49 protein-coding genes, 1 tRNA gene and 1 pseudogene (2 of these 51 only partly in view) are annotated in these 57,248 nt (G+C 69.2%); 32 read left to right on the plus strand and 19 right to left on the minus strand.

Going from position 1 to position 57,248, the window contains the following annotated elements; translation table 11 throughout:
- Positions 1-335 carry the 5' portion of a DUF6157 family protein gene (locus OMP43_RS09640; RefSeq protein ID WP_280279502.1) on the minus strand. It extends 46 nt beyond the left edge of the window, so only the first 335 of its 381 coding nucleotides appear in the window; its start codon is at positions 333-335; its stop codon lies off the left edge, out of view.
- Complete coding sequence (locus tag OMP43_RS09645; protein ID WP_280279503.1) at positions 332-1,429, minus strand: DUF2332 family protein; 1,098 nt, start codon at positions 1,427-1,429, stop codon at positions 332-334. The genes OMP43_RS09640 and OMP43_RS09645 overlap by 4 nt, the downstream gene beginning before the upstream one ends.
- A 64-nt stretch (positions 1,430-1,493) precedes the next feature.
- Between OMP43_RS09645 and hisG the strand changes: the two genes are divergently transcribed.
- The 3 genes from hisG to OMP43_RS09660 are packed head-to-tail and all read left to right on the plus strand — an operon-like array spanning position 1,494 to position 3,825.
- The gene (gene hisG, locus OMP43_RS09650; protein WP_280279504.1) at positions 1,494-2,147 is read left to right on the plus strand and encodes an ATP phosphoribosyltransferase; all 654 of its coding nucleotides are present in this window, start codon (positions 1,494-1,496) and stop codon (positions 2,145-2,147) included.
- A complete protein-coding gene (gene hisD, locus OMP43_RS09655; RefSeq protein WP_280279505.1) occupies positions 2,144-3,436 on the plus strand; it encodes a histidinol dehydrogenase in 1,293 nt (430 codons plus the stop codon). Before hisG ends, hisD begins: the two co-directional genes overlap by 4 nt.
- Entirely contained in the window at positions 3,436-3,825 is a 390-nt protein-coding gene (locus OMP43_RS09660) for a hypothetical protein (RefSeq protein WP_280279506.1), read from the plus strand. The genes hisD and OMP43_RS09660 overlap by 1 nt, the downstream gene beginning before the upstream one ends.
- Here OMP43_RS09660 and OMP43_RS09665 read toward each other — a convergent pair.
- The gene (locus tag OMP43_RS09665) at positions 3,803-4,249 is read right to left on the minus strand and encodes a hypothetical protein (protein WP_280279507.1); all 447 of its coding nucleotides are present in this window, start codon (positions 4,247-4,249) and stop codon (positions 3,803-3,805) included. The genes OMP43_RS09660 and OMP43_RS09665 overlap by 23 nt on opposite strands.
- A 29-nt stretch (positions 4,250-4,278) precedes the next feature.
- On the opposite strand from OMP43_RS09665, the gene nusB reads away from it, so the two are divergent.
- The 3 genes from nusB (at position 4,279) to OMP43_RS09680 (ending at position 8,008) form a co-directional block, all read left to right on the plus strand.
- A complete protein-coding gene (gene nusB, locus OMP43_RS09670; RefSeq protein WP_280279508.1) occupies positions 4,279-4,740 on the plus strand; it encodes a transcription antitermination factor NusB in 462 nt (153 codons plus the stop codon).
- Between the two features lie 139 nt (positions 4,741-4,879).
- Complete coding sequence (thiL, locus tag OMP43_RS09675) at positions 4,880-5,719, plus strand: thiamine-phosphate kinase (protein WP_280279509.1); 840 nt, start codon at positions 4,880-4,882, stop codon at positions 5,717-5,719.
- 108 nt (positions 5,720-5,827) lie between these two features.
- Complete coding sequence (locus OMP43_RS09680; RefSeq protein ID WP_280279510.1) at positions 5,828-8,008, plus strand: sodium-translocating pyrophosphatase; 2,181 nt, start codon at positions 5,828-5,830, stop codon at positions 8,006-8,008.
- 78 nt (positions 8,009-8,086) lie between these two features.
- Here OMP43_RS09680 and OMP43_RS09685 read toward each other — a convergent pair whose 3' ends face one another.
- Positions 8,087-9,367 (minus strand): hypothetical protein, encoded by a 1,281-nt coding sequence (locus OMP43_RS09685; RefSeq protein WP_280279511.1) that lies wholly within the window; start codon positions 9,365-9,367, stop codon positions 8,087-8,089.
- Between the two features lie 235 nt (positions 9,368-9,602).
- On the opposite strand from OMP43_RS09685, the gene infA reads away from it, so the two are divergent.
- The 5 genes from infA (at position 9,603) to OMP43_RS09710 (ending at position 11,652) form a co-directional block, all read left to right on the plus strand.
- Complete coding sequence (gene infA / locus OMP43_RS09690; RefSeq protein WP_003049127.1) at positions 9,603-9,821, plus strand: translation initiation factor IF-1; 219 nt, start codon at positions 9,603-9,605, stop codon at positions 9,819-9,821.
- Positions 9,822-9,834: 13 nt separating this feature from the next.
- On the plus strand, positions 9,835-10,404 hold the full coding sequence (locus tag OMP43_RS09695) for a nucleoside triphosphate pyrophosphatase (RefSeq protein ID WP_280279512.1): 570 nt from the start codon (positions 9,835-9,837) through the stop codon (positions 10,402-10,404).
- On the plus strand, positions 10,397-11,341 hold the full coding sequence (locus OMP43_RS09700) for a ribonuclease (protein ID WP_280279513.1): 945 nt from the start codon (positions 10,397-10,399) through the stop codon (positions 11,339-11,341). The genes OMP43_RS09695 and OMP43_RS09700 overlap by 8 nt, the downstream gene beginning before the upstream one ends.
- 19 nt (positions 11,342-11,360) lie before the next feature.
- Positions 11,361-11,546, plus strand: a complete 186-nt coding sequence (gene yacG, locus OMP43_RS09705; protein WP_280279514.1) for a DNA gyrase inhibitor YacG — start codon at positions 11,361-11,363, stop codon at positions 11,544-11,546.
- A 30-nt stretch (positions 11,547-11,576) separates the two neighbouring features.
- Positions 11,577-11,652: transfer RNA gene (locus tag OMP43_RS09710), tRNA-Phe, on the plus strand.
- Positions 11,653-11,823: 171 nt separating this feature from the next.
- Here OMP43_RS09710 and OMP43_RS09715 read toward each other — a convergent pair.
- A complete protein-coding gene (locus OMP43_RS09715) occupies positions 11,824-12,624 on the minus strand; it encodes a hypothetical protein (RefSeq protein WP_280279515.1) in 801 nt (266 codons plus the stop codon).
- Between the two features lie 133 nt (positions 12,625-12,757).
- Positions 12,758-16,150: an acyl-[ACP]--phospholipid O-acyltransferase gene (locus tag OMP43_RS09720; RefSeq protein WP_280279516.1), complete on the minus strand. Its 3,393-nt coding sequence runs from the start codon at positions 16,148-16,150 to the stop codon at positions 12,758-12,760.
- 256 nt (positions 16,151-16,406) lie between these two features.
- Between OMP43_RS09720 and OMP43_RS09725 the strand changes: the two genes are divergently transcribed.
- Entirely contained in the window at positions 16,407-16,970 is a 564-nt protein-coding gene (locus OMP43_RS09725) for a TetR/AcrR family transcriptional regulator (protein WP_280279517.1), read from the plus strand.
- A gap of 120 nt (positions 16,971-17,090) precedes the next feature.
- Here OMP43_RS09725 and OMP43_RS09730 read toward each other — a convergent pair whose 3' ends face one another.
- Positions 17,091-18,224: an ROK family transcriptional regulator gene (locus OMP43_RS09730; protein ID WP_280279518.1), complete on the minus strand. Its 1,134-nt coding sequence runs from the start codon at positions 18,222-18,224 to the stop codon at positions 17,091-17,093.
- Between the two features lie 123 nt (positions 18,225-18,347).
- Here OMP43_RS09730 and OMP43_RS09735 point away from each other — a divergent pair, with 123 nt between their 5' ends.
- From OMP43_RS09735 to OMP43_RS22820, 3 genes are read left to right on the plus strand one after another with little or no spacing between them, the layout of a single operon-like run.
- Positions 18,348-20,849: a TonB-dependent receptor gene (locus tag OMP43_RS09735; protein WP_280279519.1), complete on the plus strand. Its 2,502-nt coding sequence runs from the start codon at positions 18,348-18,350 to the stop codon at positions 20,847-20,849.
- On the plus strand, positions 20,849-22,006 hold the full coding sequence (locus OMP43_RS09740) for a YdcF family protein (protein ID WP_280279520.1): 1,158 nt from the start codon (positions 20,849-20,851) through the stop codon (positions 22,004-22,006). Before OMP43_RS09735 ends, OMP43_RS09740 begins: the two co-directional genes overlap by 1 nt.
- Before the next feature lie 11 nt (positions 22,007-22,017).
- On the plus strand, positions 22,018-22,995 hold the full coding sequence (locus OMP43_RS22820; protein ID WP_348538600.1) for a nuclease: 978 nt from the start codon (positions 22,018-22,020) through the stop codon (positions 22,993-22,995).
- Positions 22,996-23,048: 53 nt separating this feature from the next.
- Here OMP43_RS22820 and OMP43_RS09745 read toward each other — a convergent pair.
- Positions 23,049-24,287 (minus strand): annotated as a pseudogene (locus tag OMP43_RS09745) (MFS transporter); the annotation flags it as partial.
- Positions 24,288-24,659: 372 nt separating this feature from the next.
- Between OMP43_RS09745 and OMP43_RS09750 the strand changes: the two are divergent.
- From OMP43_RS09750 to OMP43_RS22825, 9 genes are read left to right on the plus strand one after another with little or no spacing between them, the layout of a single operon-like run.
- Positions 24,660-24,953, plus strand: coding sequence for a TrbC/VirB2 family protein (locus OMP43_RS09750; RefSeq protein WP_280279588.1), 294 nt, complete (start codon positions 24,660-24,662; stop codon positions 24,951-24,953).
- A gap of 1 nt (position 24,954) precedes the next feature.
- On the plus strand, positions 24,955-25,239 hold the full coding sequence (locus OMP43_RS09755; protein WP_280279522.1) for a type IV secretion system protein VirB3: 285 nt from the start codon (positions 24,955-24,957) through the stop codon (positions 25,237-25,239).
- Positions 25,218-27,572, plus strand: a complete 2,355-nt coding sequence (locus OMP43_RS09760; RefSeq protein ID WP_280279523.1) for a VirB4 family type IV secretion/conjugal transfer ATPase — start codon at positions 25,218-25,220, stop codon at positions 27,570-27,572. The genes OMP43_RS09755 and OMP43_RS09760 overlap by 22 nt, the downstream gene beginning before the upstream one ends.
- Positions 27,569-28,801, plus strand: a complete 1,233-nt coding sequence (locus tag OMP43_RS09765; protein WP_280279524.1) for a type IV secretion system protein — start codon at positions 27,569-27,571, stop codon at positions 28,799-28,801. The genes OMP43_RS09760 and OMP43_RS09765 overlap by 4 nt, the downstream gene beginning before the upstream one ends.
- A complete protein-coding gene (locus OMP43_RS09770; RefSeq protein WP_280279525.1) occupies positions 28,798-29,592 on the plus strand; it encodes a VirB8/TrbF family protein in 795 nt (264 codons plus the stop codon). Before OMP43_RS09765 ends, OMP43_RS09770 begins: the two co-directional genes overlap by 4 nt.
- Complete coding sequence (locus OMP43_RS09775) at positions 29,589-30,284, plus strand: TrbG/VirB9 family P-type conjugative transfer protein (protein ID WP_280279526.1); 696 nt, start codon at positions 29,589-29,591, stop codon at positions 30,282-30,284. Before OMP43_RS09770 ends, OMP43_RS09775 begins: the two co-directional genes overlap by 4 nt.
- Positions 30,281-31,387 (plus strand): TrbI/VirB10 family protein, encoded by a 1,107-nt coding sequence (locus OMP43_RS09780; RefSeq protein WP_280279527.1) that lies wholly within the window; start codon positions 30,281-30,283, stop codon positions 31,385-31,387. Before OMP43_RS09775 ends, OMP43_RS09780 begins: the two co-directional genes overlap by 4 nt.
- Entirely contained in the window at positions 31,384-32,379 is a 996-nt protein-coding gene (gene virB11 / locus OMP43_RS09785) for a P-type DNA transfer ATPase VirB11 (protein WP_280279528.1), read from the plus strand. The genes OMP43_RS09780 and virB11 overlap by 4 nt, the downstream gene beginning before the upstream one ends.
- Positions 32,376-32,777, plus strand: coding sequence for a TrbC/VirB2 family protein (locus OMP43_RS22825; protein ID WP_348538601.1), 402 nt, complete (start codon positions 32,376-32,378; stop codon positions 32,775-32,777). Before virB11 ends, OMP43_RS22825 begins: the two co-directional genes overlap by 4 nt.
- A gap of 54 nt (positions 32,778-32,831) precedes the next feature.
- Here the strand turns inward: OMP43_RS22825 and OMP43_RS09795 are convergent, their stop codons facing one another.
- The 6 genes from OMP43_RS09795 to OMP43_RS09820 all read right to left on the minus strand — a co-directional run bounded on the left by OMP43_RS09795 (position 32,832) and on the right by OMP43_RS09820 (position 41,897).
- On the minus strand, positions 32,832-36,014 hold the full coding sequence (locus OMP43_RS09795) for a CusA/CzcA family heavy metal efflux RND transporter (RefSeq protein ID WP_280279529.1): 3,183 nt from the start codon (positions 36,012-36,014) through the stop codon (positions 32,832-32,834).
- Positions 36,015-36,017: 3 nt separating this feature from the next.
- Positions 36,018-37,145 carry an efflux RND transporter periplasmic adaptor subunit gene (locus OMP43_RS09800; protein WP_280279530.1) on the minus strand — a complete coding sequence of 376 codons (1,128 nt, stop codon included), beginning with the start codon at positions 37,143-37,145 and terminating at the stop codon, positions 36,018-36,020.
- Between the two features lie 54 nt (positions 37,146-37,199).
- Positions 37,200-37,532 carry a hypothetical protein gene (locus OMP43_RS09805; RefSeq protein ID WP_280279531.1) on the minus strand — a complete coding sequence of 111 codons (333 nt, stop codon included), beginning with the start codon at positions 37,530-37,532 and terminating at the stop codon, positions 37,200-37,202.
- A 216-nt stretch (positions 37,533-37,748) separates the two neighbouring features.
- Positions 37,749-39,278 carry a DHA2 family efflux MFS transporter permease subunit gene (locus OMP43_RS09810; RefSeq protein ID WP_280279532.1) on the minus strand — a complete coding sequence of 510 codons (1,530 nt, stop codon included), beginning with the start codon at positions 39,276-39,278 and terminating at the stop codon, positions 37,749-37,751.
- 11 nt (positions 39,279-39,289) lie between these two features.
- A complete protein-coding gene (locus OMP43_RS09815; RefSeq protein WP_280279533.1) occupies positions 39,290-40,435 on the minus strand; it encodes an HlyD family efflux transporter periplasmic adaptor subunit in 1,146 nt (381 codons plus the stop codon).
- Positions 40,428-41,897, minus strand: coding sequence for an efflux transporter outer membrane subunit (locus OMP43_RS09820; protein ID WP_280279534.1), 1,470 nt, complete (start codon positions 41,895-41,897; stop codon positions 40,428-40,430). The genes OMP43_RS09815 and OMP43_RS09820 overlap by 8 nt, the downstream gene beginning before the upstream one ends.
- A 101-nt stretch (positions 41,898-41,998) precedes the next feature.
- Between OMP43_RS09820 and OMP43_RS09825 the strand changes: the two genes are divergently transcribed.
- Complete coding sequence (locus OMP43_RS09825; RefSeq protein ID WP_280279535.1) at positions 41,999-42,616, plus strand: TetR/AcrR family transcriptional regulator; 618 nt, start codon at positions 41,999-42,001, stop codon at positions 42,614-42,616.
- Here OMP43_RS09825 and OMP43_RS09830 read toward each other — a convergent pair.
- Positions 42,613-42,846 (minus strand): hypothetical protein, encoded by a 234-nt coding sequence (locus tag OMP43_RS09830; RefSeq protein ID WP_280279536.1) that lies wholly within the window; start codon positions 42,844-42,846, stop codon positions 42,613-42,615. The two genes, OMP43_RS09825 and OMP43_RS09830, sit on opposite strands and share 4 nt — an antisense overlap.
- 8 nt (positions 42,847-42,854) lie before the next feature.
- Positions 42,855-43,922, minus strand: a complete 1,068-nt coding sequence (locus OMP43_RS09835) for a Glu/Leu/Phe/Val dehydrogenase dimerization domain-containing protein (protein WP_280279537.1) — start codon at positions 43,920-43,922, stop codon at positions 42,855-42,857.
- 124 nt (positions 43,923-44,046) lie between these two features.
- On the opposite strand from OMP43_RS09835, the gene OMP43_RS09840 reads away from it, so the two are divergent.
- From OMP43_RS09840 to OMP43_RS09860, 5 genes are all read left to right on the plus strand, one after another.
- Positions 44,047-44,514, plus strand: coding sequence for an Lrp/AsnC family transcriptional regulator (locus OMP43_RS09840; protein WP_280279538.1), 468 nt, complete (start codon positions 44,047-44,049; stop codon positions 44,512-44,514).
- Positions 44,515-44,908: 394 nt separating this feature from the next.
- Positions 44,909-46,012 carry a LacI family DNA-binding transcriptional regulator gene (locus OMP43_RS09845; protein WP_280279539.1) on the plus strand — a complete coding sequence of 368 codons (1,104 nt, stop codon included), beginning with the start codon at positions 44,909-44,911 and terminating at the stop codon, positions 46,010-46,012.
- A gap of 161 nt (positions 46,013-46,173) precedes the next feature.
- Entirely contained in the window at positions 46,174-49,053 is a 2,880-nt protein-coding gene (locus tag OMP43_RS09850; protein WP_280279540.1) for a TonB-dependent receptor, read from the plus strand.
- Between the two features lie 116 nt (positions 49,054-49,169).
- On the plus strand, positions 49,170-51,113 hold the full coding sequence (locus OMP43_RS09855) for a glycoside hydrolase family 3 protein (RefSeq protein ID WP_280279541.1): 1,944 nt from the start codon (positions 49,170-49,172) through the stop codon (positions 51,111-51,113).
- A 152-nt stretch (positions 51,114-51,265) separates the two neighbouring features.
- Positions 51,266-52,762, plus strand: a complete 1,497-nt coding sequence (locus OMP43_RS09860; protein WP_280279542.1) for a tryptophan 7-halogenase — start codon at positions 51,266-51,268, stop codon at positions 52,760-52,762.
- 272 nt (positions 52,763-53,034) lie between these two features.
- On the opposite strand, the gene OMP43_RS09865 is transcribed toward OMP43_RS09860, so the two are convergent.
- Positions 53,035-54,021, minus strand: coding sequence for a cupin-like domain-containing protein (locus OMP43_RS09865; RefSeq protein ID WP_280279543.1), 987 nt, complete (start codon positions 54,019-54,021; stop codon positions 53,035-53,037).
- 44 nt (positions 54,022-54,065) lie between these two features.
- Here OMP43_RS09865 and OMP43_RS09870 point away from each other — a divergent pair, with 44 nt between their 5' ends.
- Positions 54,066-55,469, plus strand: a complete 1,404-nt coding sequence (locus OMP43_RS09870) for a glycoside hydrolase family 30 beta sandwich domain-containing protein (RefSeq protein ID WP_280279544.1) — start codon at positions 54,066-54,068, stop codon at positions 55,467-55,469.
- Positions 55,466-56,713: a glucose/galactose MFS transporter gene (locus OMP43_RS09875; protein WP_280279545.1), complete on the plus strand. Its 1,248-nt coding sequence runs from the start codon at positions 55,466-55,468 to the stop codon at positions 56,711-56,713. The genes OMP43_RS09870 and OMP43_RS09875 overlap by 4 nt, the downstream gene beginning before the upstream one ends.
- Here OMP43_RS09875 and OMP43_RS09880 read toward each other — a convergent pair.
- Together OMP43_RS09880 and OMP43_RS09885 are read right to left on the minus strand one after the other, a co-directional pair.
- Complete coding sequence (locus OMP43_RS09880; RefSeq protein WP_280279546.1) at positions 56,697-56,897, minus strand: hypothetical protein; 201 nt, start codon at positions 56,895-56,897, stop codon at positions 56,697-56,699. The two genes, OMP43_RS09875 and OMP43_RS09880, sit on opposite strands and share 17 nt — an antisense overlap.
- 49 nt (positions 56,898-56,946) lie before the next feature.
- Positions 56,947-57,248, minus strand: partial view of an alginate lyase family protein gene (locus OMP43_RS09885; RefSeq protein WP_280279547.1) — the final stretch only. Its footprint extends 754 nt past the window's final position; only the last 302 of its 1,056 coding nucleotides appear in the window; the start codon falls outside the window, past its right edge — the gene reads right to left on this strand; its stop codon occupies positions 56,947-56,949.

Raw genomic sequence — 57,248 nt, forward strand, 5'->3', positions numbered from 1 at the left:
TCCAGCAGCCGGCGATATTCGGCGCTCTCCATGCCGAGCAGCGCGATCCGGCCCTCGCCGTCGTGATGCACGCCCCAGCCGAACTGCTTCACCAGTGGCGAGGCGCGCAGGCATGCCTGGGGCCTGGCGAAGAAATCCTCGCGGCTCTTGTCCCCGCCCCGCGCGCGATGGGCGGCATGGAGCAGGTCGTCGCTGGTCATCGCATAGGGCCTGGCGAGCAGCGCATGCTGCACCGCCGCCACCGTGCCGGGCTTTTCCGGCACCGTCCCCGCCGAGACCGGGCTGTCCGGCGACGCGGTGATCAACGTGTCGCGATAATTGGTCGACTTCGTCACAGGCGCACCGCGGCCGCGGCATCGAGGAGAATGCCCTGCTCGCTGCTGCGCTCCGCGCCGGGGCGGACCCATGCCGCATGGGCATGCGCGGTGGCGACCACCACGCGCGGCCCGCCATCGGGCCAGGTCCGCACGCTCACCACCTGTTCGCCGAGCGCGCGATCGGGCTCCATCGCCACCCAGGCGAGCGGCCGTTCAGGCGTGGCCGCCGCACCCGCCGTCTCCATCGCGGCGCGGATGCGCGCGGTGCTCGCATCCGGGACATATTGCCAGACCACCGAGTGCATCAGCACCCGCGTGACGCCCGCTGCCTGCGGCTCGGCCAGGCGCGCCTCCACCCAGTCGGCCGCATCGGCGCGCGTCAGGTCCACGCCGCCCGCGCGCACCATCGCGATCGCCTTGCGCAGCCGCTCCAGCCGCATCGGCGTCTCGGCCCAGACATAGGCGGAGAGCCGCGCCGCCACCGCCGGATCGGTGACGTCGAGCGGCGCCACGTCGCAGCCCCGCGTCGAGACGATCTCGAGCGGCGGCAGCGCGGGCGGATCGCCGAGCCAGGCGGGTGCGATCGTGACGGGCGCATCGGCCGGCCCGAGCAGCGCGCCGCCCAGATCGAAACGATAGCGGTCGATCAGCAGGTTGAGCCCGCCGCTCGATCCGATCTCCAATATCTCCAGCTTCGGGCCATGGCGCCGCGCGACTTCGATCAGCCCGACGATCAGCGCGCCGGAGCGGCCCGGCTCGTTGGTCTGGGGCGGTCCGTCGAGCCAGGGGAGCAGGGCGGCGTCGTGGCGCGCCAGCACCCGGTTGAGCGCCGCCTGCAGCGCTTCGCCCGCCAGCCTGCCCGCGAACGCCTCCGCCAGTTCCGCGTCGCTGCCCGCCAGTACCAGCGCGTGCAGCCCGCCGACCAGCCGCAGCGGCAGCGCGTCGCGAGTCGGCTCGCCCGGCCAGTCGAGCACGCGGCGGCCGGTCTCGCTGCCGCGGGTCAGCCCGTCGGCGATCGCGACGCAGATGCCCGCATAGATGGGCGCGTCCATCTTGCGGCAATAGAATTCCTGGATCCGAAACGCGCCGCGGTTATTCTCTTCACTGGCCATAAGAATTACCTCCGCGGCGCGTCTGTTGCGCCCATGGGGTGCCCCTAGTAAAGCCCCGCCTTCGATGACCGAACCGCTGATCCTCGCCGTCCCCAAGGGCCGCATCCTCGACGAGGCGCTGCCGCTGCTCGCCCGTGTCGGCATCGTGCCCGAGCCGGACTTCGCCGACGAGGGCTCGCGCGCGCTCCGCTTCCGGACCAACACGCCCGCGATCGACCTGATCCGCGTGCGGGCGTTCGACGTCGCCACCTTCGTCGCGCATGGTGCCGCGCAGCTCGGCATCGTCGGCTCGGACGTGCTCGCCGAGTTCGACTATTCGGAACTCTATGCCCCGGTGGACCTGGGGATCGGCCATTGCCGCATCTCGGTCGCCGAGCCGGCCGACCTGGCGGAGCGCGACGATCCGCGCGGCTGGAGCCATGTCCGCGTCGCCACCAAATATCCGCACATCACCCGCGCCCATTTCGAGGCGCGCGGCGTGCAGGCGGAGTGCGTCAAGCTCAACGGCGCGATGGAGCTGGCGCCCGTGCTGGGGCTGGCGCCGCGCATCGTCGACCTCGTCTCCTCGGGCCGCACGCTCAAGGAGAACGGGCTGGTCGAAGTGGAAGTGATCGCCGAGGTGAGCAGCCGGCTGATCGTCAACCGCGCCGCCTTCAAGACGCGCGCGACCGAAGTGGTGCCGCTGGTCGACGGGTTCCGCCGGGCGGTGGCCCAATGATCCGGCTGGACGCCGGCGATGCGGGCTTCGCCCGGGCGTTCACCGATCTGGTCGATGCACGGCGCGAGGCCGATGAAGACGTCGCGCGCGACGTCGCCGCGATCGTCGCCCGGGTCCGGGCCGAGGGCGATGCGGCGCTCAGGGACCTCACCCGGCGCTTCGACCGGTTCGACCTCGACGCCCAGGGCTGGAAGCTCGACCGCGCCGACTGCCTCGCCGCCTGGGAGGGGCTCTCCCCCGAGCTGCGCGATGCGCTGGAGCTCGCCGCCGAGCGCATCGCCGCCTATCATGCGAAGCAGAAGCCCGAGGATCGCGACGAGATCGACGCGCAGGGCATCAGGCTGGGCGCGCGCTGGCGGGCGGTGGACGCGGCGGGCGTCTATGTGCCCGGCGGCCGGGCCGCCTATCCCAGCTCGGTGCTGATGAACGCGCTGCCGGCCAAGGCGGCGGGCGTCGGCCGGCTGGTGATGGTGACGCCGACGCCGGACGGCGACGTGAATCCGCTCGTCCTCGCCGCCGCGCACCTGGCCGGTGTCGACGAGATCTGGCGCGTCGGCGGCGCCCAGGCGATCGCCGCGCTCGCTTATGGCACCGACAGGATCGCGCCGGTCGACGTGATCACCGGACCGGGCAATGCCTGGGTGGCCGAGGCCAAGCGCCAGCTCTACGGCGTGGTCGGCATCGACATGGTCGCCGGGCCGAGCGAGATCGTAGTGGTCGCCGACGGCGGGAACAATGCCGACTGGATCGCCGCCGACCTGCTCAGCCAGGCCGAGCACGACCCGACCAGCCAGTCGATCCTGTTCACCGACGATGCGGCGTTCGCCGACAAGGTGGCCGAAGCGGTGGCGCGCGCGCTGGCCGCGCTCGCCACCGAGAAGACCGCGCGGGCGAGCTGGGAAGCGAACGGCGCGATCATCCTGGTGCCCGATCTGGTCAGCGCGATGCCGCTGGTCGATCGCCTGGCGCCCGAGCATCTCGAGCTTGCCTGCGACGATGCCGAGCGGCTGTTCGACATGGTCCGCCATGCCGGCTCCGTCTTCATCGGCCGCTACACGCCCGAGGCGGTGGGCGATTATGTCGCGGGCCCGAATCATGTCCTCCCCACCGGCCGCCGGGCGCGCTTCGCCTCGGGCTTGTCGGTGCTCGACTTCATGAAGCGCACCAGCTTCCTGTCGCTCGACCGCGACGGGCTGGCCGCGATCGGCCCGGCGGCGGTGGCGCTCGCCCATGCCGAGGGGCTGCCGGCGCATGCCGAGTCCGTCGCCATTCGCCTGAGGAGCAGTTGATGCGCGCACCCGATCTGGACGAGGATGGCTGGTGCCTCGAAAGCGGGCTTGAGCGCCACCTGCTCCATCCCGAGAGTTTCGAAATCCCCGACGAGGCGACGCGCGCCGGCCTGCTGCCTGGCGACTTCGCCAAGCTGATCTTCGTGATCGCGGTCGAGGAGGATGACGAACCGATCGTCGAGCGGATGTGGGTGGTGGTGCGCGAGGCCGCGGACGGCACCTATTTCGGGCTGCTCGATAACGAGCCCGAGATCGACGAGAATGACGAGTTCTGGCTGGGTACCGAAGTGCCGTTCGGGCCGGAGCATGTGATCGAGGTGCAGGCGGGCAATGCCGAGAGCCGCGACTATGCCGCGCGGGCGCCGCTCAGGGCCTGGCCGCGCGGCTGAAGGGAATTGGCCAGGCGGCCTTGCGGCGGTCCGATTTCAGCAGGCGATCGAGATGCCGGGCGTTCTCGTCATCGACCGAGGTCCTGTAGTGACTCGGATCGCCGAACAGGAAGAGCCGCACGCGTTCGCCGACCCGGTTGAAGCTGAGGTCACAGGCACCGCTGTCGCCATGGACATAGACGAAGCTTTCGGCGCTTCCCTTGAGCACTTCCTGCACGCGAATCCTGGCAGGCACGCCGCCATCCTCGCCCGCCGCCACCACTTCCCCATCGAGGATGAGGCTGGCATCGGCGATGATCTGCTTCGCTTTGGCACGGCGTTCGGCATAGGTCGGTTCGTGGTCGATGACGATCGAGCAGGCATGCGCCGCGGGAGCCCCCGAAATGGCGGCGAGGAAACCGAGCAGTGCAACACGCTTTGCCATATCGGCCGAACATACCTATGGGGCGCAGCATGCCAAGCCATCAAGCAAAGTCCCGTTCCAAGGCGCGCGCCGCCGCGCGCCTCGCCGCCGTGCAGGCGCTGTACCAGCACGAGATGGAAGCGACCTCGATTCCGGCGCTGCTCCACGAGTTCCACAATCATCGCCTGGGCGCGACGATCGAGGACGTGGAATATGCCGAGGCCGACATCGCCTTTTTCGACGACATCGTGGTCGGCGTGAGCGAGCGCCGCGACGAGATCGACCGGATGATCGCCACCAAGCTGACCGCCGACTGGAGCCTCGACCGGCTCGACAAGCCGATGCGCCAGATCCTGCGCGCCGGCACCTATGAGCTGATGGCGCGCAAGGACGTGCCCGTCGGCGCGGCGATCAGCGAGTATCTCGACGTCACCGACGCCTTTTACGACCGTCGCGAAAAGGGCTTCGTCAACGGCATCCTCGATGCCGTGGCGAAGGAAGTCCGGGGTTGAACCTGATCCTCCCCCGCGGGGGGAGGGGGACCGCCGCGAAGCGGTGGTGGAGGGGGATCGCCCCGAACGAACCGCCTGCGGCATGCCCCTTCCACCAGCTTCGCTGGCATCCCTCCCCCTGCGAGGGAGGATTTGAGCAGTGAACGAAGCCGAGTTCATCGCGGCCCTGCGCACCCTCCCCCTCCATCCGGGCGCCGAGGGCCTGCGCGACGACACCGCGACGCTGGCGATCGGCGGCGAGACGCTGATCCTCACCCATGACGCCATTGCCGAGGGCGTGCATTACCGCGCCGGCACCGATCCGTTCGACATCGCCTGGAAGCTGGTCGCGGTGAACCTGTCCGACCTGGCCGCCAAGGGCGCCGAGCCGCTGGGCGTGCTGATCGGCGCCGTGCTGGTGGAGGGGGCGGAACGCTTCGTCGAAGGATTGCGCGCGATCCTCACCGAATATGCCGTGCCGCTGCTCGGCGGCGACACCATCTCGGTCAGCCCCGCCACCTTCGGCTGCACCGCGATCGGCCGCGCCGGCGCCACCGTGCCGCGCCGCGACGGCGGGCGGGCAGGCGACGCGCTATGGGTGACCGGCACGATCGGCGCGGCGATGCTGGGCTTCGAGGCGGGCGACGGCGCCGCCTATCTCCGCCCGCGCCCGCGCCTCGCCGAGGGCCGTGCCCTGGCGCCGCATGTCCATGCGATGATGGACGTGTCGGACGGCCTCCTCCTCGACGCTGCCCGCCTGGCCGAGGCGAGCGGCTGCACCGCCGGGATCGCGCGCGCGGCCCTGCCCGTCGCCCCGGGCGCCGATCCGCTGCGCGCCGCGACCTGGGGCGACGATTACGAGCTGCTGTTCGCCGCGCCCGCCGATTTCGCGCCGCCCGTGCCGGCCACGCGGATCGGCACGCTGACGGAACGGGGAAGCGCCTCCCTGCTGCTCGACGGCGCGGCGCCCGATTGCGCGCTCGGCTACCAGCATCGCTGAGCGGCTTGCGCTACGGGCAACCGCTCGATAGCCTCCCCATACCGGGCCTTTTAAACCGGCACACAGACCGGCGCGGCTCGATATCCAATAGGGGAAGGGCTTGAACGCATGACGATTGTGTACATCGCCATAGCCTGCGGCGTGCTCGCAGTGCTCTATGGCTTGTTGACCAGCCAGCAGGTGCTGAAGGCGCCGGCGGGCAACGAGAAGATGCAGAGCATCGCCGCTGCCATCCAGGAAGGCGCCAAGGCCTATCTCGGCCGGCAATATATGACGATCGCCGTGGTGGGCGTGATCGTCGCCATCGTCCTGTTCTTCACGCTGGGGACGCTTTCGACGATCGGCTTCCTCGTCGGCGCCGTGCTTTCGGGCGTGGCGGGATTCGTGGGCATGAACATCTCGGTGCGCGCGAATGTCCGCACCGCGGAAGCGGCACGGACCTCGCTCCAGGGCGGCCTCACCCTCGCCTTCCGCTCGGGCGCGATCACCGGCATGCTGGTGGCGGGCCTGGGCCTGCTCGCGATCGCCGTGCTGTTCTGGTATCTGGTCGGCCCGTCCGGGCTCGCGCCCAACAGCCGCAAGGTGATCGAGGCGCTGACCGCCCTCGCCTTCGGCGCCTCGCTGATCTCGATCTTCGCGCGCCTGGGCGGCGGCATCTTCACCAAGGCCGCCGATGTGGGTGCCGACCTGGTCGGCAAGGTCGAGGCCGGCATTCCCGAGGACGATCCCCGCAACCCGGCTGTGATCGCGGACAATGTCGGCGACAATGTCGGCGACTGCGCCGGCATGGCCGCCGACCTGTTCGAAACCTATGTCGTGACGCTCGGCCTCACCATGGTCTCGATCGCGCTGCTGGTGAAGAATCTGTCGGACGAACTGCTGCTCAAGCTGATGTCGCTGCCGCTGATCGTCGGCGGCGTGTGCATCATCACGTCGATCATCGGCACCTATATGGTCCGCCTGGGCAAGAGCCAGTCGATCATGGGCGCGCTCTACAAGGGCTTCTGGACCACCGCGATCCTCTCGGTCCCGGCGATCTGGTTCGTCACCCAATATACGCTGGGCGACATGAACGCGGCGATCGGCGGCCTCTCCATCGATCCCAGCACCTTCCTCGAGCCGAGCGACCATGTGACCGCCGAGGCGGCGCAGGGCCTGATCGCGGGTCCGCAATTCACCGGCTGGAGCCTGTTCATCTGCATGATGATCGGCCTGGCCGTCACCGGCCTGCTGGTGTGGATCACCGAATATTACACCGGGACCCAGTATCGCCCGGTCAAGTCGATCGCCAAGGCTTCGGTGACGGGCCATGGCACCAACGTGATCCAGGGCCTGGCGATCAGCCTGGAATCCACCGCGCTGCCGACGCTCGTCATCGTCGTCGCGGTGATCGCCGCCTATCAGATCGCCGGCATCATCGGCGTGGCCTTCGCCGCGACTTCGCTGCTGGCGCTGGCCGGCATGGTCGTCGCGCTCGACGCCTATGGCCCGGTGACCGACAATGCCGGCGGCATCGCCGAGATGGCGGGGCTGGAGGATGAGGTCCGCCACAAGACCGACGCGCTCGACGCGGTGGGCAACACCACCAAGGCCGTGACCAAGGGCTATGCGATCGGATCGGCCGCGCTCGCCGCGCTGGTGCTGTTCGGCGCCTATACCACCGACCTCAAGGAGTTCTTCCCGGACGTGCCGGTGGATTTCTCCCTGAGCAATCCATACGTGATCGTCGGCCTGCTGCTCGGCGCCCTGCTGCCCTATCTGTTCGGCGCCTTCGGCATGACCGCCGTCGGCCGCGCGGCGGGTTCGGTGGTCGAGGACGTCCGCCAGCAATTCGCGCAGGACAAGGGCATCATGGCCGGCACCAGCCGCCCCAATTATGCCCGCACGGTGGACATCGTCACCAAGGCGGCGATCAAGGAGATGATCGTGCCGTCGCTGCTGCCGGTGCTGAGCCCGATCGCGATCTACTTCATCATCACCGCGGTCGCCGGCCAGTCCCAGGGCTTCGCGGCGGTGGGCGCGATGCTGCTCGGCGTGATCGTCTCGGGCCTGTTCGTCGCCATCTCGATGACTTCGGGCGGCGGCGCGTGGGACAATGCCAAGAAATATATCGAGGACGGCAATTATGGCGGCAAGGGATCGGAAGCGCACAAGGCGGCCGTGACCGGCGACACCGTGGGCGATCCCTACAAGGACACCGCGGGCCCGGCCGTGAACCCGATGATCAAGATCACCAACATCGTGGCGCTGCTGCTGCTCGCCGCGCTGGCCGGCCACGCCGCGGGCTGATCTTCACCCAAGGCTGAAAAGCGGAAGGCCGCCGGAGCGATCCGGCGGCCTTCTTCGCATCCGGGCGAATGCGATCCGTTATTTCGGCTTCCCGCCGCCCGGCTTGCCGCTGGGGCGCGTCAGCGGCGCCAGCAGGTCGGCGTCCGACGCCTCGGGCGCCTTTGCCGGAGCCGCCTCCTTGCCCGCCCCCTTGGGCTCCACCGTCAGCGGCGCCAGCAGATCGTCGTCCGATGCCTCCGGCGCCTTTGCCGGAGCCGCTTCCTTGCCCGCCCCCTTGGGCTCCACCGTCAGCGGCGCCAGCAGATCGTCGTCCGATGCCTCCGGCAGCTTATACTTCTTGTGAATCTCGTCTTCCTCGCGCTGCGACTGCTCCTTGAGCGGCCTCTCCATTTGCGAGCACGCCTTCCCCGCGTCCTCGAGCGCGGTCGTCTTCTTCCCCGTCAGCGCGGCCTGGGCGAACTTATCGAACGCGGCTTGCCGCATCTTCTCGCACTGTTCCTCGATCTTCTCGAACTTGGGCTTGTAGCGCGCCTCCAGCACGCGCATCGCGCCGAGATAGCCCGGCGCGAAGCCTTCCTCCAGATTGCGCTCGATCCATTTGTTCAGGCGATCCGTCGCATTTTTGAGGTTGCGCTTCGCCGCCTCCAGCCGCTTCAGCGGATTCGACCCCGGCTCCTTCCCGAGCGAAGTCGCGAGCTCCCCATATTTCTGCGCGAACCGATCCTGCGCGCGCTGTGCCGCCTCCAGTTCACGAAAGGCGTCCTCGAGCTGCGCGTGCAGCATGTCGCCTTCCTGGTTGATCATGATCATGGTTTCCTGCGTCGCCTCGGCCGCGGCGACGGACCTGTCCGTAACCGACACGGCCTCGGCCGCGGCGGCGGGATTGGTCTCGATGGTGCGGCTATAGACCGCGAAGCCCAGCGCCCGGCTGGCATTGGCATATTCGTTGAGCGCCAGCGCATCGGCCCGGGTCTGTCCCCCGGTCGAGACACGCATCTGCGCCAGCCGCTGTGAGCGCGGCGTGGGCGGGAACAGCTCTTCCAATGTCCTGGGCCGCGCCGCCGCGCCGGCGGCCGGTGCCCCCGATTCCTCGACGATCGCCTTGCCGTGGCGGCGCATCAGCGCCTCCATCTGCGTCACCAACTTCAGGCATTCGGCCGGATTGCTGGTGACCACTTCCTCGGCCATGAGCGAATTGTCGGAAAGCGCGTCGTGCACCTGATAGGGCGTGCCGGCGGGCATGTCGCGGGCATTGTCGTTGGCGCGGTCGAGCCGGTCGCGGCACTGGGCCCGCGCATCGGCGGCACTGAAGGCGGCCAGCACGCACAGCGCCGAGCCCAGCAGAAACGAAGGACGCATTTTCCCGACTCCCGAATGATCGGCAGCGGGAGATACAGCCCGTCCCCGCGCCGCAAATCGAGCGGCGACAAAGCCCGCGCATCCGTCGATCAAACCGGCCGGAACTGGCAAAAACCCGCGCAATCCCCATATCGGACCAAGGCACCCGCCTTTGTCGGGTTCTCCGCCTTCCCTTTTCTCCTTGCGCACTGTAAAGGCACCGCCACTTTTAGCGCGCGCACCCATGAGGTAATTTTTGGCCAAAGAAGAACTGCTTGAAATGCGGGGCCAGGTCGTTGAGCTTCTGCCCAACGCCATGTTCCGCGTCCGGCTCGAAAATGATCACGAGATCCTGGGCCACACCGCCGGCAAGATGCGCAAGAACCGCATCCGCGTGCTGGTCGGCGACGAAGTGCTCGTCGAGCTCACGCCCTACGACCTGACCAAGGGCCGTATCACCTATCGCTTCAAGTAAGCGGGCGGCGCCCTTGCGGCTCGTCCTCGCTTCCACTTCGCCGCGCCGGCTCGATCTGCTCAGGCGGATCGGGGCCGAACCCGCGCGCGTCGCCGCGCCCGATGTCGACGAGGATGTCCGCGCCGGCGAGACGCCGCGCGCCTATGTGCTGCGCGTCGCGATCGCCAAGGCGCATGCCGTGCCCCGCGCCGCGGACGAGATCGTGCTCGCGGGCGACACCACCATCGCGGTCGGCCGCCGCATCCTCGCCAAGCCCGAGGACGAGGCGGATCTGCGCCGCATGCTCGCCCTGCTCTCGGGCCGGCGCCACCATTGCCTGTCCGCCGTCTGCCTGATCGGCGCCGACGGCAAGGCACGCACCCGCATCTCCGACACCATCGTCGCCTTCAAGCGGCTGAGCCAGGCCGAGATCGACTGGTACGTCGCCTGCGGGGAGGGCATGGGCAAGGCGGGCGGCTATGCCATCCAGGGCAAGGCCGAGGCCTTTGTCCGCTATCTCGCCGGCAGCCATTCGGGCGTGGTCGGCCTGCCGGTCTTCGAGACGCGCGCGCTGCTGGAGAGCGCCGGATACAGCCTTGGCTGAGTGGCTCTACGAGGCCGGGATCGGCGAGAACCGCGCCGCGCTCGTCTCACGCGGCGGCATCTGGAAGGCGCGGATCGAGCTGGAGGGGACCTATCCGCGCGCCGGCGCGGTGCTCGAGGCCCGGCTGGTCGACAAGGCGGCCAAGCTGATCGCGCTCGACGGCGGCGGCGAGGCGCTGTGCGACCATGTGCCCCAGGCGATCACCCAGGGAGCGAAGCTGCGGGTGAAGATCGTGCGCGAGGCGATCCCGGAGCCCGGCCGGGCCAAGCTGCCCAAGGCGGTGCCGAGCGACGAGGAGTTGTGCGCCGGCCCCACCCTGCTCGAACGCATCACCGCCACCGGCCTTCCCGTCCGCATGCTGCGTGCCCACGCGCCGGACGCGCTGGAGGAAGCCGGCTGGTCCGAAGTGCTCGAGGAAGCGCTTACCGGCGAGATCGCCTTTCCGGGCGGGGCGCTGCGCCTCTCGCCCACGCCGGCGATGGCGCTGTTCGACGTCGACGGCTCCGGCCCGATCGAGCCGCTGGCGGTCGCCGCCGCGCACGCGGTGGCGCGAGCGATCGAGCGGCACGGCATCGCCGGCTCGATCGGCATCGACTTCCCTACGCTCAGCGGCAAGGGCGCGCGCAACGCGGTAGCCGAGGCGATCGACGCCGCCCTGCCCCAGCCTTTCGAGCGCACCGCGGTGAACGGCTTCGGCTTCCTCCAGATCGTCCGGCGGCGCACCCGGCCCTCGCTGCCCGAACTGCTGCGCGCCGACCCGGTCGGCGCGGCGGCGCGGGCGGAGCTTCGGCGAGTCGAACGGCTTCCCCCGCCGCCGCCGACTACCCATATGGTGACCAGGAACATCGCCCGCCGCCTCGCCCAGCAACCCGGCTGGACGGCGGAGCTGGCACGGCGGATCGGCGGCGTGACCGCATTCACGTCCGCCGGCGATTGAACCGGCGCGAAGGAGCAAGATGGCGAAGAGCGACACCTGCCCCGTCTGCGGGCAGCCGACCGATATCGAGAACAAGCCTTTCTGCGGCCGCGGCTGCAGGGACCGCGACCTGCTGCAATGGCTGGGCGAGGGCTATCGCATTCCCGGCGAGCGCGTGGACCCCCATGCGCATTCGGGGGTGGACAGCACCGATTCGCACGACTAAGAGGCCCGCTCCCCGGCATTCGCCGGGCATGCCCGGGTAGCTCAGTTGGTAGAGCATGCGACTGAAAATCGCAGTGTCGGCGGTTCGACTCCGTCCCCGGGCACCACTTCTCAAGCAGCTTGAGCGCAGACGGTAACGAGCCGATCGTACGCGCTTGCCCAGCCCATGGGGTCGGTTCGCGCCGGCACACCTCGCCGGCCCGCTCCACGCGATCCTTCGGGACGAGCCGGGCGCCCATTGCCCCGGGCGCGTGCCACGGCACCGACCCATTCATTGCCTATCCCGCCGCACCCGTCGCGACGGCGCGCATCAGGGCGCCGGCGGCCGCGCGCCCGACGCATTTGTATAGGGAGGAAGCGACGTCGAGCGATCGGTCCCTTCTGACCATGGCGAGCCAGGGGTTGGCCTCCCGGGGCGCACGCCCCATGCAGCGCGCGATCGGCCTCGCGCCCGCATCCGTAACCAGCATGAAATTCACTATCTGGGCATCGCCTTTCTCTTCATGCTCCAGCTTCAGATATGGCCCGCCGGCGGCCATATCGGCCTTGGCGACGATGCTATGCATCACGCATTCCCGGGCGCGGTCGGCACCGCGACGCCCGCTCGCGAGCACGGCATTGCAGGAGGGCGTGTCCATGAGGCTGATTTCCTCCATGTACGCGTCGTAGGATTCCCCCGGGATGGAGGCGAGCAGGCCGGGGTCGGTGATCCGCGCATTCAACACGCGGCTGGCGTATTTCCGCGGCAGAAGATCAAATGCGACATTGACGGCACCATAATCCACCACCCAGGTTCGAGGCAGTTCCGCGGCAAGCTGCCGATCGACGACAAGGGGCTGCAACGTCGCCATCTCAGCCTTTGGCCCCCGTAGCCAGTGATAGGTGATCGCGCCCGCCAAGATCCCGCCGAGGATTAGTGCGGCGCCAGGAATGTCGACCCTCCGCTGACGCTTGTATCTTGCTGCGACGCGCAAGGAACCAAGGAGCAACAGCGCCAGAAAAATGGCCGCCAATATGAATGGCAGCGCCATCATCAGGATCAGAACCGCGAAGGCCAGAAAATAATATACGATTTCCATCGGGAATCTCCTGACCGGGCCGGCGCCGGTGCGGTTTCGTCAATTTCTCTTCGAGGCGGTCGAACAAAGGCGGCGGTCATCCGGGCGCGAAGCGGATATGCGCGCGCCCGGATCTGCCGGTGCCCGTGGGACGTCAGGACGCCGCCAGATTCCCCATCGTCACATAGTCGAGCTTGCCGGTTCCAAGGACAGGCAGGGCATCCAGGATGCGGATGTCGCGCGGGATCGCGAGTTCGGCGACGCCATTCGCGCGCGCCCAGCCTTGCAGCTCGCTGGCCCGCGCGTCCTTCCGGGTCGTGAACAGCACGAGCTGCTCGCCCTTGCGCGGGTCCGCGCGGCTCACGACGGCGTGGTCCGCCTCCGGCCAGACGGCGGCGGCATAGCCTTCCACCGCCGGCAGCGAGACCATCTCGCCACCGATCTTGGCGAAGCGTTTGGCGCGCCCGCGAATGGTGACAAATCCCGCCTCGTCGATCGTGACGATGTCGCCACTGTCATGCCACCCGTCCTCCGGGGGCTGGATCACGCCCGGCTGGTCGGCCTTCATATAGCCGGCCATGATATTGGGGCCCCGGATCGAGAGCTTGCCGCCCGCATCGATCCCCGGCACCGGATCGACCCGCGCCTCGATCCCCGGCAGCAGCTGGCCCACGCTCCCGGCACGGAAATGCATCGGCGTGTTGACCGCGATCACCGGCGCCGCCTCGGTCGCGCCATAGCCTTCGAGGATGCGCAATCCGAATTTCTCGCTCCACACCTTGCGCGTTTCGTCGCGCACGCGCTCGGCGCCGGCGAAGATGTAGCGCAGCGAATAGAAGTCATAGCCATGCGCCAGCCGCGCATAGCCCGAGAGGAACGTGTCGGTGCCGAACAGGATCGTCGCATTGGCGTCATAGGCGAGCGCCGGGACGATCCGATAGTGCAGCGGATTGGGATAGAGCAGGGTGCGGATGCCGTTGAGGATCGGCAGCAGCGTTCCGCCCGTCAGGCCGAAGCTGTGAAACATCGGCAGCGCGTTCAGCACCAGGTCCGATGAGTTGAAGTCGATCCGCGCCGCCAGCTGCGCGCAATTCGCGAGCAAATTGCGATGGGTGAGCACCACGCCCTTGGGCAGGCCCTCCGATCCGCTGGTGAACAGGATCACCGCCGCGTCGCCGGGCGACACCCCCCGGCGGCGATGCAGCCGTCCGGCGAGACGGGTGGCGACGAGCGCGCGCAGCCTGGCGCCGGTGCCGATCTCCCTCGCGATGTCCTCGAGGTACAGGATCGTGCGGCCGTCCGCCTCAAGGCCCTCGACCACTGCCTCCAGCCTGGCCTGCTGGACGAAGGCGCGCGCGGTCACGATCGTCCGCACCTGCGCAGCGAGGCATGCCGCCTTCAGGTTGGCGAGCCCCGCCGTATAGTTGAGCATCGCCGGCACGCGGCCGATCGCCTGCAACGCGAAGAAGCTCGCGACCGTCCCGTTGACGTTGGGGAGCATCAGCCCCACGGCCTCGCCCTGCGCGCTGCGCCGCTCCAGCATGCGGCCAAGCGCCAGGCTGCCGGTGATCAGCCGCTTGAGCCCCAGCGGCTCGCGCTTGATATCCTCGACCACCAGCATGTTGCCGCCATGCACGTCCTTGGCGTCGATCAGCGCCTGGAACAGCGTGCGATCGATATCCGAGGTCGCGAAGATCATGGTGCTCATCTCTTCGTAGAGACGGCGCCCGGCGATCGCCCGGCGTGCCCGCGCGGTCATCTCGCCCTCGATCGCGAAGCGCCGCGGCGGCAGGATCGTCAGCTCGATCTTCGGGAAGCTGCGCAGGCGGACCTTGCCGCGCAGGTGCGAAAAGCGCGAGAATTGCGCGCCGTCGATCCGCACCGGAATGATCGGCGCATCGGCCTTGTCGGCGACCATGCCCGGCCCGTCGAAGATCTTCATCAGCGCGCCGGTGACGGTGATGCGCCCTTCGGGGAAGATCACCAGCGTATTGCCCTCCTTCACCGCGCGGACCATCGCCTTGGCCGACATCGGGTTGGTCGGATCGACCGGGAAGGCGCGAAACAGCTTGAGCGCGGGCTGGATCCACCAGCGCTTGGTGATCGCGGTGTTCACGGCGAACACCGGCTTGCCGGGCAGGAAGACCGCGAGCAACAGCCCGTCGAGCCAGGAAACATGGTTGACCACCACCACCGCGCGCTCGCCCGGTCGCGGCATGTTCTCGCCGCCATGAACCTCGATGCGGTAGACCAGCTTCAGGATCGTGCGGATCGAATGCTTGAGCACCGTGTCCGGCAGCAACAGGCACGAGATCAGCGCGACCGCCAGGGTCGCGAAGCCCATCGTGCCGATGATCCCGGGGATCGAGACGCCGGCCGCGAGCAGGGCGGTGGCGACCGCGACCACCGCGACCATCACCGCCGCATTGACGATGTTGTTCGCGGCGATGGTCCGCGAGCGTTCCTCGGGCGAGCTCTTGGTCTGCAGGATCGCATAGAGCGGCACGATGAACATGCCCCCGGCGATCGCCATGCCGGTCAGGTCGAGCAGGATGCGCCAGCTGCCCGGCGTCGCGACGAACCGCGCGATATCGGCATGCGGCGTCACCACCACGAAGCCGCGCGTCGCCCACCACAGGTCGAGCATGAACACGGCCATCGCGAGCGCGGAGATCGGCACGTAGCGCGCCGATACCTCACCGCGCAGCAGCCGGTTGACCAGCATCGATCCGAGCGCGATCGCGACCGAGAAGACGATCAGGAACAGAGTCACGACTTCCGCGCGCCCGCCGAGATTGCCGGAGACGAGCGGAAGGAACTCCGAAACCAGCACGGCGCCGATCGCGAAGAACCAGCTGATGCCCAGGATCGACAGCCAGACCGCCTTGTTCTCACGCCCGGCCCGCAGCACCTGCCAGGTGCTGACGAACGGATTGCGCGTGATCGCGACCTTTCCGATCGGCGGCGCCGCGGGGATCAGCAGGCTCACCGCGAAGCCCAGCACCGCGAGGCCGGTTGCGATCAGGCCGGCTTCCCATGCCGGCACAAGGCCGGCGAGCAGCTGGCCGCCGAGGATCGCCAGGAAGGTGCCGGCCTCGATCAGGCCGGTGCCGCCCATGATCTCCTGCTCGCGCAGATGCTGCGGCATGATCGAATATTTGACCGGGCCGAAGATGGTCGAATGCAGGCCCATGCAGAACAGCGCCACCAGCAGCAGCGGGATCGACTGGAACCACAGGCCCAGAAGCCCCAGCCCCATGAAGGCGACTTCGGCGACCTTCACCGCCCGCATCAGCCATGCCTTGTCCCAGGTATCGGCGAGTTCGCCCGCGAGCGCGGAGAACAGGAAATAGGGCAGGATGAAGATGCCGGTCGCGACCGTTGCCAGCATTGCCGACTGTTCGGGTGCATTGGCGAAGATCGTGAAGTTCGCGAGGAACAGCATCGCATATCTGAGGACGTTGTCGTTGAACGCGCCCAGGAACTGGACGACGAACAGCGGGCCGAAGCGCCGCTTGGCGAGCAGCGAGAAATCGGGTGCGGACACGGCTTTGTTTCCCCTGGATCTGTTATGCGATGACGGCGGCTTGGCGGCGACCCCCGAGCGGGCTCGGGAAGCCGAGGAACAGCTTGGGCTGCATGGCGACAACTCCGTTTCGATTCCGTTCCAATGCCCGGCGAATCACCGGGCCGCGACTGGATGTCATGGAATTGAACATCGATCAATTAAATAATTAGACAGTGATCAATTATCCACTTATATGCCCTTCGTGGCGCGCAGATCCGATCATACGCGAGAGGAGTTGCAGGAGCTGATCCTTGCAGAGGGCCAGCGGCTGCTCGCCGAGGTCGGCTATTCCGGCTTCTCCGCGCGCGAGGTGGCGAAGCGGATCGGATATTCGATCGGCACGATCCACAATGTCTTCGGCGGTCATGACGCGCTGCTCACGGCGCTGAACAGCCAGACGTTCGTCTTGTGGGCACGGGCTCTGGGCGAGAAGCTTGCCGTCGCCGGACCGGACCGGATCGCCGCGCTGGTCGAGGGCTATTTCGACTTCGCGGAAGACAATCCCAATCTGTGGATGGCGATCTATGACCATCGCCTGCCCGCGGGCATGGAGATTCCCGAGCAATATCGCGTTCTCCGCGCCGGCCTGACCGACATCGTCGAGCGTGAGGTGGCGACGGCGCTTCCGGGCAAACCGCTTCCGGAAATCGAAGCGCTGACGCGATCGCTGGTCGCGACCGTGCACGGGCACTGCGCCTTCGCCCTCACGGGAACCTTCCGCCTCCTCGGCGTGGACGATCCGCGCGGGGCGGCCCTTGCGAGAGTGACGGAAATCCTGGCCAGCAACGAACGGGCATGACCGGCACGGCCGCTGGATGCGTCCAGTTGCCCGCGCACCGTCAGCAGCTTGCGCGCTCGGCGGCGTCGAAGATCCGAAGATTGCCGGCCGCATTTCGGCAGCGAGGGCGCAATCCCGTCGTCATGCTCGCGCGATCGATGCGTGAATCGGCAGCAGCGCCGCACCCAGTGCCGAGCCGGCGCCGCCGAGCCGGGAGATTTCGATGTCGTAGCGCGCCTTCTCGCTCTCCGCGATATGGTCGCCCCATTTGATCGCCCGGCGGTTCAGCCGATCGGCAAGTCCGTGCATGATCGCGGACGGCAACGGACTCATCAGCCGGATCGCGCCCGGATCGAACCAGGCAAGCGCCGAGTTGATTGCCTGGAGGAGCTGATCGGCGGCCCGTTCCAGCCAATGATCGATCGTCGCCTCATATCCCGGGATCGCCTCCGCGAAATCGGCCAGCGATCCGACCTTGCATCCCGCCGCCTGCAGCGTGGCGATGAGGTCGAGCGTCGTCGGGCGCGGCTGGTTGCCCGGGTAGAACATGCCGATCTCGCCGGCGCTGCCCGTTTCGCCGCGCATCAGCCGGCCTTCATGGACGATCCCCGCTCCAACGCCGTGCCCCAGCAGGATCACCACCGCCGTGGTGCAGCGCCGGATCAGCCCGCCCAGATAATATTCGGCGAGCGCCGCCGCCGTGGCGTCATTCTCGATCCAGATCGGCAGCCGGAGCGCTTCCTCGAAGATCGTGCGCAGCGGCGCGTCCTTCCAGCCGGGCAGGTTGCGAACCACGTGCCAGCGATTGCCGTCGCGCGACAGGGCCGGGCCGGGCACGCTGAAGCCGACGCCGTACAGACGGCTGCCCAGCAGGCGGTGCTCGATCGCCAGATCGTGGATGCGGCGATCGACATGGCGGGCGAAACCATGCGGGTCGATGGGCTCGATCTTCTCGGAAGTGAGCGACACCACGCCCCCGGCATAATCGACCAGCGCGATTTCCAGAAGGCCCGCATAGATCGCCAGCCCCACGGCATAGCCCCCGGCCGGAGAAATCCGCAGCGGCACCGTCGGGCGGCCCCGCCCCGCCAGCGCCTCGGCCGGCAATTCCTCGATCAGGGCCTGCCCGATCAGCGCCTTGGTCAGCTTGGAGATGGCACCGTTGCTGATCTGCAGCGTCTCCGCCAGGGCAGACCGCGATTGCGGGCCGCGCGTGCGCAGCTGCCAGAGCAGCCGCTTCTCCTCCTCGAGCAGCGTGACCGGTGGATGCCTCATCGCCCAGGGCGAATAGCAGCCCGGCTCAAAGTTCGCGATTAATTTTCCCAGAAATAAATAAATCTGTCATCCGCGCCGCGCATCGGCGCCGCGAGTTCACAAGAATCTCGGGGGAACGATCCGATGAAGAAGCACAATCTCGCCGCCGGCTGCGCGGTGCTCGCGCTCGGCATGCTGGCCGCGCCGGCCTTCGCGCAGACCGCCGACACGCCCGCCGCCGACTCGGCACAGGCCGCCGACGAGGCGAGCGCGGACATCATCGTCACCGGCTCGGCACGCGCGCAGCGCCGCTTCGACGTCTCCTATGCGGTCAACTCGCTCAGCCAGGCGGACGTCCAGAAGATCGCGCCGAAGAGCTTCGCCGATCTGCTCGGCACCGTTCCCGGCATCCAGGTCGAGGCGACCGGCGGCGAAGTGCAGAACATCACCCGCGTGCGCGGCATCCCGACCGATCGCGGCTATCTGATCTTCCAGCAGGACGGGCTGCCGCTCTACCACGAGATCGACGGCGTCTTCTTCAACTCCGGCGAAGGCATGAACCGCTACGACCTGATGACCGAGCGGGTCGAGATCGTGCGCGGCGGCCCGGCGCCGATCTATGCCAGCAGCGCGGCGGCGATCGCCAACAACATCACCGTGTCGGGCGGCCCCCAGGCGCGCGGCAAGGCACAGATCACGCTGGGCGATACCGGCCTCTACCGGCTCGACGCGATGCAGTCCGGCCCGATCAGCGACAACACCTATTTCGCGATCGGCGGCTTCCTGCGCCAGCATGACGGCTATCGCTATGCCGGCTTCCCCAGCGACAAGGGCGGGCAGATCCGCGCCAACCTGAAGCGCCAGCTGACCAACGGCTATGTCAAGATCTCGGCCGAATATGTGAACGACCACAACGTCTTCTACCTGCCGATCCCGACCAACGACCCGCGCAACCCGGCGGTCTCGCTGAATCCCTATATCGATTATTTCACCGGCACGATGAACTCGCCGTCGCTGCGCAACGTCAGCATCAAGTATCGCGACGGCGCCGGGACGCTGCAGAGCATGCAGCGCGACCTCTCCAGCGGCCGCCACATGCGCTTCTTCAACGCGGCGGTCGATTACGAGGCCGATTTCAGCGGCTGGCAGGTCTCCGCCAAGGTCGGCGGGACCAAGGGCGAGTCGAGCTTCGATGCGTTCTATTCCACCACCAACCCGGCGGACGCGACCAGCTTCGCCGCCGGCTATCTGGCCGCCGCGCGTACCGCCTTCGGGCCGAATGTGGCCCGGCTCGGCTATGCGTTCGCCGGCACCAACGGCGCGACGGTCTACGATCCCTCGACTGCCTCGGGCCTGGTCATGTCCGGCCAGTATCGCGCTTCGGAATCGGACTTCTACTCGGTGCAGGGCGACCTGAGCGTCACTCGCAAGTTCGAGACCGGCATCGGCACCCATGACGTGCGCGTCGGCCTGTACGGCGCGTTCTACGGCAACACGTTGCTCCAGGCCTATGAGGACATGCTGATCGAAGTGCGCAGCCAGCCGCGCACGCTCGACCTGCTCGCCTATTCATCGACCGGCGCGGTGCTGGGCTCGGTCACCCAGAACGGCGTGCTGCGCTACACGACCACGCTCAACAAGGGCAAAGGCGATGCGCAGATGATCGCCTTCTATGCGAACGACACCTGGGACATCACCCGCGGCCTGCGCGTCGATGCCGGCATCCGCACCGAGCGCTACGGCTACAGGGGCATCGCCCTGCCGACCACGCAGGTGAATCTCGGCGACGCGACCACGCTGGCCGACGACACCACCCGCGCCTTCACGGGCCAGGTGCTCGACCAGCGCCTCAGCCCCAAGGCGACCAACTGGACCGTCGGCGTCAGCTACGACCTGGACGGCCATCTCGGCGCCTATGGCCGCATCTCGAACCTGGAAGTGCCGCCGCAGCTGGGCGTGGTGACCGGCATCAACGCGACCATCATCAAGACCAAGGCGCGCCAATATGAAGTCGGCCTGAAGGCGAGCTTCGGCCCGAACTATCTCTATGCGACCGGCTTCTACACCAAGTTCAACCCGTTCAACGCCTCGTTCGCGGCGTTCAACCCGCTGACCGGCCGCAACGACCAGACGCTGCCGTTCATCGGCGAGGCCTCGGTCAAGGGCGTCGAAGTGGACGGCCGGATCGCGCCGGTCCGCTGGTTCTCGCTCGACGGGTCCGTGACCTGGCAGAACCCGAAATACGCCAATCTCCAGAACACCTCGGGCGCCGATCCGAGCGCGGTAAACGGCAAGCAGATCATTCGCGAGGCCAAGTTCTTCGGCAATCTGCGGCCGAGCTTCGACTTCGATCTGGGCGAGCAGAAGCTCTCGATCTTCGGGCGCTTCGAATGGGTCGGCCGACGCTATGTCGACCTGTTCAACCGCACGGCGATGCCGGGCTACCAGACGACCGGCGCGGGCGCGTCGCTCGATTGGGGCGCCTGGCGCTTCCAGGTGGTCGGCGACAATCTGTTCAACGCCCATGGCCTGACCGAGGGCAACACGCGTACCGACCAGTTCGCCGGCCAGGGCTCCAGCCAGGCGATCTATGGTCGCCCGCTGTTCGGCCGGAACTTCCGCTTCATCGTCAGCCGCAGCTGGTGATGCGCGCCATGCTCTCCGCCGCCGCGCTCGCGGTGACGGTGCTCGCCGCCCCGGCTTCGGCCGGGGCGGTGGACGACGGGGTGATGGCGGCACTGTCCGCGCGGCTCTTCCCATTGCTCGATGCGGCCGGGCGCGATCCGGCGGTGCTCGAGCGGATCGCCCGGGCGCCCGGCATGGAAAGCGTGCTGCGCGCCCGGCAGGAGCGCCGCGCCGCATGCGGCACCGATCTCGCCTGTCGCGCGCAGGCGCTGCTCTGGAGCGATCGCGAAGCGGATGCGGTGCGCCGCGCCGTTGCACAGGCGCAGGGCCTTCCCGCCGCGGACGATGGCCCCGCCGCGCAGGTAGATCGCGAGATCGCGGGCATCAACATGATCGTGGGGACCTATGCGCTGGGGGCGACCCCCACCACGGCGATCGATGGTCCGGGCACCGTCTCGCCCCAGGATCACCGGGCGCGCCTCCAGGCCGCCGACTGGATCGCCGAGACGCCCCGCGCCGGATCGGCACAGCGGCTCGATCCCAGCATCGACTATGCGCTCGCGCTGCTCGACATGAGCGACCGCACCGATGCGATCGGCCATGAACCGCTGACCGGCGGCGCCAACGCCGCGGCGCTGGCGCGGGCGAAGGCGCTCGACTGGCGCCGCTATCGCTATAGCGCGATGATCGTCACCGGCGTCGGGCCCGAGATCGAGGGCGAGAAGCTCAGCCCGTTCGGCAAATATCATCTGCGCCTCGCCGCGCGCCGTTTCGCCCAGGGCGACATCGCCTTCATCCTGGTCACCGGCGGCCGGGCGCACCCGCGCGCAACGCCTTTCACCGAGGCCGACGAGATGCGCAAGGCGCTGATCGAGCGCTACGGCGTCCCCGCGGAAGCGATCCTCATCGAGCCCTATGCCCGCCACACCACCACCAACCTGCGCAACGCCGGCCGGCTGCTCGCGCGGATCGGCGCGCCGCCGGAAGCGGAGACGGTGATCGTCTGCAATCCCCTGCAGAGCGCCTATATCGAAAGCGCCAGGTTCACCGAGCGCAACGCCGCCGAGCTCGGCTATCAGCCCGGCAAGGTCGTGCGCCGGGTGTCGCCGAACGAACTGGTGTTCCGCCCGTATCGGACGTCCGAGCGCGTCGATCCGCGCGATCCCCTCGATCCGTGAAAGGAACCGTCATGCGCCGCCTCGCCCTGGCCGCCGCTCTCACGCTGTGCCCCACCCTCGCCCATGCCTGGGGCGGCACGGGACATGCGGTGATCGACCGCGCGGCGATTCAGGCGATACTCGATGGCGGCCCGGTCTTTCTGCGCCGCCATGTCGACTATATCTCGGCCTCCGCCGCCCTGCCGGACGGCTGGCGCGGGGACGCGGAAGGCTTTTCGAAGATCGAGGAAGACCCGAACCATGGCTGGTTCCGCGAGCAGTTCGCCTTTCTGAAACCGATCCCGCGATCACGCTATGAATTCATCCTCGCGCTCTACAAGCGCTATGAGAGGATCAAGCGGAGCGATCCGGCCACCGCCGCGCGCACCAATGTCCGCTGGACCGGCACGCTGCCCTATGCGGCGATGGAAGCCTATGAGCGGCTGATCGTCTGCATGCGTGCGATCCGCGCGGCGCAGGCGAGCGGCGGCGACGCATCGATTCCCGAGCAGCATTGCGCGTTCCAGGCGATCCGGCTCGGCCATTATATCGGTGACGGCGCGCAGCCGCTGCACATCTCGGTGCATTCGGACGGCTGGCTGGGCCCCAATCCGAACGACTATACCCGCGACCGCAGCATCCATGGGCGGTTCGAGAGCCGCTTCGTCGACGGCATCGGGCTCACCGCCGCGGACATCCTGCCCCGAATCGGCGCGCCGGCGCATCTCCATGGCGACATGTTCGACGCGGTGCTCGCCTTTCTCGATCAGTCGGGCGATCGGGTGGAGACGGTCTACCGGCTCGAGAAGCGCGACGGCTTCGGCAACATGGCCGACAAGGACGTCCGCGCCCTGGTCTACGAGCGCACCGCCGCGGGCGCGGCGATGCTGCGCGACATGCTCTGCCGCGCCTGGGCGGAAAGCGCGGCGCCGCCCGCCAGGGTGACGCCCTCGCCACTCGATTCCTCCAATCCCCGGTTCAATCCCGAGACCGGTTCCGCCCCGGCCTGACGCCGCCCCAGCGCGCGCAGCAGCCGCGCATGGCGGCCATGGTCGAGCGTGAAGCGCCCGAGCAGCAGCATCGCCAGCAGCGCGCCGGCAAGCGGCACGCCCAGGCCGAGGCCGAGCATGCCGAGGCGCACCCCGGCTGGCTGGATTGCGCCGGGGACGTAGCCGAGCGCGTTCAGCACCCAGCCGATCATGGCTGTCGACGCGGCGCCGCTGGCCTTCACCAGAACCAGGTAGAAGGCGAACAGCCCCGTCTCGAACCGCCGGCCATGCCGCCATTCGACGACGTCGATCGCGTCTGCAAGCAGGCCCCAGGGCAGCATGAACACGCTCGCAAAGCCGAAGCCGATCAGCGCCGCGCCGGCCACCTGCCCCGCCGGCCAGGCCAGGCACAGGGCGAAGCAGAGCAGGCCCAGCGCACTCACCGCATGCCCCGCACCGAGCAGGCGGCTCTTGCTGAATCGGTGGGTCAGCGCGGTCCAGGCGAGCACGCCGCCGAACTGCCCCGCCGTCAGCGCGGCAAGCAGCAGGGGGACCGCGCGCGGTCGATCGACGACATAGGTTCCCAGATACATCAGCATCCGGCCGAAACACGGCATGGCGAAGCCGGTGAGCAGGGCCAGCGCGCCCATCGCCAGCACCATCGGGTCGCGCAGCGGAACGGCGACGCGATCGCCGCGCAGCGCGGAGGCCGTGCCGCTTTCGCCGCGCCCGCCCGAAGCCCAGGCGCACAGCAACATGGTCAGCGCAAAGACCAGGCCGGCACCGATCCCGGTGAATGCCAGCGCGCCGAAATGCACGGTCCGTCCCGCTTGCTGCACCAGCGGCGTGAGCGTTGCGGCGATGACCAATGCGCTCGCGGTGCTGAAGAACAGCCGGTAGCCGGAGACGCGCCCGCGCGCCCGGCTGTCGCGGCTGACCTGCGCCATCAGCGCATTGTGCGGCACGTCGACCACCGCATAGGCGCCGCGGAAAATCAGGATCGCCGCCGCAAGCATCCAGGCGCGATGCAGGCACAGAGCCGGCATTGCGTAGATCAGCCCGAAGGCCGCCCCGCAAGGCAGCGCGGCCAGGGCAAGGGTCCAGCGATAGCCCCGCCCCGCCGCCCGCCAATGGAGGACGAGCCGGGCCGCGAGCAGATCGAACACCAGATCGCCCAGCACCGCGAACAGCATCAGTCCCGCCGCCCGGGCGCCGTTCAGCCCCAGCACGTCGGTCAGCAGGAACAGGATCGTCAGATCCGCCCCGCCGAACACCAGGGCCTTGCCGAAATTGCCGGACGAATAGGCGAGCATCCGTCTCTCTGTGGCAATGTTCGCGATCGGCGGCGTCTTTCCTATGCGAGGTGGCGGCGAGCCCGATGCTGCACCTGTCGTCGCCCGTACGGCCCGATCATTTCAGATTGGCGACAGCACCGAAATGCCGGCGGGCTTCGTCCGCGGATGGACGAACGCATGCAGCTTTCGATGAAAGCGCCTAGATATTTCGGCACGGCCTGGTTCCGCCACGGTATCCGCAAAGTTCCCGATGGAGGAACCGCCACGCGCGGAGCCGTCGAATTTGTCCATCAGCCCATTGGCAAGTATCGTTCCTAACGTCAGTATTGCACCTCGAATCAAGGGGGTGGATCTTTGCTGGTCAAGTCATTCGCGTTCCGGTCGCTGCGCATCGGGTTGGCCGCGGTCACGGCCCTTCCGATGGCGGCCCTTGCCCAGGATCTGGGTTCCGACCCCGCGGGCTCGGGCGTGATCGTCGGCGCGGTGCATTGGATCGAGGGCACGCTGCTCGGCACGGTGGCAACCGTCGTGGCGGTGATCGCGGTTGCCGCGGTCGGGCTGATGATGCTCACCGGCCGGATCAACTGGCGCTATGGCGCCACCGTCATTCTCGGCTGCTTCATCCTGTTCGGCGCCGCGAGCATCGTCGCGGGCATCCAGGCGAGCGCCCAGCTGGGACAATAGCATGAACGGACTGGAGCGTGACCCGCTGTTCGTGGCCCTCACTCGCCCGCAGATGTTCGCGGGCGTCACCTATAGCTATTTCGTCGCCAATGCGATCGTGGCGACCGAGCTGTTCCTGATCTTCAAATCGGCCTGGGCGCTGGTCGCGGCGCTCGTCGTGCACCTGATCGGCGTGCTCGCCTGCCTGCGTGAGCCGCGCTTCTTCGATCTGTGGCTGGCGCGGATGAGCCGCTGCCCGCGCGTCCGCAACCACAAGATCTGGCAATGCAACTCCTACCGGCCCTGACGCGCGATCCCAAGGTCGTCGCGCGCGAAGCACCCGCCGGACGGCATCTGCCCTATGCGCGCCATGTCGACGATCACACCGTCGAGACGCGCGACGGCATGCTGCTCCAGGTCGTCCATCTGCGCGGCCTGCTCTTCGAGACGGCGGACACCGAGGAGCTGAACTATCGCAAGCGGCTGCGCGACGCGATGCTGCAGTCGATCGGCTCCTCGCGCTTCGCCGTCTATTATCATGTGGTGCGCCGCGCGATCGAGCCCGAGCTCGAAGCCACGTTCCCCGATGCCTTCTCGGCCCGGCTCGACGCGGCCTGGCGCGCGCGGCTGGCGGAGCGCCGGCTCTATACCAACGACCTGTTCCTCACCCTGATCCGCCGCCCGCTCCAGGGCCGGATGGGCCTCCTCGATCGCCTGCGCGGCAGCCCGGCAGCGGCCAATAGCGCGCATGATCTGCGCGCGCTCGACACCGCCCGCGAGGCATTGACCGCCGCGCTCGGCAGCTACGAGCCGCGGCTGCTCTCGGTCTACCCGACGCCGCAGGGCAATTGCTCGGAGCCGCTCGAATTCCTGTCCTCGCTCTACAATGGCGAGGTTCGGCCCGTGCTGCTGCCGATGCAGGATGCCGGCGCCTATCTGCCCTATCGCCGGATCAGCTTCGGCCAGGAGGCGATCGAGCTCGGCGCCGCCGGCCCCAGTCCGCGCAGCTTCGCGGCGATCGTCTCGATCAAGGACTATCCGGGCCAATCGGCGCCGGGCATGCTCGACGAGCTGCTTCGCCTGCCCTTCGAGATCACGATCGCGCAGAGCTTCGGCTTCGTCGAGCGCCAGGCGGCGCTGTCGCGGATGAACCTGGCGCTCCGGCGGATGCGCTCGGCCGAGGACGAGGCGGTCAGCCTGCGCGCCGACCTGTCCAGCGCCAAGGACGACGTCGCCGCGGGGCGCGCCGGCTTTGGCGAGCACCACATGACGATCGCGATCCGCGGGCAGACGCTGGCGGAAGTCGATCGGGGCGTGGCCGAGGTGCAGGCGACGCTGGCCGATCTCGGCATCATCGCGGTGCGCGAGGAGATCGCGCTCGAACCCGCCTTCTGGGCCCAGTTTCCCGGGAACTTCAAGTATATCGCCCGGCGCGGGCTGATCTCCACCGCCAATTTCGCCGGCTTCGCCAACGGCCACAACCTGCCCCAGGGCAAGGCGGCGGGAAACCATTGGGGCGATGCGGTGACTCTGCTCGAGACCACCGCCGCGGGCCCCTATCACTTCAATTTCCACCATGGCGATCTCGGCAACTTCACCGTGATCGGCCCCTCGGGCTCGGGCAAGACGGTGGTGCTCAACTTCCTGCTCGCGCAGAGCCGCAAGTTCGAGCCCCGCATCATCTTCTTCGACAAGGATCGCGGCGCGGAGCCCTTTCTGCGCGCGATCGGCGGGCGCTACGACCTGCTGCGCCCCGGCGCGCCCTCGGGCCTCAATCCGCTGCAGATGGAGGACGATCCGGCCAACCGCCAGTTCCTGATCGACTGGGTGGCGCTGCTGGCCGGCGGCGCGGACATCGACGAGCTCGCCCAGATCAAGGACGCGATCGACGCCAATTTCGGCCAGCCGCGCGAGCAGCGCCGGCTGCGCCACCTGGTCGAGCTGTTCCGGGGCAGCCACCGCCCGCACGGCGCCGACCTGTGGGCGCGGCTGCGCGCCTGGTGGGGCGGCGGCGAACGGGCCTGGCTGTTCGACAATGCCGAGGACCGGACCGACCTGACCGCCCAGACGGTCGGCTTCGACATGACCCAGATCCTCGACGATCCGGCAGTCCGCACGCCCGCCATGATGTATCTTTTCCACCGCGTGGAGGAACGGCTGGACGGCACGCCGGCGATCATCGTGGTCGACGAGGGCTGGAAGGCGCTCGACGACGATGTGTTCGTCCGCCGGATCAAGGACTGGGAGAAGACGATCCGCAAGCGCAACGGCATCGTCGGCTTCGCGACCCAGAGCGCGCAGGATGCGCTGGAGAGCCGCATCGCGAGCGCGATCATCGAACAGGCGGCGACCCAGATCTTCATGGCCAACCCCAAGGCGCGCGCCAGCGACTATATGGAGGGCTTCGGGCTCACCGCGCACGAATATGAGCTGGTCCGCACCTTGCCCGACAATGCGCACTGCTTCCTGATCAAGCATGGCAACGAGAGCGTCGTCGCGCGGCTCAACCTTGGCGGCGAGCGCGAGCTGCTCACCATCCTATCCGGCCGCGAGCGCACGGTGCGGCTGCTCGACCAGATCCGCGCCGAGCATGGCGAGGATCCGGCACAGTGGCTGCCTCGCCTGCTGGAGGTGGCATGAACACCTGCCCCGGCATCGCGGACGGCGCCTATCTGCAGAGCGTCCTGACCTTTGTCGACTGCCAGGCGCAGACGATCGGCGCCGCGGGCTATGCGGCGGCGGCGGCACCGGGCTCGCCGCTCTCGCTGCTGCTCACCGGGCTCGTCACCCTGTTCGTGGCGTTCTACGGCTATCGCCTGCTGTTCGGCGACACGCCCAATGTCCGCGAAGGCGTGCTCGCGCTGGTGAAGATCGGCATCGTGCTCGCGCTCGCCACGAGCTGGGGCGCCTATCGCACCCTGGCCTATGACGTGACGATGCACGGCCCGGCCGAGCTCGCCGCGAGTGCCGGCGCGCCCGCGGGAATACCGGGGGCGACGGGCGGGCTGGTCGAGCGGCTGCAACAGGTGGACGATGCCCTGATCGCGCTCAACGCGCTGGGAACCGGCCCGAACAGCGCCGCTACCCGGACGCGAACCGATACCAATGGCCAGCCCGTCACCACCACCGAGGCGAATCCGGAACCCGCCAGCATCGTCGGCCCCTTCGCGCTCGGCACCGCGCGGGTCACCTTCCTCACCGCGACGATCGCCGCCTATGCCTCGGTGCGGCTGGTTGCCGGCCTGCTGCTCGCGCTCGGGCCGCTCTTCATCGCGCTGCTGCTGTTCGAGGGCACCCGCAGCCTGTTCGAGGGCTGGGTGCGCGGGCTGGTGGCCGCGATCCTCGGCGCGGTGGCGGTGACGGTCCTGCTCGGCGTCGAGCTGGCGCTGCTCGAGCCCTGGCTCGCAACCCTGCTCTCCCGCCGCCAGGCCGGCTTGCCGATCGGCGGCGCGACCAGCGAGCTGCTCGTCACGGCGCTCGCCTTCGGGCTGGCGATGGTGGCGGGGCTGGGCATGGCGGCGCGCATCGCCATCGCCTTCCGGCTCGGCACGCTCTGGCGCCGCCTTGCCGAGCGCGTCGCCACGATCTCCACCAATACCGAACGGACGCAATCCCCCATGCCGCTCCCGGCACGGCAGCCGCCGGCCGAGCACCAGTCTCGCGCCGCCGCCGTGGCGGAAGCCGTCGCGCGCATCCAGCGCCAGGAAGCGGTACTCGCCGGCGCTGCCGCCGGAGCCTCGCGCGTTCCGGGCGCCGGCACCGGCCTGCGCGACACGCCCGCGCCCGCGCCGACCCCGCTCGGCCAGACTCATCGCCGGACCCGCAACCGGGTCTCGGCCAGCGCAACACGACGGGACCGTCAGTCATGAAGAATGAGGCGCGCGAGGCGCTGGACGCCTATTATCGCGAGGCGGGAAGCTGGGCCGAGGATGGCCGCGAGGCGCTGCGCGGCTCGCGGCGCACCGCGTGGATCGTCGCCGGCGTGGCCTGCACGATCGCCCTGATGGAAGCCGCGGCGCTGCTCGCGCTCACGCCGCTCAAGACCGTCGAGCCCTATACGCTGCTGGTCGACAAGCAGACCGGCTATGTCCAGGCGCTGAAGCCGCTCGACGCGCAGCAGGTGAGCGCCAATGCCGCGCTCACCCAATCCTTCCTGGTCCAATATGTCATCGCGCGCGAAAGCTTCGACGCGACTTCGCTCCAAGCCAGCTATCGCAAGGTCTCGCTCTGGTCCGAAGGCGCGGCGCGCACCGCCTATGTCGCCGGCATGCAGGCCTCGAACCCCGACAGCCCGCTGGCGCGCCTGCCGCGCACGAGCCTGGTGGAGACGCGAGTGAAGAGCGTGTCGCCGATCGGCAGGAACGCCGCGCTCGTCCGGTTCGAGACGGTGCAGCGCGACGCCAACGGCGCGGTGCAGGCGCCGCGCGCCTGGGTGTCGGTGATCCGCTATCGCTATTCGGGCGAGCCGATGAGCCTCGAGGACCGGTTCGTGAATCCGCTGGGCTTCGAAGTAACGCAATATCAGCGCAATGCGGAGGCGCTGCCGGCAGCGGAGCCAAGCGCCGCGCCGTCCCCCGCGCCCACGCCCGTGCCCGGCGCGGCCGCGCCGGTGCCGCAGGCGCCGCCGCGCCCCGCGCCGACGCCAGAGGTGGAATTGTGACGCGGGCAGCCATCCTCGCCTTTCTGCTGCTTTCCCCCTGCCTGGCCGCCGCGCAGGTCCGCCCGGTACCGGGCACGGGCAATCCGCATATCCAGTCGGTCGATTACCGCCCCGATCAGGTGGTGTGGCTTGAGGCCGCGCCCGGCTATCAGGTGACGATCGAGCTGGCGCCGGACGAGCGGGTGGAGAATGTCGCGCTGGGAGACAGCGGCGCATGGCAGGTCACCGCCAATCGCCGCGGCGACCGGCTGTTCGTCAAGCCGATCCGGACCGGCGTCTCGACCAACATGCTGGTGGTGACCGACTCGCGCCGCTATAATTTCGAGCTGTCGTCGCTTGCCGAGGCCGGCCCCGCCACGGCCTGGTCGATCAAGTTCCGCTATCCGGCGCTGCTTTCCGATCAGGCGCCCGGCGCGGCGGGGCCGGAAAAGGTGGTCGGCCGCTACAAGGTGCGCGGCAGCCCCGAACTTCGCCCCAGCGGGATTCACGACGACGGCATCCACACCTATGTCGAATGGCCGGAAGATCGGCCGCTTCCCGCCATCTATGCGGTGAATGGCCGCGGCAGGGAGACGCTGATCAACGGCATGATGCGCGATGGACGGATAGTGATCGACAGCATTCAGGACAGGCTGGTGTTCCGCATCGACAATGGCAGCGCGGAAGCCGTGCGCGTGGTGGACCGGCGATGAGCGACCCCGCCGCCCCGCCTCCGCCCCCGAGCGGCGATCCGCGCCCCGCCGCCGAAGCCGGCATGCTGCCCGTGGTCGCCCGGCCGCGATCCGGCCCGCCGGCCTGGACGCTGCTGCTGGTCGCGGTCGGCATCGGGCTCGTGCTGTTTGCCGTTCTGGACGCGCGCCGTCGTTCGCTGAGCGCTCCCGCGATCCGGCCTCGTCCCGCCGATGCGCTGTCGACGCCGTCGCAGATCGCGCCGCTCTACGTGCCGCCGGTCCCGGTGCCGCAGCCGCCGCCCCTGCCGGCGCCGTTTCCCAGCCCCACGCCGACGCCCATGCCGCGGATCCTGCCGCCGCCGGCCCCGGCCTATACTCCGCAACCGACCTATGTGCCGCAACCGTCGCCGCCGCCGGCCCAGCCGGCCCGGGTCGCCGCCGAGCCGACGCTGGTGATCGACACGACCGGTGCCGAGCGGCCGCAGGCGCAGGGCGAAGGCAATGCCGCGCCCGCCGCCGCCGGCCCGCTCGCGAAGAACTCGGTCGCCGGCGCGCGCACCGCCGCCGGCGTGCTCTCCAACAAGGCGACGACGGTGCCCCAGGGCACGCTGATCCCCGCGGTGCTCGAAACCGCGCTGGATTCGACCAGCCCGGGCCTGGCGCGCGCGCTCGTCTCGCGCGATATCCGCGGCTTCGACGGCACGCGCGTGCTCATCCCGCGCGGCAGCCGGCTGATCGGCGAATATGGCACGGACACCGAATCCGGCCAGAAGCGGATGCTCGTCAACTGGATCCGCCTGATCCGCCCGGACGGCGCCACCATCGCGATCGGCTCGCCGGCCAGCGATCCGCTCGGCCAGGGCGGCATTCGCGCCAGGGTCAACTCGCATTTCTTCGAGCGCTTCGCCGGCGCGATCCTGCAGTCCGCCCTCGATATCGGCGTCAACCTCGCCGCCCGCGCGGCGGACAGCCCGGTGATCGTGGCCCTGCCCGGCACGCTGGGCGGCGCCGCCCGCCCCGTCACCCCGACCCAGATCAAGCCGACGCTCAAGGTCAAGGCCGCGACCAGCATCTCGGTCTTCGTCGCGCGCGATCTGGACTTCACGAGCGTCGAAGCCCGATGAACGCGCCCGCCGCCGCGAACGACACCCGGGTCTATCTGAAGGCCTATCTCGCGCCGCTCGCCGAAGTCCTGGCCCGGCCCGACGTGACCGACATCTATGTCAACCGCCCCGGCGAGATCTGGGCGGAGACGCTCGGCGGCGCGGTGGAGCGGTATCCGGCGCCGAATCTCGACGCCGCCACGCTCGACCGGCTCGCCCGCCAGATCGCCGCGCTCTCGCATCAGGGGATCAGCCGCGAGCACCCGCTGCTCTCCGCCAGCCTGCCCGACGGCTCGCGCGTGCAGGTCGCGGCGCCGCCGGCCACGCGCGGCCCCATGGCGCTCGCCATCCGCAAGCACATCTCGTCGGATCTCCGCCTGGACGACTATGTCGCGGCCGGCGCCTTCGCCGCGACCAGCCGATCCACCGCGCCCGGCAAGTCGCAGGTCGACAGGCAACTGGCGGAGCTGCTCGAGGCGGGCGACATCGCGGGCATGCTCGCCACCGCCGTGAAGGCCCGCAAGAACATCCTCGTCTCCGGCGGCACCTCGACCGGCAAGACCACTTTCCTCAACGCGCTGATCCGCGAGATCCCGGCCGAGGAGCGGCTGATCCTGATCGAGGACACGCCCGAGCTCCACCAGCATCACGCCAACCTGGTCGGCCTGCTGGCGGTGCGCGGCGCGCTGGGCGAAGCGCGGGTCACGGCGACCGACCTGCTCGCCGCGTCGCTCCGCATGCGCCCCGACCGCATCATCCTGGGCGAGCTGCGCGGCGAGGAAGCCTATACCTTCCTGCGCGCGATCAACACGGGGCATCCCGGCTCGATGACTTCGGTCCATGCCGATTCCGCCGAGCGCGCGATCGAGCAGATCGTGCTGCTGGTGCTGCAGGCCGGCACCCAGCTCAGCCGCGACGATGTGCGCCATTATGTGCGCAGCACGGTCGACGTCTATGTCCAGCTCGCCCGCACCGGCGGGCAGCGGCGCGTCGCGGAGGTGCTGCTCGCATGACGATGCCCGCCCTCGCCTATGCGATCGCGCCCTCGCTGGCCGATCCCGCGGGATCGAGCCCGTTCGTGGCGGCGATCGGCTGGATCGAGGGCGTCGCCCTCGGCACGGTCGCGACCAGCATCGCGCTGATCGCCGTGGCCAGCATCGGCTTCCTGATGCTCGGCGGCCGCCTGCCAGTACGCCGCGGCGCCACCGTCATCGCGGGCTGCTTCGTCCTGTTCGGCGCGCCGGTGATCGCCGCCGGGCTGCTGGGATCGCTGCAATCCGGGAGCAATGTTCCCGAGCGCGCAGCGCCCCCGCCATCGCCGCTCGCCGCCGCCATACCCAAGCCGACGCCGCTGCCGTCGCCGGCGCAAAGCTACGACCCCTATGCCGGAGCGGCGGTCCCGCAGCGATAGGCCGCGAGGCTCGCCGGGCCGGCGCGGAGCCGCTCGCGCGGCCCCGCGCGCGCCTCATGCCGCGTCGCGCCGCGGCTGCCCGAACCGGGCATAGAGCGCGGGCAGCACGAACAGGGTGAGCAAGGTCGCCGAGATCAGCCCGCCGATCACCACCGTCGCCAGCGGCTTCTGCACCTCCGCGCCCGCGCCATGGCCGAGCGCCATCGGCACGAAGCCGAGGCTGGCCACCAATGCGGTCATCACCACCGGGCGCAGGCGCTGCATCGCGCCTGCCCTGGCCGCCTCCGCCCGCGCCACGCCGGCGCGGACCAGGTCCTGGATCGAGGAGACCATCACCAGCCCGTTGAGGACCGCGATGCCCGACAAGGCGATGAAGCCGACCGCCGCCGAGATCGAGAAGTCCATGCCCCGCAGGTATAGCGCGAGCACGCCGCCCACCAGCGCGAGCGGCACGCCGGTGAAGACGATGGCCGCATCGCGCGCCGAGCCGAGCGCGCCGTAGAGCAGCAACAGGATCAGCGCGAAACAGGCGGGAATCACCAGCGCCAGCCGATCGCGCGCCGAGGCGAGATTCTCGAACTGGCCACCCCATAGGAGATAGCTGCCGGCAGGCAGCCGCACCTCGCGCTCGATCGCCGCCCGCGCATCGGCGACCACGCCGCCGACGTCGCGCCCGCGCACATTGGCCTGGACGACGACGCGCCGCTTGCCGTTCTCGCGGCTGATCTGGTTGGGACCGTCGACCACGCGGATCTCCGCGACGCTGGCGAGCGGGACGAAGGCGCCGCCCGCAACGGGCAGCTGCAGCCGGGCCAGCGCATCGAAATCGGCGCGCTGCGCCTCCGAGAGCCGCAGCACCACCGGGAAGCGGCGATCGCCCTCGAAGATCATGCCAGCCTCGCGCCCGCCCAGCGTGGCGGCGATCAGGTCCTGCACATCCTGCGCGGTGACGCCCAGCCGGGCCATCGCGTCGCGGTTCACCCGGATGTCGAGCATCGGCAGGCCGCTGGTCTGCTCGACCTTCACATCCGCCGCACCCGGAGTGGCTCGCAGGATTCCCGCGATCCGGTTCGCGGTGGCGTTCATCGCGGAAAAGTCGTCTCCGAACACCTTCACCGCGATGTCGCCGCGCACGCCCGCGATCAGCTCGTTGAAGCGCATCTGGATCGGCTGGGTGATCTCATAGACATTGCCCGGCAGCTTCGCGAGCTGCCCTTCGATCCGCGCGACCAGCGCTTCCTTGGCCAGGCCGGGATCGGGCCATTCGGCCCGCGGCTTCAGGATCACGAACATGTCGGTGGCGTTGGGCGGCATCGGATCCGAGGCGAGCTCGGCGGTGCCGGTCTTGGAGAAGACGAACTTCACTTCGGGCTGCTTCGCCATCAGCCGCTCGAGCGGCACCTGCATCGCCTGGCTCTGCTGGACCGAAGTGGCGGGGATGCGCAGCGCCTGGATCAGCAGGTCCCCCTCGTCAAGCTGCGGCAGGAACACCTGGCCCAGCGCCAGAAAGGCGAGCGCCGCCGCGCCCAGGCTCGCCACCGCCGCGCCGATCGTGACGGGCGGCCGCCGCATCGCGCGGTCCAGGCCCGGCTCGTAGCGCCGGCGCAGCCAGCCGATGATGCGCCCCTCCTTCTCTTCCACCCGCTTCGACAGCCAGATCGCGATCGCGGCGGGCACGAAGGTCAGCGACAGGACGAAGGCGCAGGCGAGCGCGAGGATCACCGTCACCGCCATCGGCACGAAGGTCTTGCCCTCGACGCCGCTCAGCGTGAGCAGCGGCACATAGACGAGCATGATGATCGCCTGGCCATAGACGGAAGGCCGGATCATCTCGCGCGCCGCGGCGGAGACCGTCTCCAGCCGCTCGGCCCGGTCGAGCGACCGGCCCGCTTCGTGCTGGCGCTCGGCGAGGCGGCGCAGCGCGTTCTCGACGATGATCACCGCGCCGTCGACGATCAGCCCGAAATCGAGCGCCCCCAGGCTCATCAGATTGGCCGACACACCCATGCGCAGCATGCCGAAACCGGTGAGCAGCATCGTGACCGGGATCACCGCCGCCGCGATCAGCGCCGCGCGGAAATTGCCGAGCAGCAGGAACAGCACGACGATGACGAGCAGCGCGCCCTCGCTCAGATTGCGCGCCACCGTCCGGATCGTCGAATTGACCAGCGCGGTGCGGTCGAGCACCGGCTGGACCACCACGTCGGGCGGCAGCGAGGCGTTGATCGACTGGAGCCGCTCCGCCACCGCCGTCGCCACGGTGCGGCTGTTCTCGCCGATCCGCATGATCGCGGTGCCGACCACCACTTCGGTGCCGTTCTCCGACGCCGATCCCATGCGCACCGCCTGCCCGGTCCGCACCGTCGCGACCTGGTCGAGCGTGATCGGCACGCCCGCGCGCGTGGCGATCACGATGCGCGACAGCTCGGCCGGGCCCCGGACCAGCGCGTCGGCGCGCACCGCCAGCCCCTCGCCATTGCGGTCGACGAAGCCGCCGCCGCTGCTGGTGTTGTTGCGCTCGATCGCCGTGGCGAGATCGGTGAGCGTCAGGCCGAGCGCCGCCAGCTTCGCCACATCGGGAATGACCAGGATCTGCCGGGCATAGCCGCCGATCGAATCGATGCCCGCCAGGCCCGGCACGTTCTTGAGCAGCGGCGTGACGATCCAGTCCTGCGCGGTGCGCAGATAGGTCGCCTTGTCGGTCTCGCTCACCAGCCGTTCGCCCTCCGGGGTGATATAGCTGCCGTCGGGCTGCATCCCGGGCTCGCCGGGCTGGTGCTTGTCGTCGGGCCGGTGATCGAGCCGGACCGTCCACATATAGACTTCGCCGAGGCCGGTGGCGATCGGCCCCAGCTCGGGATCGGCGCCGTCGGGCAGGCCCTCGCGCACGCCGGCCAGCCGCTCGTTCACCTGGGCGCGGGCGAAATAGATGTCGGTCGCGTCCGCGAACACCGCCGTCACCTGGGCGAAGCCGTTGCGGCTGAGCGAGCGGGTATATTCAAGGCCGGGAATGCCGGCGAGCGCGGTCTCGATCGGAAAGGCGACCTGCTTCTCGACCAGCTCGGTCGAGAGCGCGGGCGCGCGCACGTTGATCTGGACCTGGTTGTTGGTGATGTCCGGCACCGCATCGATGGGGAGGCGGTACAGGGCGGCGCCGCCGATCACGGCGGCGATGGCGGTGAGCAGGAGGACAAGCCAGCGCTTGTCGACCGCCCAGTTGACGATGCGGGCGATCATGGCTCAGTCCTCATGGCTCGCTTCGCCCTTGCCGAGCTCGGCCTTGAGCGTGAAGGTGTTGGTGGCGGCGACCTGCTCGCCGCCCGCCAGGCCGGAGAGGATCGCGACCATCGCGCCGTCGCGCGCGCCCAGCGTCACCGGCTGGGTGCGGAAGCCCTGCGGCGTCCGCACGAACAGCACCGGCCGGTTCTCCACGGTCTGCACCGCGGTGGCCGGCACCATCAGCGGCGCGTCGCTCGCCCCGGCGACTTCGATCCGCGCCTGCACCGGCTCGCCCGCGCGCCACTGGCCGCCGCGATTGTCGAGATCGGCGAGCACGCGGACGAGGCGCGTCTGCGGGTCGAGCGCCGGCGCCACGAAGCGCACCCGCGCCATGGCGGTGCGCCCCGCCGCGGTCATTTCGACCGGGTTGCCGGGCCGCACCCGCGCGGCATCGCCGGCCGCGATCGACAGGGCGACGGTCAACCGCTCGAGCGCCGCGATCCGGAACAGCTCCGTCTCCGCCGCATCGGCGGTGAACATCTGGCCGGGCACGGCGCTGCGCGCGACGACGCGGCCGGCGATCGGCGCGGTGATCACGATCCGGTTGAGGCTGCCGCCGCGCACGCCCGAGGCCGCCACCTGCTGGCGCGCCAGCCGCACATCGGTCTCCGCCTGGTCGGCGGCGGCGCGCGAGATCTCGACTTCGCGCAGCGGACGGAAGCCGCGCGCATAGAGCGCCTCGTCGCGCGCCAGCGTCTTGCGGGCGAGCTCTAGCCGGGTCCGCGCCTTTTCCACTTCGGCCTGGAGGCCGGCGGCCTGGCGGCTCTCGATCACCGCCAGCGTCTCGCCCCGGCGGACGGCATCGCCCAGGTTGCGGACGAGCGCGATCACCCGCCCCTCGAGCGGCGCGGCGACCACCCGGGTGGCGTCCGGATCGCTCTCGAGCAGCGCCGGCGCCTCGATCGCCGCGCCGGTGCCGCCCCGGCCGGGCCGGATCAGCGTGATGTTGGCCGCCGCGATCTGTTCGGCGGTGAGAGTCGCGGTGCCTTCGGCATGCGTCTCGGCGGTCTTGTTTTCCGGCTGGGGCGCGGGCGCGCCGCAGCCGGCAATGAGCGTCGCGACGCCAAGCGCCGCTGCGATTCGATACATGAACTTGAACTCCTGACAGGGACAGACGCGCCCCGAGGGGCGCCCAGGCCGGTGTCAGGCGATCGGTGGTCTGAGCGGCGTGTCGGCGACGCGCGCGGCCAGCTCGGCGCTGGGCATGCGCCAGGCCAGGGGGGCGCCGCCATGGGCAAGCGGCGCCGCCGGCGCCTTCACCGGCGCGGCGAGGTCGTGCCCGTGGCAGGTCGAATGGTGATGCGGATAATTCTTGTCGGGATCGGCCGGCACTTCATCGGCGTCGCCGGGCGCGTGCCAGCCCTCGATCTCGATCGTGGTGAGGTGCCGCTCCGGCGCCTCGGTCGCGTGCGCGACCGTCGTCAGGCTGGTGATCACCAGCATCAGACAGGCGATGAAGGGCAGCAACAGGCGCATCACGGCGTCCCTATCACATCCGCGAGCATGTGTAAGCGCCCGATGACGGGCCCGGTTGGGGGACTCATGCGGCAAGCACCGTCATTCCCGCGCTCTCCTCCGTCATCCCTTGTTCTCTTCCGTCATCCCCGCCTGCGCGGGGATGACGGGTTTGCTGATGGATGATGCCGGGGTTTGCCGATTGTGATGCCGGGGTTTGCTGACTGGATCTTGCGCCTAATGCGCCGCGCCCGCCCCCACCGCGCGGCGCGGGCGCGGGGTCAGCCAGATGATCATCGCCGCGCCGACGAAGACGAAGGCGGAGAGCAGGAAGATGTGGCTAGTCGCCAGCGCGAACGCTTCCTTGTCGACCAGCTGCGCGATCGCGAGCCGCGCCTGGTCGAGCGAGAAGCCCTGCGCCGCCATCGCATCGACGGTGCCGTCGCTGTTCAGCCGCGCGGCGATCTCGCTGCGGGCGACGCGCGCGCTGTCGTCCCAGGCGGTGGTCGAGACCGACGTGCCGATCGCGCCCGCCATCGTCCGCAGGAACGCCATCACGCCCGCCGCCGATGCCGTCTCCTCCGGCCGCACCGAACCCAGCGCCAGCGTGGTCAGCGGAATGAAGAAGAACGGCATGCCGATGCCCTGGAGCATCTGCGGGAAGGCCAGGCTCCAGAAATCGGCCTGGCTGTTCCAATGGACCCGCAGCAGCGAGGTGAAGCCGAGCCAGAGGATGCCGAAGCACACCAGCGCCCGCGGATCGACCTTGCTCGTCAGCTTGGCGACGATCGGCGACATGATCACCGCCGCCACGCCGGTGAAGGCCGTGGCATAGCCGGCATAGGTCGCGGTATAGCCCATGCTCGTCTGCAGCCATTGCGGGATGATCACCGCCGAGGAGAAGAAGGTCCCGAAGGCCAGGGCCAGCGACAGCACCGCCACGGTGAAGCCCCGGTGCCGGAACACGCGCAGATCGACGATCGGCTGGTCCTCGGTGCCTTCCCAGGCGAGGAAGACCATGAAGCCGATCAGCGCGGTCACGCCGAGCATCACGATCGTGCGGTCGTTGAACCAGTCATGCTCGCGGCCGAGATCGAGCATGATCTGCAGCGCGCCGATCCACAGCAGCATCAGCATCAGCCCGACCCGGTCGACGCGCAGCTTGCTCGTCGGCGTCTCGACCTTGGAGAGCAGCCGCATGCCGCCGAACGCGCACAGGGCGGCGACGGGGATGTTGATGAAGAAGATCCAGTGCCACGACCAGCTGTCCGAGATCGTGCCGCCCAGGATCGGGCCCAGGATCGGCGCGACGACGGTGGTCATCGACCAGACGCCCATCGCCTGGGCGCGCTGCTCCGGCTTGAAGATGCGCATCAGCAGCGTCTGCGACAGCGGCATCAGCGGGCCGCCGCACAGCCCCTGGCCGACGCGGCAGGCGACGAGCATGCCGAGCGAGGTCGACAGGCCGCACAGCACCGAGAAGACGCCGAAGCCGATCATCCCGAAGGTGAAGGTGCGCACCGTGCCGAAGCGCCCGGCGAGCCAGCCGGTCAGCGGCACGCACACGGCCTCCGCCACGGCATAGGAAGTTATGATCCACGTCCCCTGGCTACCCGAGATGCCGAGGCTGCCCGAGATGTGCGGGACCGAGACGTTGGCGATGGTGGTGTCCAGCACCACCATGAAGTTGGTCAGCGCGAGCACCACGCCCGCGAGGATCAGCGGCACCCCGGTCAGGGGCGCCGCCGTCTCGGTCTTGCCGTTCATCGCAGCCGTCCTCAGTTCTTCGAGACGTCGATCTCGGCGTCCATGGAAAGGCCGACCCGGAGCGGGTGCTCGGCAAGCTCCCTGGGGTCGAGCGCGACGCGCACCGGCAGGCGCTGGACCACCTTGATCCAGTTGCCCGTGGCGTTCTGCGCCGGGATCAGCGCGAAGGACGAGCCGGTGCCGCCCGACAGGCCGACGACCCTGCCGTGATATTCGACGCCGCCGCCATAAAGGTCGGACTTGAGCGTCACCGGCTGGCCGACCTTCACGCGGGTCAGCTGGCCTTCCTTGAAATTGGCGTCGACATAGAGCTGGCCGATGGGAACGACCAGCATCAGCTGCGCGCCCGGGGCGACGCGCTGGCCGACCTGGACGTTGCGGCGCGTCACCACGCCGTCGATCGGCGCGCGGATCACGGTGCGATCGAGATCGAGCCGCGCCTGCGCCACCCTGGCCTGGGCGGAGAGCACTTCCGGCGCCGAATTGGCGGTGGTGCCGCTGATCAGCGCATTGTTCGCCGCAAGCTCGCCGCTGGCCGCGCCGCGGGTCGAATTCGCCTGGGCCACGCCGGCCCGCGCCAGCTCGAGATTGGCCCTGGCCGAGGAGAAGGCATTGGTCGCCGAAGTGAGCTCCTCGCCCGACACCGCGCCATTGGGGGCGAGACGCTGGCGCCGGGCGAGGTCCACCCGCGCCTTCTCGTAATCCGCCTCGGCGGCGACGAGCTGGGCACGGGCTCGGGAAATATCGGCGCCCCGGGCCTGGACCTGCGCGGCGAGCGCCGCGCTGGTGGCCGAGGTCTGGCCGTACTGGCGGCGGGCCTTGGCCAGGTCCGCCTCGGCCTGGGCGAGCGCGATCCGCGCGTCGCTGTCGTCGAGCCGGACGAGCACGTCGCCCCTCTTCACCGCCTGGGTATCGGACACCGCGACGCCGGCCACCTGCGCGGCGATCATCGGCGTGACGCTGGCGGTATCGGCGCCGACATAGGCATTGTCGGTGCTGATATAATGGCTGCCGACCAGCACGTACCAGCCGCCATAGCCGATGCCGGCGATCAGCACCGCGCCGGCGATGCCGGTGAGCAGCCGCCGGCGCAGGCTGGGCTTGGCGGGCGCCGCGTCGGCGTTCGCGACATGGATCTGGGGTTCGGCGTCAGCCATGGGTCGAGTCCTTGGTTGCGGCGGCGGCCGCGGTGTCGGTGGAAAAGCCCCCGCCCAGCGCGCGGACCAGCTGGACGTCGAGCGTGAACGCCCGCGCCTCGAGATCGGCGACGATCTGGCGGTTCTGCAGCACGCCCTGCTCGGCGGTCAGCACGTCGAGAAAGGTCGACAGGCCGCCCTCGTAGCGCTGGCGGGCAATCCCATAGGCGGCCTCGGAATCGGCGAGCGCCTGGCGGCTCTCCGAAAGCCGGGTGACCAGGGCGTGCTTGCTCGTCACCGCATCGGCGACTTCGCGATAGGCGGTGGTCACGGTCGCATCATAGGTCGCGACCGCTTCGTCATAGCCGGCGCGGGCGCCCTTATACTGGCCGGCCAGCTGCCCGCCCCGGAAGATCGGCAGGCTGATCGCCGGGCCGACCGAGCCATAGGTCGATCCGCTCTTGAACAGATTGTCGAGCCCGAAGGCCTGGAAGCCGATCAGCGCGCTGAGGTTGATCGAAGGGTAGAAATCGGCGCGCGCCACCTTGATGCGGCTCGCGGCGGCCTCCACCCGGGCGCGGGCGGCGGCGATGTCCGGGCGGCGGCCGATCAGGTCGGTGGTGACGCCCGCCGGGAGCCCGTGCGCGCCGGCCGGGCCGCCCGGCAATGCGATGGTCAGCCCACGGTCCGGCCCCTTGCCCAGCAGCGCGGCGAGGCGGTTGCGGGTGAGCCCGATCGCCTCGTCGGTGGCCGCCAGGTCGGCGCGGGCGGCGGGCACCGCGGCATCGGCCTGTTTCAGCTCGGCGCGGGTATCGAGCCCGTTGGTCACCCGGTCGCTCACCAGCTTCTGCGTCTGGGTGCGCAGCTCCAGCGCCTGGGCCTGGACGCCGCGCTGCGAGGCCAGGCGCGCGAGATCGGCATAGGCGCCGGCGATGTTGGTCGAGAGTACGAGCCGCGACTGCTCCAGCTCGATCCGCGCCGCCTCCGCATCCGAAGTGGCGGCGGCGAGCGAGGCGCGGTTCTTGCCCCACAGGTCGAGATCGAAGCTCAGATTCGCCGCGACCTGGCCGCTGTCGTTCCAGCCCTTGGGCACGAAGGCGGCGGGAATACCGTTATTGTAGCTCTGCTTGCCCTCGGTCGCGCCCGCCTGGACGCCCACGGACGGCAGCAGCGCCGCGCCCGCCTGCTGGGCATAGGCCTGGGCCGAGCGCAGGCGCGCGGCGGCGGCGGCGAGATCGGGCGAGCCGGCCAGCCCTTCGGCGATCAGCCCGCTCAGCTGCGCGTCGCCATAGGCGCTCCACCAATCATTGGCGGGCCAGTTCGCCGCATCCGCCCGGGCGGCCAGCGACTGGTCGGCGGCATAGCCGGCCGCCGCGCGCACTTCGGGACGGGCGCCGAGCTGCGGCACCGGCGCGCATGCGGAAAGCAGCGCGGTCCCGGCAGTCGCGACGAGCAGCAACGGACGAAGGGAGAATCGGATCATCATTTAAATACCGTACTGTCGGGTACGGCGCGGCAGATGGGCGCGGGCCGCCATCTTGTCAACCCGTAATCGTACCCTATAGTACGGTTATGGAGAAAATCATGGAAAGGCCGTCCGGCAAGCGCGAGGCGCGCAAGGAGGAACGCCGCGAGGCGATCCTGGCGATCGCCAAGCGCGTGTTCCTCGACCAGGGCTATTCCGGCGCGTCGATGTCGGCGATCTCGGCGGAGCTTGGCGGCTCCAAGGGGACGCTGTGGAGCTATTTCCCGTCGAAGGAAGAGCTGTTCGCCGCGGTGCTCGACGATGCGACCAAGGAATATCGCGGCCAGCTGGCCGATGTGCTCAAGCCGGGCGAGGACGTGCGCGCCGCCGTGCTGCAATTCTGCCGGGGCTTCATCGCCAAGATCTCGTCGCCCGACGGGTTGCGGCTGCACCGGCTGATCGCCTCGGAAGTCAGCCGCTTCCCCGAGATCGGCGACATCTTCTATCGCCGCGCGCCCATGCCCACCCAGCAGTTGCTCGCCGCCTTTCTCGAGCGCGCGATGGATGCGGGGACGCTCCGCCGCGCCGACCCGCTGTTCGCGGCGCGCGTGCTCGCCTCGCTCTGCCTCGGCGTGCAGCAGCGCATGATCTGGGGACAGGAGCTGTCACCGGCCGAACGCGACCACGAAGCCACGCAGATGGCCGAAGTGTTCCTGCGCGCCTTCGCGCCCGTCTAAAGCGGCACCCCGTCGAGCGCCACGGCCTCCACGCCGATGCAGCGGCGCATCTTCTCCGCCACGATCCGGCCCAGCGGCCCGGCCAGGCCATCGAGCTCCAGCCGCACGGTCATGCGCTCGGGCGTCACGCGCACCTCCATGGCCGGCGCCGCGAGATCATGCTGCGCGGCCAGGCCGACCAGGCGGCACAGCAGGGCGGCACTCGCCTCGCCCATGATGTCGAACCGCATGGCCGGGCTCAGGCAGCCTCGCGCACCGACGCCGCCGACGCCGCGACGATCCGCGCGCGGGCAAGCGCGTCGGCGGCACGATGCGGCGCCAGCCCCTCGCGGGCGGCATGGGCGAGCACCGCGCCGAGCCGCAGGCCGGTCGCATGGACGCGCGCCGCCACTTCATCGGCGCTCCAGCCGAGATATTCGCCGGCCACGCTGATGATCCCGCCCGCGTTCACGACATAGTCGGGCGCGTAGAGGATGCCGCGATCGGCGAGCCGGTCGCCATCCTCGGGCGTGGCGAGCACATTGTTCGCCGCGCCGCAGACGATGCGCGCGCGCAGGCGCGCCACGGCGTCGCCATCGAGCACCCCGCCCAGCGCGCAGGGCGCGAAGATCGCGCAGCGGGCATCGAGGATGCTGTCGCGGCCCATGATCTCCGCATCGTAGCGGCAGGCGATGTCGGCGGCGACGCCGGGGCGCGGCTCGGCGACGATCAGCCGCGCCCCCGCCGCATGGAGCATCCCGCACAGCGCCGACCCGACACTGCCGAGCCCCTGCACCGCGACGCGCACCCCGCGCAGGTCGCTGCCCAGCTGGCGCCGGGCCGCCTCCTCCATCGCCAGGAACACGCCGCGCGCCGTCCAGGGCGAGGGATCGCCGCCCGGCCTGCCGCCCCGGGGCGGCAGGCCGGCGACATGGCGGGTCTGGCCACGCACCGCTTCCATGTCGGCCACGCAGGTGCCGACATCCTCGGCCGTGACATAGGCACCCTCGAGCCGCGCCACCGCCCGGCCGAACGCCGCGAACAGCCGGCGCCGGTCGAAATCGCCGGCCGGCAGGTTCAGCACCGCCTTGCCGCCGCCCAGGGGTAGATCGGCCATCGCGTTCTTGAAGGTCATGCCCTCGGCCAGCCGCATCGCATCGCCGACCATCGCCGCATGGCTGCCATAGCGCCACAGCCGGCACCCGCCCGCGGCGGCGCCGCGCCGGGTGGAGTGGAGCACGATCACGCCGTCCAGCCCGCTTTCCATGTCGCGCAGCACGTGCACGCTCTCCGGCGGGGTGGCGGTAACTTGCGGGGCATCGACCATGAAAGCGCTCCTGAAATCCAGGGATGACTCTTCCACGGTTTCGCGGGATAAACTGGCCTTGTTCACGCGCCATCGCCGAACATCGGCACGATCTGACCCGAAAATGCCGAAAAGGAGAATGGATTTGCCCGCCGATCTCGACCCCTTCGAGCGCAGGATCCTGCAAGTGCTCCAGGAAGACGCGTCGCTGCCCACCGCCCGGCTCGGCGAGATGGTGGGCCTGTCGAGCTCGCCCTGCTGGCGCCGCGTCGACCGGCTGGAGAAGGAAGGAATCATCACTCGCCGCGTCGCGCTGGTCGATCGGCAGAAGATCGGGCTCAACGCGCACATCTTCGCGCAGATCAAGCTGAACGCGCACGGCCGCGCCAATCTCGACGAGTTCGCCGCGGCGATCCGCTCCTTTCCCGAAGTGCTGGAGGCCTATGTGCTGATGGGGGTGTTCGACTTCATGCTGCGCATCGTCGCCGCCGATATCGAGGCCTATGAGCGCTTCTTCTTTTCCAAGCTCTCCAAGCTGCCCGGCGTGCAGGAGATCAACTCCACCGTCGCGCTCTCGCAAGTGAAGGCAACGACGGCATTGCCGATTCCCTAGGTTGAGGACTCCTATTCTTCCTTCGTCACCCCGGCCTTGAGCCGGGGCCCCGCTATCTCGCCAGCACAGGAAGAAGCGGGATCCCGGCTCAAGGCCGGGATGACGGTGAAAGATCACATACTTGTTTGGGTTCTCAACCTAGGGTCAAAACCCAATCAGCAAACTCCGTCATCCCCGCGCAGGCGGGGAACCAGGGCCAAGGGCAAGGACGGCGAGGCTCGCCTTGCCGTTTCCGGCGAGCACCGGCGTGATCGCTTCGATCGTCCCTTCCTGCCCTGGATCCCCGCCTGCGCGGGGAGGACGGGCTTTGCTGATTGAGTCGTGACCCTGGCCGGCCGGCGCGCATTTTCGGTTGCCGCTCCGCCGGCGCCTGTGCCACCCATTCGCTTCGAGCATGTCATCGCTTTCCAAATCGTCGCCGATACCGGGCGCCAGCGGCACGGAGACCGGCCGGAACGGGCGGCCGCCGACGATCGATGACGTGGCGGCGCTCGCCGGCGTCGGCCGGGCCACCGTGTCGCGCGCGCTCAACGACCAGGCGCATGTGAGCGACAAGATGCGCGACCGGGTGATGCGCGCGGTCGAGGCGCTCGACTATCGAGTCAATCCGCAGGCGCGCAATCTCGCCAGCCGGGCGAGCAACACGGTCACGCTGATCAACTGCAACGCGCGCGACGCGCCGCCCAATTCCTATTATTTCGCCGCGATCGAGCTGGGCGCATTGCGCGCGGCCGCGGCGGCGGGGTTCGAGCTCTCGACCTTCAACATCCATATCGAGGACGACAATCGCGACGACCGGCTGATCGAGCTGTTCGCCTCGGGCCGCAGCACCGGGCTGATCCTGTCGCCGCCGCTCTCAGCCGATGTCGAGCTCGCCCGCCGGCTGATCGCCCAGGGCTGCCCGGTGGTCTGCATCTCGCCCAGCGACGAAGTGCGCGCGCTGCTGCCCGGGGTGGGGTTCGACGAGGCGGCGGCCGGCTATGAGATCGCCCATCACGTCGTCGCCGCCGGCCATCGCCGCTTCGGCTATATGCTGGGGATCGAAGGCCATCTCGCCGCCGAGACGCGCTTCGCCGGCTTTCTGCGCGCCCTCGCCGAAGCGGGGCTGGACGAAGGCGCGGTGACCGCGCTGCGCGGCGACTTCAGCTTCCGCTCCGGCGTGGAGCTCGCCGAGGCGCTGCTGGCCGGCCCCGACCGTCCCACCGCGATCGTCTGCGCCAATGACGACATGGCGGTCGGCGCGATGTTCGCCGCGCACCGGATGCACCTGGTCATGCCGGGCGACCTCTCGGTGGTCGGCTTCGACGATGCGCCGGTCGCCGCCTATATCTGGCCGCCGCTCACCACCATCCACCAGCCGATTCGCCGCATCGCCGCGCGCGCGGTGGAGCGCCTGGTCGAGACGCTGCTGCGCGGCCAGGGCACCGGCACGCCGGGCTTCGACGCGATCGATCATCACCTCGTGCTGCGCGAATCGGTCGCGCCGCCGCGCGGCTGAAACGCCTCGGATCCAGCCCCTTCGTAAGCGTTTTCTGTAACGCGTTGACAATTTCGCGCGACGCGATGATACCAATTGGAAGCGCTTCCAGTTTTCTCGGGGCGCGCGATGGGGACAGAGACGGTCGATAACGGCCGCTTGCTATGAGAGGGGAAGAGGCAATGGCGGAGCGTCCGCATGCGCGCGCTATGAAGCGCGCCAAGGGCAATCTCGGACTCACGATTTCGACGCTGGCTCTGGCGACAACGTTGCCAGCCCAGGCCTGGGCGCAGGACGGCGCCACGCGGGCCAGGGAGGACCGGGCGCAGGACCAGGTGCCGGCCGAGGAAAGCACCATCGTCGTGACCGGCCTGCGCGCCGGCCTGCAGAATTCGATCAACATCAAGCGCGACCAGGCCTCGATCGTCGAGGCGGTGTCGGCCGAGGACATCGGCAAGCTGCCCGACGTCTCGATCGCCGAATCGATCGCCCGCCTGCCCGGCCTCGCCGCCCAGCGCGTCAACGGCCGCGCCCAGGTGATCTCGATCCGCGGCCTCGCGCCCGACTTCACCACCACGCTGCTCAACGGGCGGCAACAGGCCAGCTCGGGCGACAATCGCGCCGTCGAGTTCGACCAGTATCCGGCGGAGCTGCTGTCAAGCGTCGTGGTGTACAAGACGCCGGACGCCGCCATCGCCGGCATGGGCCTGTCGGGCAGCGCGGACCTGCGCACGGTGCGTCCGCTCGCCTATGGCAAGCGCGCGATCGCGATGAACCTGCGCGGCGAGCTCGACGCCGATGGCGGCCGCAATGCCGACATCTCCAAATGGGGCTGGCGCGGCACGCTCAGCTATATCGACCAGAATGCCGCTGGCACGCTCGGCTGGTCGCTCGGCTATGCGCATCTCGATTCGCCCAGCCATGTCGATCACTACAAGGCCTATGGCTATGAGGCGTTCGGCGGCATCTGCCAGCCGACGGTCGCCAATCCGTGCAGCCCCAACACCGTCACGCCCGATTCCGCCGACAACGCGCTGCAGCTCAACGGCCAGGAAGCCTGGGCGACCAGCCGCCGCAACCAGCGCGACGGCGTGATGGGCACGCTCGAATGGAAGCCGAGCGACAGCGTCCACAGCGTGCTCGACGTCTATTATTCGCGCTTCAAGCAGAAGGAAGTGATCCGCGGCGCGCAGTGGTTCTCCAACGGCTGGGCGGACAATGCGACCTTCTCCAATATCGGCACCACCCAGCTGGGCGGCTCCGCGATTGGCACCTCGGGCCGCATCACCAACGCCGTTCCGATCCTGCGCAACGACTATAACGAGCGCAAGGACGAGCTGTTCTCGGCCGGGCTCAACAACGAATTCCAGCTCGACGAGCGCACCCGCTTCGTCGCCGACCTGAGCTATTCGACCAACAAGCGCGACGAGACCTATATCGAGACCTATGGCGGCTATGGCGTGGGCCCGTTCCAGACCCGCACCATGGACAATTACGACTTCTCGTTCCCGATCGACGGCGCCTTTCCGCATTATGGCTTCGGCCTGGACTATGCGAATGCCAGCCAGGTCTCGCTCGGCGATCGCGCGCCCTGGGGCGGCTGGGGCCATGACGGCCTGATGAAGTCGCCGCACGTCAAGGAAGAGCTGGGCGCCGTCGACTTCATGCTGAGCCGGGAGATCGGCGGGTTCCTCCGGAACATCGAGCTCGGCGTGAACTACACACAGCGCAACAAGCGCAAGACCGTCGACGAGCTCGACCTCAACCTGAAGAACGGGCGCGCACAGGTGCCGGTCGGCTCGCAATATCTGCTCGACCCGACCTCGCTCGACTTTGTGGGCTTCGGCAACGTGATCGCCTGGAACGTGCCTGCGGCGCTCGACACCTATTACAACAAGACCCCGCTGGAGGACGCCAACCACTTCGACAAGGCGTGGAAGATCAAGGAAGACGTCATCACCTGGAAGGCGAAGGCGAACATCGAATGGGGCCGGCTGCGCGGCAATGTCGGCGTGCAGGTGGTGGAGCAGTTCCAGTCGTCGTCGGGCCTGCGGATCAACCAGACGCTGACTCCGATCGCGCTGTCGCAGGTGTTCGTGACCGCGCATTATACCGACGTGCTGCCCAGCGCGAACCTGATCTACGATCTGGGCGGCGGCCACCGCATCCGCCTGGCCGCGTCCAAGGTGCTGGCGCGCCCGCGCATGGACGACATGCGCGCGAACTTCACGCCGAGCTTCAACACCAATCCGTGCGGCGGCAGCCCGCCCTGCGCGCCGGGCAGCACGGTCTTCCCCTGGTCGGCGACCGGCGGCAACCCGAACCTCCAGCCGTGGCGCGCCAAGGCGCTGGACGTCGCCTATGAATGGTACATCGGCAAGGCGACCTATGTCAGCGTCGCCGGCTTCTACAAATGGCTCGACAATTATATCTACAATCGCAACTTCGCGATCGACTTCTCGGGCCTGCCGATCCCGACCAACCAGATCCCGGGCAATGTCAACATCAGCTCGTTCGGGCAGGTGACGATGCCGGCCAACGGGCCGGGCGGCAATCTGAAGGGCATCGAGGTCAGCGGCGCGATCGAGATCGGCCGCATCATCCCGGCGCTGGACGGCTTCGGATTCACCGGCAGCTATTCCTATACGGAATCCGATCTCAACCCCACCGACGGCAACGACGTGGTGCGCATCCCGGGCCTGTCCGGCACCGTGTACAACGTCACCGGCTATTTCGAGAAATGGGGCTTCCAGGCGCGGGCGAGCTATCGCTTCCGTTCGGCCTTCAAGGGCGAGACGGTGCAGCTGTTCACCAATCGCGGGTACACCGAGATCCTGGCGGACCGGCAGCTCGACGCCCAGATCGGCTATACCTTCCCGGACAATTCGGCGCTGAAGGGCCTGGGCGTGCTGCTCCAGGTCAGCAACCTGACCGACTCGCCCTATCGCACCCGGCTGGGCCTGGACACGGGCGGCACCCACACCAGCGACGGCACGCCGCTGCCCGAGACCTATGAGAAATATGGCCGCCAGTTCCTGCTGGGGTTCAACTACCGCTTCTGATTTCCTCCCCCCGGGTCGACCCTCCGGGCGTTCGAGGGGAGGTGCACGGCAATGCCGGCGCCTCCCCTTTTTTATCCTCGCGGCCCGCGTGCCGCCCCTTGCGGATGAGTAACAAGATGAAAGCGCTGCGATCCGGGCTCTGGCTGATCCTTCCCCTGCTGGCGAGCTGTGCCGGCACCGGCACCGGGGGCGACCTGCTCTGGCATGGCCAGGACTGGCCGGCGCTCCGCTCCCCCACCGCGCCCGACGCGGCGATGGAGGCGCGGATCGCCGGCATCGTGCGCGGCATGACGCTCGAGCAGAAGATCGGCCAGATGACCCAGGCGGACATCCGCTCGATCACCCCGGACGAGGTGCGGCGCCATTATATCGGCTCGGTCCTCAATGGCGGCGGCGCCTGGCCGGGGATGAAGAAGGACGCAGCCGTAACCGACTGGACCGCGCTGTCCGACGCCTATTACCGCGCCTCGATGGCGACCGACATGGCGGTGCGGGTGCCGGTGATCTGGGGCACCGACGCGGTGCACGGGCACGGCAATGTCGCGGGGGCGACGCTGTTCCCGCACAATATCGGCCTGGGCGCCGCGCGCGATCCCGCGCTGGTCGAGCGGATCGGCCGCGCCACCGCTCGCCAGGTGCGCGCGACCGGCATCTCCTGGGTGTTCGCGCCGACCCTGGCGGTGGGCGAGAACCGCCGCTGGGGCCGCACCTATGAAAGCTATTCGAGCGATCCGGCGATCGTCGCCGCCTATTCGCGCGCCATGGTCCATGGGCTGCAGGGCGGCCTGACCGGCGACGGCGACGTGGTGGCCACCGCCAAGCATTTCCTGGGCGATGGCGGCACGTTCGACGGCATCGACCAGGGCGAGAACCGCGCCGCCCGCACCCACATGATCCAGGTGCACGGCGCCGGCTATTATCCCGCGCTCGCAGCCGGCGTGCAGACGGTGATGGTCTCGTACAGCAGCTGGAACGACAGCGCCGCCGGCCAGGACCATGGCAAGATGCACGGCAGCCGCGAACTGCTGACCGACGTGCTCAAGGACCGGCTGGGCTTTGACGGGCTGATCGTGTCCGACTGGAACGGCATCCAGCAGGTGCCGGGCTGCACCAAGGATCATTGCCCCCAGGCCGTCAATGCCGGGATCGACATGATCATGGTGCCCGACGACTGGAAGGCGTTCATCGCCAATACCGTGGCGGACGTGCGCGAGGGCCGCATCGCCATGGCGCGGATCGACGACGCGGTGACTCGCATCCTGCGCGTCAAGCTGCGCGCCGGGCTGTTCGAGCGCAACCCGAACGGCGGCGCCTTCGCCGGCAAGGCCGATGCGCTCGCCGCGCGCGAGCTGGGGCGCGAGGCGGTGCGCAAGTCGGTGGTGCTGCTCAAGAACCAGGGCGTGCTGCCGCTGGCGGCGGGCAAGCGCGTGCTGGTGGTGGGCGCCAGCGCGGACAGCCTGTCCAACCAGACCGGCGGCTGGTCGCTCACCTGGCAGGGGACCGAGAACCGCAATGCCGACTTCAAGGGCGGCACCACGCTGCTCGCCGCGCTGCGCGACGCGCTGGGCACCGCGGACGTGACCTTCTCGCAAGACGGCAAGGACGTCGATCCGGGCAAGTTCGACGCGGTGGTCGCGGTGATCGGGGAGACGCCCTATGCCGAATATAATGGCGATGTCCGCGCGCCCAGGCCGGCGGCGCACAGCGCCCTCCACCCGGACGATCTCGCAGTGCTGCGGCGCGTCTCGGGCAAGGGCGTGCCGGTGGTGTCGGTGCTCTATTCCGGGCGCCCGGCCTATGCGAACGACCTGATCAACCTGTCCGATGCCTTTGTCGCCGCGTTCCTGCCCGGCACCGAGGGCGAGGGCCTGGCCGATCTGCTCGTCGGCCGGCGCCACGACTTTTCGGCGCGCCTCTCCTTCGCCTGGCCGGGCTCGGCCTGCTCCACCGGCGAGGGGCCGGGCAATGTGGTGCAGTTCGCGCGGGGATATGGGCTCAGCTATGCGAAGCCGGGCCGGACCGGCGCGCTGCCGGAGCCGGCGGTGCCGGCCGCCTGCTAGCCTCCCCCTCGTCACCCTGACCTTGTTTCGGGGTCCGGCGTGCCGCGAAGGATATCGCCCGTGGCGCGCCGGATGCCGAAACAAGTTCAGCATGACGAAGGGAATTGAGGCTGGCAGGGTGAAGAAGGAAACGGGGAGGCAAGGGGCGCGACATGCAGCAGATCAAGCGCATCCTGATCGTGGGCGGCGGCACGGCGGGCTGGATGACCGCCGCGCTGCTCGGCAAGCTCTTCCAGGGGCTGTACGAGATCACGCTGATCGAGAGCGAGGAGATCGGCACGGTCGGCGTGGGCGAAGCGACGATCCCGGCGATCAAGAAATATAACGAGCTGCTCGAGCTCGACGAGAACGACTTCATCCGCCGCACCCAGGGCAGCTTCAAGCTCGGCATCGAGTTCGTCGACTGGGCGCACAAGGGCGATGCCTATTTCCACTCGTTCGGCGTGATCGGCCAGGACCTGGGCTGGCTGCGCTGCCACCAATATTGGCTGAAGATGCGCGCCCAGGGCCGCGCCGCGGACTTCTCCGCCTATTCGATCAACAGCGCGGCTGCCCGCGCCAACAAGTTCATGCGCGCCGATCCCAAGATGGCCGAGAGCCCGATCGGCCATATCGCCCATGCCTTCCAGTTCGATGCCGGCCTCTATGCCAGGTTCCTGCGCGCCTATGCCGAGGCGCGCGGCGTGCGGCGGCGCGAGGGCAAGGTTGTGGACGTCGCGCTGGGCGGAACCGACGGGTTCGTCCAGTCGGTCACCCTGGAGGATGGCGAGACCATCGCCGCCGACCTGTTCATCGATTGCTCGGGCTTCCGTGGGCTGATCATCGAGCAGGCGATGAAGACCGGCTATGAGGACTGGACGCACTGGCTGCCCTGCGACCGCGCGATCGCCGTGCCCTGTGCCCGCACCGAGCCGTTCACTCCCTATACCCGCGCCACCGCGCGCACCGCCGGCTGGCAGTGGCGCATCCCACTCCAGCACCGCACCGGCAACGGCCATGTCTATTCGAGCGCGCACATCTCCGACGAGGAGGCCGAAGCCCAGCTGCTCGCCAATCTCGACGGCGCCCAGCTCGCGGACACCAACAAGCTCCGCTTCACCACCGGCAAGCGAAAGCGGATCTGGAACCGGAACTGCGTCGCGCTCGGCCTCGCCTCGGGCTTTCTCGAGCCGCTCGAATCGACCAGCATCCACCTGATCCAGGCCATGGTGATCCGCCTGGTCCGGCTGCTCCCCGATCGCGGCTTCGATCCCGCGACGATCGCCGAGTTCAACCGCCAGGCCGATTTCGAATATGCGCGCATCCGCGACTTCATCATCCTCCACTACAAGGCAACCAGCCGCGACGACACCGCCTTCTGGCGCCAGTGCCGCGACATGGAAGTGCCCGACACGCTCCAGCGCAAGATCGACCTGTTCGCCGCGAACGGCCGCGTCTTCCGCGAGGACGACGAGCTGTTCACCGAGGAAAGCTGGATCCAGGTGTTCCTGGGCCAGGGCGTGATCCCGCGCGGCTATGATCCGCTGGTCGACATCAAGCCCGAGGCACAGGTCGAGGAGTATCTCGGCAACATTCAGCGCGTGATCGCCCGGTGCGTGGACCTGATGCCGGACCATGCCGAATTCGTGGCCAAGACATGCGCGGCCTAGGGTCAATCGACATTCAGGCTAAGGGCGTGGCTTGGCGAGCCGGAACACTTCGAACCAACTTTCTTCGTCACCCTGAACTTGTTTCAGGGTCCAAGGTGCCACCAGCGATATCGCCGGCGGAGAATTGGATGCTAAAACGAGGTCAGGGTGACGGAAGAGAGAGAGGCTTGATGGCGCGCAATCCGCCCTTGGCCCTGGATCCCCGCCTGCGCGGGGATGACGAAATGAATTGGGATGACGAAGAAAACCCAAGCCCCGATCGAGTTTTGACCCTAGCGCCCCAGCCTTTTTCGCAGCCCGTCGAACAGCATCGCGCGCATCTGGGCGATCGCCTGGGGCGAGGTGGCGCCGAACACGCCGCGCGCCTCGGGCGGCAGGTGCGCGCCGGGGTCGCCGTCCGTCAGGAAGACATAGCGATCGAACATCGCCCGCCAGGCGCGGCGCTGGTCGGACGGCAGGCTCCTGAGGCTCACGAACCCGTGCATCATCGCCTCCCAGGGCGAGGCGTCCGGCACCGGGTCCCACCAATAATTCACCAGCACGTTGAACCGGTCGAGCGCCTCGACATGGTGATACCATTGATAGGGGATGTAGATCGCGTCGCCCGGATCGAGCTCGGCGACCAGCGCCGCCGCCATCGCCGTGGCGAAGCGCGGATAGCGCGCGTGATCGGGCGCGGTCAGATGGACCATGCTCACCTGCACGCCGGCCGGCGTCGGATCGAACGGGCCCATATAGAGATTGCCCACCTGCTCGGGCGCGAACAGCGTGAAGCGGCGGCGGCCGGCGCCGACCACCGCGATATTCTCGGTCGGATCGTGATGGATCGCCACCTTGGCGGCATTGCCGATCCACAGGCGCGGCGCCACGCCGGGGACGAGCGCCATCGGATTGGCCTCGGCAAAGCCTGGCATCAGCTGCGGCGCGGGCAGGCCCTGCAGCGCCAGCGCCTCGGGACGCTCCGCCTCGGCCTGTTCGCCGAGCCGGTCGAGAAAGCGCGCGAACGGCGCTTCCTCACGGGTGAAATTGCGCGAGCCGATCGTCGCGCCATAATGCATCCGCCCCTCGATCTCGGGCGGTGCGCGCATGAAATGGACCGTGCCGGGCAGCGCCATGGCGCGGAGATAGCCAGCGGCATCGGCGGCGCGGACGAACTGCCAGTCCGCCGCCAGCCCCTTCATCACCACGGGCTCCCCGGCCGCGCGGATTTCCTGGAAGATCGCGGGCGTGACGCCGTGCCGGCTGCGAATGGGGTTCATGGCCGCGACGCTAACAGCCTGACTGCCCGATGAGGAGAGACATGATGCGCATCCTGCCCGCCCTCGCCCTGCTGGCCGCCACCGCCGCCGCGCCCGCTCCCGCGCCGGCCCCGCAGGTGGAGGTCTGGCTCACCCTGCCCGACAAGTCGGCGCTGCTGGCGAAGCAGCCCGCGCTTCCGCTCCGGCGCGGCGCCGGCGGGACGATCACGGTCGATCCCGGCAAGCGCTACCAGAAGATGGTCGGCTTCGGCGCGGCGATCACCGATGCCTCGGCCTGGCTGATCCAGCATCGGCTCGATCCCCGCCAGCGCGGCGCGCTGCTCCGCGAGCTGTTCGGCAGCGAGGGCCTGGGCTTCGCCTTCACCCGCCTCACCATCGGCGCGTCGGACTTCTCGCGCACCCATTACAGCTATGACGACCGGGCCAGGGGCGAGACCGACCCGGCGCTCGCGCATTTCTCGATCGCGCCCGCCCGGGAAGACGTGCTCCCCACTGCCCGCGCCGCCCGCGCGATCAATCCCCGGCTCGCGGTGATGATCTCGCCCTGGAGCGCGCCGGGCTGGATGAAGTCGACCGACTCGCTGGTGAAGGGCACGCTGCGCGCGGAAGCCTATGCGCCCTTCGCCCGCTATCTCGGCAGGACCGTCCAGGCCTTTGCCGCCGAGATCGGCCCGATCGACTATCTGAGCATCCAGAACGAGCCCGATTTCGAGCCGGAAAACTATCCCGGCATGCGCCTTTCCGCCGCGCAGCGCGCCCGGATCATCGGCGACCATGTCGGCCCTGAATTCGCGCGGATGGGGCTGAAGACCGGGATCCTCGACTGGGACCATAATTGGGACAAGCCCGAGCACCCGCTCGGCGTGCTCGCCGATCCCGCCGCCAGCCGTTACGTCACGGGCGTGGCCTGGCATTGCTATGGCGGCGACGTTTCGGCGCAGACCAAGGTGCGCGATGCCTTCCCGGACAAGGACGTGTTCTTCACCGAATGCTCGGGCGGCGACTGGTCGGGGCCCTGGGCGGACAGCTGGAGCTGGACGCTGCGCACGCTGGTGATGGGCGCGCCGCGCAACTGGGCGCGCGGCGTGCTGATGTGGAACCTCGCGCTCGACGAGAATCATGGCCCCCATCTCGGCGGCTGCAACGATTGCCGCGGCGTGGTGACGATCGACGGCAAGACGGGCGCGATCACGCGCAACCCCGAATATTATGCGCTGGGCCAGGCCTCGCGCTTCGTCCGTCCCGGCGCCTGGCGGATCGACGCGACCAGCACGCCGGGCGGGATCGAGACGGTCGCCTATGCCAATCCCGACGGCAGCCGCGTGCTGATCGCGTTCAACGCCGCCGCGACGGCGCGGGACCTGGACGTGACGGCGGAGGGCAGCCGCTTCGCCTATCGCCTCGCCCCGCACGGCGCCGCGACCTTCCGCTGGCGAAAGCCGCGTTGAGCGAACCCGCCGCCCCGACGCGCTTCGCCTTTGCGAGCGTGACGGCCCTGTTCTTCGGCTGGGGCTTTGTCTGCGCGAACAACGATCCGCTGATCGCGGCGGCGCGGCGAGTGTTCGCGCTGGGCTATACCGAGGCGCTGCTCACCCAGATCGCTTCGTTCGCCGCCTTCTTCCTGCTGTCGCTCCCTGCCGCCGCCATGCTCGCCAGGCTCGGCGCGATGCGGACGATATTGGCCGGGCTGGCCGTGATGGCGGGCGGCTGCCTGGTGATGCAGGCCATGGGCCGGCTGGCCGATTTCGCGGTGGTGCTCGCCGCGATCTTCGTGCTGGCGAGCGGCGTGACCATCCTCCAGGTCGCCGCCAATCCGCTCGCCGCCGCGCTGGGGCCGCCCGAGCGCAGCCATTACCGGCTCACCCTCGCCCATTCGTTCAACGCGCTCGGCGTGGTCTGCGGCGTGCATTTCGGCGCGCGCTTCGTGCTGGCGGACGCAGTGTTCCATTCGCCCGAGCCGATCCGCTCGGCGGCCGGGCGCGCCGCGGGCATCGTGGCGATGATGCAGGCCTATCTGGTGATGGCGCTGCTGGTCGCCGGCCTCGCCGTGCTGGCCTTCGCCGCGCGCCGCGCGATCGCCGCCGCCACGATGCCGGAGCCGCCCGCCGCCGGCGGCGCGTTCGCCGCGCTGCGCTCACGCTGGGCGCTGCGCGGCGCGCTCGGCATCGCCCTGTATGTCGGTGCCGAGGTGACGATCGGCAGCACGCTGATCCTCTATCTCTCCCAGGCCCACACGCTTGGCCTGCCGCTCGACGTGGCGGGCGCCTGGGTCGCCAATCTCTATTGGGGCGGCGCGCTGCTCGGGCGCTTCGCCGGCAGCTGGCTGCTGCGCTTCGTGCCCGCCCCGCGCCTGCTGCTGCTGGCGGGGCTCGCCGCCGCCGCGCTCTGCCTCACCTCGCTGGTGCTGCCGGGAGGGCCCGGCGCCTGGTGCCTGCTCGCGGTGGGGCTGTGCAATTCGATCATGTTCCCGACCATCTTCGCGCTCACGCTCGAGCGCTCGGGCACGCCCGTAGCGGCGACCTCGGGGCTGCTCGTCCTCGCGGTCGGCCCCGGCGCGGCGCTGCCCCTGATCGCCGGCGGCATCGCCGACACGGCCGGGCTGGGCTGGGCCTTTGCGGTGCCCGCCCTCGCCTATCTCTACATCGCGGGCTTCGCCTGGAAGGCGCGGCGCGGGCCTATTTCTTCGGGGTGACCCAGACGGAGACCGGCACCACCACCTTGCCCGGTGCCGGCTTGCCGATATCGACGCGATCGATCGCGACCAGCTCGCCGCTTTCGAGTGTGAACGAGGCCCAGGGCTTGGGCATGCGGCCGAAGCTCATCTTCTGGATCGGCTGGCCGGTGGTCGAATTCATGACGGTGGCAATGACTGGCATTTGCCGGCGGATAGCCAGCCGCCGCGATTCCTGTCCAGCGCGGAATCGATCAGCGGCCGAGCAGGACGATCCAGTCGGTCGGCTGGCGCCCGGTGCGCTCGGCGAGCTTCGCCGCGAAGTCGCGATAGCCGGGGGCCAGCAACCGGGCGAGCGCATAGGTGTTCACCGCATTGCCCGGATCCCAGGGGTGCGGCGCATATTCCTTCTGCCCCGCCGCGGCCCGGTCGCGATCGAACTGGATCCGCGAATGGACGAACTCGACATGGGTCTTCTCGCCCGTGGCATAGGGCTCCAGCCAGGCAAGCGCGCCGGCCAGGCTCGAACCCGAGGGGCTCTTCCAGCCATACCAGT

The sequence above is a fragment of the Sphingomonas sp. CBMAI 2297 genome (genome assembly GCF_029870595.1).
Classification (GTDB): Bacteria; Pseudomonadota; Alphaproteobacteria; order Sphingomonadales; family Sphingomonadaceae; genus Sphingomonas.

Excerpts from the sequence above, each read along its gene's own strand:
- OMP43_RS22825 (WP_348538601.1), top strand. The coding sequence starts at position 32,376 with ATGACGATGCCCGCCCTCGCCTATGCGATCGCGCCCTCGCTGGCCGAT.
- OMP43_RS09685 (WP_280279511.1), bottom strand. The coding sequence starts at position 9,367 with ATGCGTCCTTCGTTTCTGCTGGGCTCGGCGCTGTGCGTGCTGGCCGCC.
- OMP43_RS09735 (WP_280279519.1), top strand. The coding sequence starts at position 18,348 with ATGAAGAAGCACAATCTCGCCGCCGGCTGCGCGGTGCTCGCGCTCGGC.
- OMP43_RS09795 (WP_280279529.1), bottom strand. The coding sequence starts at position 36,014 with ATGATCGCCCGCATCGTCAACTGGGCGGTCGACAAGCGCTGGCTTGTC.
- hisG (WP_280279504.1), top strand. The coding sequence starts at position 1,494 with ATGACCGAACCGCTGATCCTCGCCGTCCCCAAGGGCCGCATCCTCGAC.
- OMP43_RS09835 (WP_280279537.1), bottom strand. The coding sequence starts at position 43,922 with ATGGTCGATGCCCCGCAAGTTACCGCCACCCCGCCGGAGAGCGTGCAC.
- OMP43_RS09865 (WP_280279543.1), bottom strand. The coding sequence starts at position 54,021 with ATGAACCCCATTCGCAGCCGGCACGGCGTCACGCCCGCGATCTTCCAG.
- OMP43_RS09845 (WP_280279539.1), top strand. The coding sequence starts at position 44,909 with ATGTCATCGCTTTCCAAATCGTCGCCGATACCGGGCGCCAGCGGCACG.
- OMP43_RS09805 (WP_280279531.1), bottom strand. The coding sequence starts at position 37,532 with ATGCGCCTGTTGCTGCCCTTCATCGCCTGTCTGATGCTGGTGATCACC.
- OMP43_RS09825 (WP_280279535.1), top strand. The coding sequence starts at position 41,999 with ATGGAAAGGCCGTCCGGCAAGCGCGAGGCGCGCAAGGAGGAACGCCGC.
- OMP43_RS09645 (WP_280279503.1), bottom strand. The coding sequence starts at position 1,429 with ATGGCCAGTGAAGAGAATAACCGCGGCGCGTTTCGGATCCAGGAATTC.
- OMP43_RS09755 (WP_280279522.1), top strand. The coding sequence starts at position 24,955 with ATGAACGGACTGGAGCGTGACCCGCTGTTCGTGGCCCTCACTCGCCCG.
- hisD (WP_280279505.1), top strand. The coding sequence starts at position 2,144 with ATGATCCGGCTGGACGCCGGCGATGCGGGCTTCGCCCGGGCGTTCACC.
- yacG (WP_280279514.1), top strand. The coding sequence starts at position 11,361 with ATGGCGAAGAGCGACACCTGCCCCGTCTGCGGGCAGCCGACCGATATC.
- OMP43_RS09660 (WP_280279506.1), top strand. The coding sequence starts at position 3,436 with ATGCGCGCACCCGATCTGGACGAGGATGGCTGGTGCCTCGAAAGCGGG.
- OMP43_RS09780 (WP_280279527.1), top strand. The coding sequence starts at position 30,281 with ATGAGCGACCCCGCCGCCCCGCCTCCGCCCCCGAGCGGCGATCCGCGC.
- OMP43_RS09880 (WP_280279546.1), bottom strand. The coding sequence starts at position 56,897 with ATGCCAGTCATTGCCACCGTCATGAATTCGACCACCGGCCAGCCGATC.
- OMP43_RS09810 (WP_280279532.1), bottom strand. The coding sequence starts at position 39,278 with ATGAACGGCAAGACCGAGACGGCGGCGCCCCTGACCGGGGTGCCGCTG.
- OMP43_RS09665 (WP_280279507.1), bottom strand. The coding sequence starts at position 4,249 with ATGGCAAAGCGTGTTGCACTGCTCGGTTTCCTCGCCGCCATTTCGGGG.
- OMP43_RS09800 (WP_280279530.1), bottom strand. The coding sequence starts at position 37,145 with ATGTATCGAATCGCAGCGGCGCTTGGCGTCGCGACGCTCATTGCCGGC.
- virB11 (WP_280279528.1), top strand. The coding sequence starts at position 31,384 with ATGAACGCGCCCGCCGCCGCGAACGACACCCGGGTCTATCTGAAGGCC.
- OMP43_RS09855 (WP_280279541.1), top strand. The coding sequence starts at position 49,170 with ATGAAAGCGCTGCGATCCGGGCTCTGGCTGATCCTTCCCCTGCTGGCG.
- nusB (WP_280279508.1), top strand. The coding sequence starts at position 4,279 with ATGCCAAGCCATCAAGCAAAGTCCCGTTCCAAGGCGCGCGCCGCCGCG.
- OMP43_RS09680 (WP_280279510.1), top strand. The coding sequence starts at position 5,828 with ATGACGATTGTGTACATCGCCATAGCCTGCGGCGTGCTCGCAGTGCTC.
- OMP43_RS09765 (WP_280279524.1), top strand. The coding sequence starts at position 27,569 with ATGAACACCTGCCCCGGCATCGCGGACGGCGCCTATCTGCAGAGCGTC.
- OMP43_RS09870 (WP_280279544.1), top strand. The coding sequence starts at position 54,066 with ATGCGCATCCTGCCCGCCCTCGCCCTGCTGGCCGCCACCGCCGCCGCG.
- OMP43_RS09860 (WP_280279542.1), top strand. The coding sequence starts at position 51,266 with ATGCAGCAGATCAAGCGCATCCTGATCGTGGGCGGCGGCACGGCGGGC.
- OMP43_RS09730 (WP_280279518.1), bottom strand. The coding sequence starts at position 18,224 with ATGAGGCATCCACCGGTCACGCTGCTCGAGGAGGAGAAGCGGCTGCTC.
- OMP43_RS09820 (WP_280279534.1), bottom strand. The coding sequence starts at position 41,897 with ATGATCCGATTCTCCCTTCGTCCGTTGCTGCTCGTCGCGACTGCCGGG.
- OMP43_RS09830 (WP_280279536.1), bottom strand. The coding sequence starts at position 42,846 with ATGCGGTTCGACATCATGGGCGAGGCGAGTGCCGCCCTGCTGTGCCGC.
- OMP43_RS22820 (WP_348538600.1), top strand. The coding sequence starts at position 22,018 with ATGCGCCGCCTCGCCCTGGCCGCCGCTCTCACGCTGTGCCCCACCCTC.
- OMP43_RS09770 (WP_280279525.1), top strand. The coding sequence starts at position 28,798 with ATGAAGAATGAGGCGCGCGAGGCGCTGGACGCCTATTATCGCGAGGCG.
- OMP43_RS09715 (WP_280279515.1), bottom strand. The coding sequence starts at position 12,624 with ATGGAAATCGTATATTATTTTCTGGCCTTCGCGGTTCTGATCCTGATG.
- OMP43_RS09760 (WP_280279523.1), top strand. The coding sequence starts at position 25,218 with ATGCAACTCCTACCGGCCCTGACGCGCGATCCCAAGGTCGTCGCGCGC.
- OMP43_RS09815 (WP_280279533.1), bottom strand. The coding sequence starts at position 40,435 with ATGGCTGACGCCGAACCCCAGATCCATGTCGCGAACGCCGACGCGGCG.
- OMP43_RS09740 (WP_280279520.1), top strand. The coding sequence starts at position 20,849 with ATGCGCGCCATGCTCTCCGCCGCCGCGCTCGCGGTGACGGTGCTCGCC.
- OMP43_RS09850 (WP_280279540.1), top strand. The coding sequence starts at position 46,174 with ATGGCGGAGCGTCCGCATGCGCGCGCTATGAAGCGCGCCAAGGGCAAT.